The 56,384-nt window shown below is 61.6% G+C and carries 56 protein-coding genes (2 of these 56 only partly in view); 28 read left to right on the forward strand and 28 right to left on the reverse strand.

The annotated features are described in order from the left end of the window. The 13 genes from tolQ to folD all read left to right on the forward strand — a co-directional run. Positions 1–172, forward strand: partial view of a protein TolQ gene (gene tolQ, locus AB1E34_RS05160; protein WP_306199192.1) — the end only. Its footprint begins 524 nt before the window's first position; only the last 172 of its 696 coding nucleotides appear in the window; its start codon lies off the left edge, out of view; its stop codon occupies positions 170–172. A 3-nt stretch (positions 173–175) separates the two neighbouring features. Then, entirely contained in the window at positions 176–658 is a 483-nt protein-coding gene (tolR, locus tag AB1E34_RS05165; RefSeq protein WP_306199194.1) for a protein TolR, read from the forward strand. Positions 659–667: 9 nt separating this feature from the next. After that, positions 668–1,792: a cell envelope integrity protein TolA gene (gene tolA, locus AB1E34_RS05170; RefSeq protein WP_372571267.1), complete on the forward strand. Its 1,125-nt coding sequence runs from the start codon at positions 668–670 to the stop codon at positions 1,790–1,792. Next, a complete protein-coding gene (gene tolB, locus AB1E34_RS05175; protein ID WP_372571268.1) occupies positions 1,789–3,108 on the forward strand; it encodes a Tol-Pal system beta propeller repeat protein TolB in 1,320 nt (439 codons plus the stop codon). The genes tolA and tolB overlap by 4 nt, the downstream gene beginning before the upstream one ends. Before the next feature lie 73 nt (positions 3,109–3,181). Beyond that, complete coding sequence (gene pal / locus AB1E34_RS05180) at positions 3,182–3,697, forward strand: peptidoglycan-associated lipoprotein Pal (protein ID WP_372571269.1); 516 nt, start codon at positions 3,182–3,184, stop codon at positions 3,695–3,697. Between the two features lie 4 nt (positions 3,698–3,701). Then, entirely contained in the window at positions 3,702–4,532 is an 831-nt protein-coding gene (gene ybgF, locus AB1E34_RS05185; protein WP_372571270.1) for a tol-pal system protein YbgF, read from the forward strand. After that, positions 4,529–5,782 carry a tRNA lysidine(34) synthetase TilS gene (gene tilS, locus AB1E34_RS05190; RefSeq protein WP_372571271.1) on the forward strand — a complete coding sequence of 418 codons (1,254 nt, stop codon included), beginning with the start codon at positions 4,529–4,531 and terminating at the stop codon, positions 5,780–5,782. The genes ybgF and tilS overlap by 4 nt, the downstream gene beginning before the upstream one ends. A 78-nt stretch (positions 5,783–5,860) precedes the next feature. Then, positions 5,861–7,777: an ATP-dependent zinc metalloprotease FtsH gene (ftsH, locus tag AB1E34_RS05195; RefSeq protein ID WP_372571272.1), complete on the forward strand. Its 1,917-nt coding sequence runs from the start codon at positions 5,861–5,863 to the stop codon at positions 7,775–7,777. A 161-nt stretch (positions 7,778–7,938) separates the two neighbouring features. Then, the gene (locus tag AB1E34_RS05200) at positions 7,939–8,628 is read left to right on the forward strand and encodes a hypothetical protein (protein WP_372571273.1); all 690 of its coding nucleotides are present in this window, start codon (positions 7,939–7,941) and stop codon (positions 8,626–8,628) included. A 75-nt stretch (positions 8,629–8,703) separates the two neighbouring features. Continuing rightward, on the forward strand, positions 8,704–9,279 hold the full coding sequence (locus AB1E34_RS05205) for an MOSC domain-containing protein (protein WP_372571274.1): 576 nt from the start codon (positions 8,704–8,706) through the stop codon (positions 9,277–9,279). A gap of 177 nt (positions 9,280–9,456) precedes the next feature. Next, positions 9,457–11,133 (forward strand): formate--tetrahydrofolate ligase, encoded by a 1,677-nt coding sequence (locus AB1E34_RS05210; RefSeq protein WP_372571275.1) that lies wholly within the window; start codon positions 9,457–9,459, stop codon positions 11,131–11,133. Between the two features lie 58 nt (positions 11,134–11,191). Next, complete coding sequence (locus tag AB1E34_RS05215) at positions 11,192–11,497, forward strand: chorismate mutase (RefSeq protein WP_306203626.1); 306 nt, start codon at positions 11,192–11,194, stop codon at positions 11,495–11,497. Between the two features lie 54 nt (positions 11,498–11,551). After that, the gene (folD, locus tag AB1E34_RS05220; protein WP_372571276.1) at positions 11,552–12,469 is read left to right on the forward strand and encodes a bifunctional methylenetetrahydrofolate dehydrogenase/methenyltetrahydrofolate cyclohydrolase FolD; all 918 of its coding nucleotides are present in this window, start codon (positions 11,552–11,554) and stop codon (positions 12,467–12,469) included. Here the strand turns inward: folD and AB1E34_RS05225 are convergent. From AB1E34_RS05225 to AB1E34_RS05295, 15 genes are all read right to left on the reverse strand, one after another. Further along, on the reverse strand, positions 12,466–12,873 hold the full coding sequence (locus AB1E34_RS05225; RefSeq protein WP_372571277.1) for a PaaI family thioesterase: 408 nt from the start codon (positions 12,871–12,873) through the stop codon (positions 12,466–12,468). The two genes, folD and AB1E34_RS05225, sit on opposite strands and share 4 nt — an antisense overlap. A 27-nt stretch (positions 12,874–12,900) precedes the next feature. Next, the gene (gene pdeM / locus AB1E34_RS05230; protein WP_372571278.1) at positions 12,901–13,569 is read right to left on the reverse strand and encodes a ligase-associated DNA damage response endonuclease PdeM; all 669 of its coding nucleotides are present in this window, start codon (positions 13,567–13,569) and stop codon (positions 12,901–12,903) included. A 40-nt stretch (positions 13,570–13,609) separates the two neighbouring features. After that, positions 13,610–16,018, reverse strand: a complete 2,409-nt coding sequence (locus AB1E34_RS05235; protein WP_372571279.1) for a ligase-associated DNA damage response DEXH box helicase — start codon at positions 16,016–16,018, stop codon at positions 13,610–13,612. A gap of 59 nt (positions 16,019–16,077) precedes the next feature. Next, the gene (locus AB1E34_RS05240; RefSeq protein WP_372571280.1) at positions 16,078–17,385 is read right to left on the reverse strand and encodes a DUF8689 domain-containing protein; all 1,308 of its coding nucleotides are present in this window, start codon (positions 17,383–17,385) and stop codon (positions 16,078–16,080) included. Positions 17,386–17,501: 116 nt separating this feature from the next. After that, positions 17,502–17,996, reverse strand: a complete 495-nt coding sequence (locus tag AB1E34_RS05245) for a prepilin peptidase (RefSeq protein WP_372571281.1) — start codon at positions 17,994–17,996, stop codon at positions 17,502–17,504. A 3-nt stretch (positions 17,997–17,999) separates the two neighbouring features. Beyond that, positions 18,000–18,848 carry a tetratricopeptide repeat protein gene (locus AB1E34_RS05250; RefSeq protein WP_372571282.1) on the reverse strand — a complete coding sequence of 283 codons (849 nt, stop codon included), beginning with the start codon at positions 18,846–18,848 and terminating at the stop codon, positions 18,000–18,002. Between the two features lie 27 nt (positions 18,849–18,875). After that, positions 18,876–19,454, reverse strand: coding sequence for a tetratricopeptide repeat protein (locus AB1E34_RS05255; protein ID WP_372571283.1), 579 nt, complete (start codon positions 19,452–19,454; stop codon positions 18,876–18,878). A 16-nt stretch (positions 19,455–19,470) separates the two neighbouring features. Beyond that, complete coding sequence (locus AB1E34_RS05260) at positions 19,471–20,454, reverse strand: type II secretion system F family protein (protein ID WP_372571284.1); 984 nt, start codon at positions 20,452–20,454, stop codon at positions 19,471–19,473. Between the two features lie 12 nt (positions 20,455–20,466). After that, complete coding sequence (locus AB1E34_RS05265; protein ID WP_372571285.1) at positions 20,467–21,435, reverse strand: type II secretion system F family protein; 969 nt, start codon at positions 21,433–21,435, stop codon at positions 20,467–20,469. A gap of 11 nt (positions 21,436–21,446) precedes the next feature. Next, positions 21,447–22,892 (reverse strand): TadA family conjugal transfer-associated ATPase, encoded by a 1,446-nt coding sequence (locus AB1E34_RS05270; protein WP_372571286.1) that lies wholly within the window; start codon positions 22,890–22,892, stop codon positions 21,447–21,449. A 23-nt stretch (positions 22,893–22,915) separates the two neighbouring features. Then, on the reverse strand, positions 22,916–24,157 hold the full coding sequence (locus AB1E34_RS05275; RefSeq protein WP_372571287.1) for a CpaE/TadZ family protein: 1,242 nt from the start codon (positions 24,155–24,157) through the stop codon (positions 22,916–22,918). A gap of 204 nt (positions 24,158–24,361) precedes the next feature. Then, on the reverse strand, positions 24,362–24,982 hold the full coding sequence (locus tag AB1E34_RS05280) for an OmpA family protein (protein ID WP_372571288.1): 621 nt from the start codon (positions 24,980–24,982) through the stop codon (positions 24,362–24,364). Between the two features lie 17 nt (positions 24,983–24,999). Beyond that, the gene (locus AB1E34_RS05285) at positions 25,000–26,406 is read right to left on the reverse strand and encodes a type II and III secretion system protein family protein (RefSeq protein ID WP_372571289.1); all 1,407 of its coding nucleotides are present in this window, start codon (positions 26,404–26,406) and stop codon (positions 25,000–25,002) included. 193 nt (positions 26,407–26,599) lie between these two features. Further along, complete coding sequence (cpaB, locus tag AB1E34_RS05290) at positions 26,600–27,457, reverse strand: Flp pilus assembly protein CpaB (protein ID WP_372571290.1); 858 nt, start codon at positions 27,455–27,457, stop codon at positions 26,600–26,602. Positions 27,458–27,900: 443 nt separating this feature from the next. Beyond that, a complete protein-coding gene (locus AB1E34_RS05295; RefSeq protein WP_372571291.1) occupies positions 27,901–28,104 on the reverse strand; it encodes a hypothetical protein in 204 nt (67 codons plus the stop codon). A gap of 350 nt (positions 28,105–28,454) precedes the next feature. Between AB1E34_RS05295 and AB1E34_RS05300 the strand changes: the two genes are divergently transcribed. Further along, a complete protein-coding gene (locus AB1E34_RS05300) occupies positions 28,455–29,321 on the forward strand; it encodes a lytic transglycosylase domain-containing protein (protein ID WP_372571292.1) in 867 nt (288 codons plus the stop codon). 62 nt (positions 29,322–29,383) lie between these two features. Here AB1E34_RS05300 and AB1E34_RS05305 read toward each other — a convergent pair whose 3' ends face one another. The 3 genes from AB1E34_RS05305 to AB1E34_RS05315 all read right to left on the reverse strand — a co-directional run bounded on the left by AB1E34_RS05305 (position 29,384) and on the right by AB1E34_RS05315 (position 31,260). After that, positions 29,384–30,013 (reverse strand): CoA transferase subunit B, encoded by a 630-nt coding sequence (locus tag AB1E34_RS05305; RefSeq protein WP_372571293.1) that lies wholly within the window; start codon positions 30,011–30,013, stop codon positions 29,384–29,386. Then, positions 30,013–30,735, reverse strand: a complete 723-nt coding sequence (locus AB1E34_RS05310) for a CoA transferase subunit A (RefSeq protein ID WP_372571294.1) — start codon at positions 30,733–30,735, stop codon at positions 30,013–30,015. The genes AB1E34_RS05305 and AB1E34_RS05310 overlap by 1 nt, the downstream gene beginning before the upstream one ends. Before the next feature lie 99 nt (positions 30,736–30,834). Further along, a complete protein-coding gene (locus AB1E34_RS05315; protein WP_372571295.1) occupies positions 30,835–31,260 on the reverse strand; it encodes a VOC family protein in 426 nt (141 codons plus the stop codon). 66 nt (positions 31,261–31,326) lie between these two features. Between AB1E34_RS05315 and AB1E34_RS05320 the strand changes: the two genes are divergently transcribed. Then, the gene (locus AB1E34_RS05320; protein ID WP_372571296.1) at positions 31,327–31,911 is read left to right on the forward strand and encodes a TetR/AcrR family transcriptional regulator; all 585 of its coding nucleotides are present in this window, start codon (positions 31,327–31,329) and stop codon (positions 31,909–31,911) included. A gap of 73 nt (positions 31,912–31,984) precedes the next feature. Here the strand turns inward: AB1E34_RS05320 and topA are convergent, their stop codons facing one another. The 3 genes from topA to tldD all read right to left on the reverse strand — a co-directional run bounded on the left by topA (position 31,985) and on the right by tldD (position 37,476). Continuing rightward, complete coding sequence (topA, locus tag AB1E34_RS05325) at positions 31,985–34,633, reverse strand: type I DNA topoisomerase (protein ID WP_372571297.1); 2,649 nt, start codon at positions 34,631–34,633, stop codon at positions 31,985–31,987. A 173-nt stretch (positions 34,634–34,806) separates the two neighbouring features. Continuing rightward, positions 34,807–35,958 (reverse strand): DNA-processing protein DprA, encoded by a 1,152-nt coding sequence (dprA, locus tag AB1E34_RS05330; protein WP_372571298.1) that lies wholly within the window; start codon positions 35,956–35,958, stop codon positions 34,807–34,809. Between the two features lie 96 nt (positions 35,959–36,054). After that, a complete protein-coding gene (tldD, locus tag AB1E34_RS05335; protein ID WP_372571299.1) occupies positions 36,055–37,476 on the reverse strand; it encodes a metalloprotease TldD in 1,422 nt (473 codons plus the stop codon). A gap of 176 nt (positions 37,477–37,652) precedes the next feature. On the opposite strand from tldD, the gene coxB reads away from it, so the two are divergent. From coxB to AB1E34_RS05390, 11 genes are all read left to right on the forward strand, one after another. Next, positions 37,653–38,489 (forward strand): cytochrome c oxidase subunit II, encoded by an 837-nt coding sequence (gene coxB, locus AB1E34_RS05340; protein WP_372571300.1) that lies wholly within the window; start codon positions 37,653–37,655, stop codon positions 38,487–38,489. 69 nt (positions 38,490–38,558) lie between these two features. After that, positions 38,559–39,515, forward strand: a complete 957-nt coding sequence (gene cyoE, locus AB1E34_RS05345) for a heme o synthase (RefSeq protein ID WP_372571301.1) — start codon at positions 38,559–38,561, stop codon at positions 39,513–39,515. Then, positions 39,512–39,673, forward strand: a complete 162-nt coding sequence (locus AB1E34_RS05350) for a cytochrome c oxidase system small membrane protein (protein ID WP_372571302.1) — start codon at positions 39,512–39,514, stop codon at positions 39,671–39,673. The genes cyoE and AB1E34_RS05350 overlap by 4 nt, the downstream gene beginning before the upstream one ends. Further along, positions 39,673–40,248 carry a cytochrome c oxidase assembly protein gene (locus AB1E34_RS05355; protein WP_372571303.1) on the forward strand — a complete coding sequence of 192 codons (576 nt, stop codon included), beginning with the start codon at positions 39,673–39,675 and terminating at the stop codon, positions 40,246–40,248. Before AB1E34_RS05350 ends, AB1E34_RS05355 begins: the two co-directional genes overlap by 1 nt. Before the next feature lie 21 nt (positions 40,249–40,269). Next, positions 40,270–41,085, forward strand: a complete 816-nt coding sequence (locus AB1E34_RS05360; protein ID WP_372571304.1) for a cytochrome c oxidase subunit 3 — start codon at positions 40,270–40,272, stop codon at positions 41,083–41,085. Positions 41,086–41,293: 208 nt separating this feature from the next. Further along, positions 41,294–41,971 carry an SURF1 family protein gene (locus AB1E34_RS05365; RefSeq protein ID WP_372571305.1) on the forward strand — a complete coding sequence of 226 codons (678 nt, stop codon included), beginning with the start codon at positions 41,294–41,296 and terminating at the stop codon, positions 41,969–41,971. Beyond that, the gene (gene thrC, locus AB1E34_RS05370) at positions 41,968–43,356 is read left to right on the forward strand and encodes a threonine synthase (protein WP_372571306.1); all 1,389 of its coding nucleotides are present in this window, start codon (positions 41,968–41,970) and stop codon (positions 43,354–43,356) included. Before AB1E34_RS05365 ends, thrC begins: the two co-directional genes overlap by 4 nt. Beyond that, positions 43,353–44,615, forward strand: a complete 1,263-nt coding sequence (locus AB1E34_RS05375; protein ID WP_372571307.1) for a M16 family metallopeptidase — start codon at positions 43,353–43,355, stop codon at positions 44,613–44,615. Before thrC ends, AB1E34_RS05375 begins: the two co-directional genes overlap by 4 nt. Beyond that, entirely contained in the window at positions 44,615–45,199 is a 585-nt protein-coding gene (locus AB1E34_RS05380) for a GNAT family N-acetyltransferase (protein WP_372571308.1), read from the forward strand. Before AB1E34_RS05375 ends, AB1E34_RS05380 begins: the two co-directional genes overlap by 1 nt. 38 nt (positions 45,200–45,237) lie before the next feature. Further along, on the forward strand, positions 45,238–46,056 hold the full coding sequence (locus AB1E34_RS05385) for an MBL fold metallo-hydrolase (RefSeq protein ID WP_372571309.1): 819 nt from the start codon (positions 45,238–45,240) through the stop codon (positions 46,054–46,056). Between the two features lie 38 nt (positions 46,057–46,094). Next, positions 46,095–47,516 carry an FAD-binding oxidoreductase gene (locus AB1E34_RS05390; protein WP_372571310.1) on the forward strand — a complete coding sequence of 474 codons (1,422 nt, stop codon included), beginning with the start codon at positions 46,095–46,097 and terminating at the stop codon, positions 47,514–47,516. A 62-nt stretch (positions 47,517–47,578) separates the two neighbouring features. On the opposite strand, the gene AB1E34_RS05395 is transcribed toward AB1E34_RS05390, so the two are convergent. Further along, positions 47,579–48,118 carry an adenine phosphoribosyltransferase gene (locus AB1E34_RS05395; RefSeq protein ID WP_372571311.1) on the reverse strand — a complete coding sequence of 180 codons (540 nt, stop codon included), beginning with the start codon at positions 48,116–48,118 and terminating at the stop codon, positions 47,579–47,581. An 80-nt stretch (positions 48,119–48,198) separates the two neighbouring features. Then, complete coding sequence (locus tag AB1E34_RS05400; RefSeq protein WP_372571312.1) at positions 48,199–48,828, reverse strand: LysE family translocator; 630 nt, start codon at positions 48,826–48,828, stop codon at positions 48,199–48,201. Between the two features lie 180 nt (positions 48,829–49,008). Between AB1E34_RS05400 and AB1E34_RS05405 the strand changes: the two genes are divergently transcribed. After that, positions 49,009–49,881, forward strand: a complete 873-nt coding sequence (locus AB1E34_RS05405) for an alpha/beta hydrolase (protein WP_372571313.1) — start codon at positions 49,009–49,011, stop codon at positions 49,879–49,881. Between the two features lie 26 nt (positions 49,882–49,907). Here AB1E34_RS05405 and AB1E34_RS05410 read toward each other — a convergent pair whose 3' ends face one another. The 3 genes from AB1E34_RS05410 to AB1E34_RS05420 all read right to left on the reverse strand — a co-directional run bounded on the left by AB1E34_RS05410 (position 49,908) and on the right by AB1E34_RS05420 (position 53,604). Further along, complete coding sequence (locus tag AB1E34_RS05410; protein WP_372571314.1) at positions 49,908–50,927, reverse strand: DUF418 domain-containing protein; 1,020 nt, start codon at positions 50,925–50,927, stop codon at positions 49,908–49,910. Then, a complete protein-coding gene (locus AB1E34_RS05415; RefSeq protein WP_372571315.1) occupies positions 50,924–51,796 on the reverse strand; it encodes an S-methyl-5'-thioadenosine phosphorylase in 873 nt (290 codons plus the stop codon). Before AB1E34_RS05415 ends, AB1E34_RS05410 begins: the two co-directional genes overlap by 4 nt. Before the next feature lie 68 nt (positions 51,797–51,864). Then, positions 51,865–53,604 carry a hypothetical protein gene (locus tag AB1E34_RS05420; protein WP_372571316.1) on the reverse strand — a complete coding sequence of 580 codons (1,740 nt, stop codon included), beginning with the start codon at positions 53,602–53,604 and terminating at the stop codon, positions 51,865–51,867. 175 nt (positions 53,605–53,779) lie between these two features. Here AB1E34_RS05420 and AB1E34_RS05425 point away from each other — a divergent pair, with 175 nt between their 5' ends. After that, positions 53,780–55,414, forward strand: coding sequence for a SulP family inorganic anion transporter (locus tag AB1E34_RS05425; protein ID WP_372571317.1), 1,635 nt, complete (start codon positions 53,780–53,782; stop codon positions 55,412–55,414). A gap of 94 nt (positions 55,415–55,508) precedes the next feature. Here the strand turns inward: AB1E34_RS05425 and AB1E34_RS05430 are convergent, their stop codons facing one another. Together AB1E34_RS05430 and AB1E34_RS05435 are read right to left on the reverse strand one after the other, a co-directional pair. After that, a complete protein-coding gene (locus AB1E34_RS05430) occupies positions 55,509–56,153 on the reverse strand; it encodes a CatB-related O-acetyltransferase (RefSeq protein ID WP_372571318.1) in 645 nt (214 codons plus the stop codon). After that, a protein-coding gene (locus tag AB1E34_RS05435) for a flavin reductase family protein (RefSeq protein WP_372571319.1) crosses the window boundary here: on the reverse strand, positions 56,153–56,384 show its 3' portion. Its footprint extends 374 nt past the window's final position; the window shows 232 of its 606 coding nt (coding positions 375–606); its start codon lies beyond the right edge, outside the window; its stop codon occupies positions 56,153–56,155. The genes AB1E34_RS05430 and AB1E34_RS05435 overlap by 1 nt, the downstream gene beginning before the upstream one ends.

Below are 56,384 nucleotides of genomic sequence, written 5' to 3' on the forward strand. Positions count from 1 at the left end.
CGCACCGGGCATTGCCGAGGCGCTGCTGGCCACCGGTCTGGGGCTGCTGGCGGCGATCCCTGCGGTGATCTTCTACAACAAGCTGAGCGCGGATAGCGACCGGATCGTTGGCGGCTATGAGGCCTTTGCCGACGAGTTCGCCACCATCCTGTCGCGCCAGTTGGACAGCTGAGCCATGGGCGCGTCGGTCCAGCAGAGCAGCGGGGGTGGCAATGGCCGCCGTCGCGGGCGTCGGCGTGGTGGCCGCGCGCAGCCGATGTCCGAGATCAACGTCACGCCTTTTGTGGACGTGATGCTGGTGCTGCTGATCATCTTCATGGTTGCCGCGCCCTTGCTGACCGTGGGCGTCCCAGTGGAACTGCCAAAGACGGCGGCCAGTGCGTTGCCCTCTGACAGCGAAGAGCCGCTGACCGTGACCATCACTGCCGAGGGGGCGGTGCAGATACAGACCACGGATGTGCCGCGCGCCGAGCTGATCTCGCGCCTGCGCGCCATTGCGGCGGAACGCAGCAGTGACCAGGTCTTCCTGCGCGCCGATGGCTCCATCGCCTATGAGCAGGTGATGCAGGTGATGGGGGCGCTGAACGCCGGGGGATTTTCGAATGTGGGGCTTGTGACCGATACCGGCGGGCCAACATTGGACGAGAGCGGAGAGTGAGGCAGCGGCTTGGATACCGGTACCAAGATCTCGGCAGTGGCACATGTCGCGCTTATCGGCGTGGCGCTCTTTGGGGGTGCCTTCCGCTCGGAACCGCTGCCGTTTGAAGTGCAGGAGGTAGCGATCATAAGCGGCGAACAATTTGCCGCCATGACCGCGCCCAATGAGGCCCCCGAAATCACCACCCAGGCCGAAGCGCCCCAGACACCCGAGGCGGAAGAGGAACTGGCCGCACTTCCCGAGCCGGAAACACCTGAACCGGAACAGACCCCGCCTGAAACCGTCCCCGAGCCCGAGCCGGAACCAACGCCGGAGGCCGTGGTCGAAACACCCGAACCCGAAGTGGTCGAAGAAACGCCCACGCTTGAGCTGCCCGAGCCCGAGGTCACCGTGCTGCCCGCCCCGCCGGGCGAGGTCGCGCCTTCGCGCCAAGCGGATCGCGTCGCGCCGCAGCCGGTCGCGCCGCCGCCTCCCGATGCCACGCCGGACGACGTGGACACACCACCCGTCGTGGCCGAGGAAGGTGCCGATGAGCCGCGAGAGGAACAGGAAGCCACCGCGCAAGAGGAGGCGACCGACCGGATCGTGACCGAAGCCGAGGAATCCGCTGAGATTGCCCCGCAACGCTCGCCACGCCCGCAAGCGCGGCCAGAGAACCTGCGCAAACCGGTTGAGGTGGCCGAACCTGTGGAACCTGAACCGCAGCAGGAAGAGCCAAACCGCGAGGCGGCCGTCAATGATGCGCTGGCCGAGGCGCTGTCGGGGGGCGAAGAGACCACGCCGGAACCCGCCGCCCCTGCGCCGACGGGCCCACCGCTGACCAGTGGTGAGAAAGAGTCGCTGCGCGTCGCGGTGTCCAATTGCTGGAATGTCGGCTCGCTCTCGACCGATGCGCTGGGCACAACCGTGACGGTGGCCGTGACGATGAACCAGGACGGAACGCCCAACAATGGCTCGATCCGGATGCTGGACAGTTCCGGCGGATCGCAGGCTGCGGCCAGACAGGCCTTCGAGGCCGCGCGGCGCGCGATCATTCGCTGCGGCGCGCGGGGCTTCAACCTGCCAGCCGAGAAATTCAGCCATTGGCGTGATATCGAGATGACATTCAATCCCGAGAGGATGCGGATCAAATGATGAAACTTCTGACCAGCATATTCCTTGGCGCCGCCCTGATGGCCGCCCCGGCGGTGGCGCAGAACACACCGCTCCGGATCGAGATCACCGAAGGCGTGATCGAACCGCTGCCCTTTGCGGCGCCGGATTTCGTGCCCGACACCCCTGCGGCGGCGCAATACGCAACCCAGCTCGCCCGCGTTGTCGCGGCGGATCTGACCGGCACCGGGCTGTTTCGAGAAATCCCGGCAAACGCCTATATCAGTCAGGTTTCCAGCTTTGACGCCCCGGTGCAGTTCGCCGACTGGAAGGCCATCAACGCGCAGGCGCTGGTGACCGGCGGGGTCAGCGTTTCGGGCAACACGCTGACCGTGCGGTTCCGCATCTGGGATGTGTTCTCGGACACGGAGCTGGGCAGTGGGTTGCAATTCACCGGCACGACCGATGGTTGGCGACGGATGGCGCATAAGGTGGCCGACCAAGTCTATAGCCGGATCACCGGCGAGGGCGGCTATTTCGACAGCCGCGTGGTTTTTGTATCCGAAAGCGGCCCCAAGAACGAACGCCGCAAGCGGTTGGCGATCATGGATTACGATGGCGCGAATGTTCAGTACCTGACCGACAGTTCGTCGATCGTACTGGCCCCGCGCTTTTCGCCCGCAGGCGACCGGGTGCTTTACACCAGCTATGAGAGCGGCACGCCGCGCATCTATGTGCTGGATGTAGGAGCGGTGCAGCGCAACGTGTTGCCGACGCAGGAAGGCACCATGAGCTTTGCGCCGCGCTTCTCGCCGGATGGGCGCAATGTTCTTTATTCGCTGGCGCGCGGCGGCAATACCGATCTCTACCTGATGGATATCAATAGCGGGCAGAGCCGCCAATTGACCAACGCGCCATCGATCGAAACCGCGCCCAGCTTCTCACCCGATGGCAGCCAGATCGTCTTTGAAAGCGACCGGTCGGGCACGCCGCAGCTTTACATCATGCCCGCCAATGGGGGAGAGCCGCGCAAGATCAGTTCGGGCAAGGGGCGCTATGGCACGCCGGTCTGGTCGCCGCGCGGCGATCTGATCGCCTTCACCAAGCAAAGCCAGGGCCGTTTCCATATCGGCGTCATGCGCACCGATGGCAGCGAGGAACGCCTGCTGACCGCCTCGTTCCTGGATGAGGGGCCGACATGGGCACCAAACGGGCGGGTGATCATGTTCACCCGCGAATCTCCGGGCGCGGAGGGGCGCGCGACGCTTTATTCCGTTGACATCTCTGGGCGCAACCTGCGACCGGTGCGGACACCGGACGGGGCCAGCGACCCGGCCTGGTCGCCCTTGCAGAAGTGATGCCCGGCGCGTTCACATGCGAGGGCGGCTGTGATAAAAGATGAACAACAAAAAACAAAGTGAGGCTGAGGGAATGAAAGTATCGAGCAAACTGGCCGCGTTGGGCCTCGTGCTGGCCATTGCGGCCTGTACCAATAACTCACCTTTTGCAGCAGGCGGCGGTGCCGGTGGTGCTGGCGGTGTTGACGGCAGCGTATTGCCGGGATCACCCAGCGATCCACGCTCGCCCGCCTATTTCCAGCAGTCCGTGGGCGATCGGGTTCTGTTCCCGGTGAATGAATCGACGCTGACTGATGCCGCCAAGACAACCCTGCAGGGGCAGGCCGATTGGCTGATGCAGAACACCGATTATGCCGCCCGGATCGAAGGCCATGCCGACGAACAGGGAACCCGCGAATACAACCTTGCGCTGGGTGCACGGCGCGCCAATGCGGCCCGCGAATTTCTGATCTCGCGCGGGGTTGCGGGCAACCGGATCACCACGGTGAGCTATGGCAAGGAACGCCCGATCGAGATCTGCAGCCAGGAAGCCTGCTATGCCAAGAACCGGCGCGCGGTCACGGTTCTGGTTGCCAATGTGACGGGATAACAAGATGCGGTTTGGCGTGATTGCCTTTGCGGCGACGATGTTGGTGGGCGGAAGCGCGCTGGCGCAGGATCAGCAGACCCTGGCGGATATTCGTCAGGAACTGACGGTGTTGAATGTCGAGATCCAGCGCCTCAAGCGCGAGTTTTCTACCACCGGCGCGCCGCAGACGCAGACCTCCGGCTCGACCGTGCTGGAAAGGGTCGATGCGATCGAGGCCGAATTGCAGCGTCTCACACGCCTGACCGAACAGCTCAACCAACGGGTCGACGGGATCGTCAAGGATGGCACCAACCGCATCGGCGATCTGCAATTCCGGCTCTGCGAGCTGGAAAGCGGGTGTGACATCGCCACTTTGCCCGACACCCCAACGCTGGGCGGTGAGGTGACCACGCCGCTGGTCGCCACACCCGACCCGGCACCCCAGGAGTCTGTAACCGGCGGCACCGAATTGGCCGTGGGCGAGCAGGCGGATTTCGACGCCGCCACCAAGGCGCTCGACGCACAGGACTATGCCCGCGCGGCAGAGCTCTATGCTGCGTTTGACACCAGCTATCCGGGCAGCCCGCTTGCGGCGCAGGCGCATCTGAACCGGGGCCGCGCGCTGGATGGGCTGGGCGACACAAGGGAAGCGGCACGCGCCTATTTGGCGAGTTTCACCAACGACTCTACCGGTCCCACTGCCGCTGATGCGTTATACAACCTTGGCGCATCATTGGGCAGGTTGGGGCAAAATAGTCAGGCTTGTGTGACCCTTGGCGAGGTTGTGACTCGCTTTCCAGACGCAAATGCGGTATCGGCAGCCAATAGCGAAATGACAGCTTTGGGTTGCACTTGAAACACTTCAACGACGATCTTCTGGCCGTCCTGCTGGCAGGGGTGCCCAAGCCTTTGCCTGCGCGGATCGGTGTTGCGGTGTCGGGTGGTGGCGATTCGGTGGCTTTGTTGCATATTGCCAACCGTGCGCTTGCGGAAAGCGGCTGCACCGTTCTGGCTGCGACCGTCGATCACGGGTTGCGCCCGGAAGCGGCGGATGAGGCGGCGCAGGTTGCAGATCTGGCCGCATCGCTTGGCGTCGAACACAGCATTCTGAGTTGGCAGGGCTGGGACGGGCAGGGCAATCTGCAGGATCAGGCTCGCCGCGCCCGCTATCGCTTGTTGGCGGAATGGGCGCAGGCACGGGACATTTCTGTCGTCCTGACCGGCCACACCGCAGACGACCAGGCAGAGACCGTCCTGATGCGGCTGGCGCGATCCTCGGGTGTGTCGGGGCTGGCCGGTATGCCTGCCTCACGCGATTTGGGCGGTGTCACGCTGTTGCGGCCTTTGCTGGGGGTCAACCGCAAGGATCTGCGCTGCTATCTGCGGCGGCAGGAGGTGAGCTGGGCCGAAGATCCCTCGAATGACGACACCCGTTTTGAGCGCATCAAAGCGCGTCAGGCACTGGAGGTACTGGCGCCGCTGGGTATCACCAACGAGGTGCTCACCGATGTGGCCCGCAACATGGCGCAGGCGCGCGAGGCATTGGAACGCTACGCCGATTTCACCGCACAGGTCGCGCTTGAGACCGATATGGGCGATGTTCTTGTCGATGCCGAGGTGTTTGCCGGACTGCCCGAGGAAATCCGGCGCCGTCTGCTGATCGGTGCGGTTGGCTGGGTGAGCGGTGAGGAATACCCGCCGCGTCGCGCTGCTGTTGACGAGGCAATCGGCGCGATTGCAGCCGGACAGGGCGCGGTCCTGTCAGGCTGTCGCCTGTTGGTGCAAAGGGGCAGCATCCGCATCTGCCGCGAACTCAGCGCTGTTGAGAGCGTGACCTGCCCCGCAGATCAGGTCTGGGACCGGCGCTGGCGCATGTTCGGTCCCGATACCGCGCAGGCGGTGATCCGTCCGCTGGGCGAGGCCGGGCTGGCGCAATGCCCGGATTGGCGCACAACCGGGCGCCCCCATGCGGCGCTGATCGCCTCGCCATCGGTCTGGATTGGTGATAGTCTGGTGTCGGCTCCGCTGGCGGGGTTCGACAATGGCTGGGCTCTCAGTCTGATACTGGATGAAGAAGCTTTGTTCGACGCGTTTTTATCGCATTGAACCTGCCCCAATCATCTCTATTTTAGTAGCCTAGCCGGCCGATCCCTGGTTTACGGCCGATAGTTTAGGAGACATTCCTTGGGCAACGCACGCAACATCGCCTTCTGGGTCGTACTGTTCCTGCTGATTCTTGCGCTATTCAACCTGTTTAGCGGCTCTGGCGGCACGCTTCAGAGCCAGGAGCGGACCTATTCAGAGTTCGTTTCTGCCGTGGATGACGGCGAGGTGACTCGGGTGACGCTGGATGGCGAACAGATTCGCTACCGCACCAACGACAACAAAGACTACGTCACGATCAAGCCGGGCGATGCCGAGGTTACAAAGCTTCTGATCGACAAGAACATCCCTGTTCGCGCCGAAAAGCAGCAGCAATCGACGTTCCAGTCCTTCCTGATCACTCTCTTGCCCTTCCTGCTGCTGATCGGGGTTTGGGTCTATTTCATGAACCGGATGCAAGGCGGTGGCAAAGGCGGTGCGATGGGCTTTGGCAAGTCCAAGGCCAAGATGCTGACCGAAAAGCACGGTCGCGTAACGTTTGATGACGTTGCGGGCATCGATGAAGCCAAGGAAGAGTTGGAAGAGATCGTGGAATTCCTGCGCAATCCGCAGAAATTCAGCCGCCTCGGCGGCAAGATCCCCAAAGGCGCGCTTCTGGTTGGTCCTCCGGGCACCGGTAAGACGCTGCTGGCCCGTGCAATTGCGGGCGAGGCGGGTGTGCCCTTCTTCACCATTTCGGGCTCTGACTTCGTCGAGATGTTCGTGGGTGTTGGTGCAAGCCGTGTCCGCGACATGTTCGAACAGGCCAAGAAAAACGCGCCCTGTATTGTCTTCATCGACGAGATCGACGCCGTGGGCCGCCATCGTGGTGCTGGCTATGGTGGCGGCAACGACGAGCGTGAACAGACCCTCAACCAGCTGCTGGTCGAGATGGACGGGTTCGAGGCCAACGAAGGCGTGATCATCCTGGCGGCCACTAACCGTAAGGACGTTCTGGACCCCGCGCTGCTGCGCCCGGGCCGGTTCGACCGCAACGTCACCGTCGGCAACCCCGATATCAAAGGCCGTGAGAAGATTCTGGGCGTGCATGCCCGCAAGACGCCTCTGGGTCCCGATGTCGATCTGCGCATTATCGCGCGCGGGACGCCGGGCTTCTCGGGTGCCGATCTGGCCAACCTCGTGAACGAGGCCGCGTTGATGGCGGCGCGCGTGGGTCGTCGCTTTGTCACCATGGAAGATTTCGAGGAAGCCAAGGACAAGGTGATGATGGGGGCCGAGCGCCGTTCGATGGTGCTGACCCAGGATCAGAAGGAAAAGACCGCCTATCACGAGGCCGGACATGCCGTGGTCGGCCTGGCCCTGCCGGAATGCGATCCTGTCTACAAGGCGACGATCATCCCGCGCGGCGGCGCGCTGGGTATGGTCGTGTCGCTGCCCGAGATCGACCGCCTGAACTGGCACCGCTCGGAATGTCAGCAGAAACTGGCCATGACCATGGCAGGCAAGGCGGCTGAGATCATCAAATATGGCGAGGACAATGTCTCGAACGGCCCGGCTGGCGACATCCAGCAGGCCAGCCAGTTGGCGCGCGCGATGGTGATGCGCTGGGGCATGTCCGACAAGGTCGGCAATATCGACTATGCCGAGGCGCATGAGGGCTATAGCGGCAACACCGCAGGCTTCTCGGTCTCTGCCCACACCAAGGAGTTGATCGAGGAAGAGGTCAAACGCCTGATTCAGGAAGGGTATGAGCAGGCGCATCAGATCCTCACCGAGAAAGCCGAGGAATGGGAACGTCTGGCCGAGGGGCTGCTGGAATACGAGACCTTGACCGGCGAAGAGATCGAGCGCGTGATGCGGGGCGATCCGCCCACCTCCGAGGATGATGAAGGTGACACGCCGGATCAGGGCAGCGCGCCCAGCGTGACCGCGATCCCGAAAACCAAACCGAAATCCACGCCACCCGAGGGCGGAATGGAGCCGGAACCGACAACCTGACCCATATGGGCCAGTTGAAGAAAGCGCGACGCGGCTAACGCTGCGTCGCATTTTCGTTACCGTGAAGAACTTCTTGCGCACGTGCCATTGCACGCCGGATAGGCCATCCCTAGATTGTGACGACTTTGCTAACCCCACCCAATCCGGAAGGACGCCGCGCGATGGCGACATTGAATGATCACAGCACGATTTCCACGCCCGTCCGGGGCGGTGGTTCCTTGCTGCCCTTCTGGATTGCCTGCCTGATTATCGCTGCCTTCCTGGTTTTCGGCGCCGGGCTTTCGCCTGATCCCAAAAGCGTGACCAGTGAGGGGGGATCGGTCGAAACCGCCTCGGCTTTGCTATGGGGCTATGCGGCACTGCTGCTGATCTGGGTGGCACCGGGCACCGCGCTGGGGCGCGGCTGGCATTTTGTCCTGTTGTTTCTGCTTTTTGCCGCGCGCGAGCTGGACATGGACAAGGCCTATCTCAGCGAGGGCATCCTGAAAGCGCGTCTTTACACCGGTGATGCGCCGCTTGGTGAAAAGTTGATCGGGCTGCTGGTGATCGCACTGATCCTGAGCGTGTTGATCCGTATGGTGCGTGAGAATCTCGGAGATTGGTGGCGTGCGCTGCGTCAGGGAACGACCTGGGCACTTGCTGCGGGCGGCAGCCTGTTGCTGGCTGTGCTGTCCAAGACCATTGATGGTGCGGGCCGCAAATTGGCGCCGCTGGGCATTGAGTTGAGTGATAGGCTCGATAGTCGCTTGGGCATCGCCGAAGAATGGATGGAACTGGGCTTCGTCCTGCTGGCCATTCTCGCAGTCTGCCTCTGGGCGCGTGGCCGTTCGGAGTTCAACACGGCGCCCTGAGGCGCGCTTTTTGTTGCCAAACCCCTGTAACCCTTCAAACTGAACCCGCATTTGCACAGAAAGCGGGGATTCGGGATGCCGGTTTTGAAGGAAAGTGGCTATGCGGGAGAGGTGGTCTGGCTGGGCCATGTCGCGGCCGGGGGATCTCTGCGGGCGCACTCCACCGACCATCTCAATCTCGGCTTTGCGGGGCTGCCGGGCGAACGCCATGGCGGCGCAACCCGGGCGTCCTGCTCGCGGGTGCGCAACCTTTACCCGGAAGGCACCGAAATCCGAAATACGCGGCAATTGAGCATCCTGTCTCAGGAGGAGCTTGAGACCATCGCGCAGACCATGGGGCTGGCGCAGCTCGATCCGGCGCTGCTGGGGGCCAATCTGGTGATCCGGGGTATTCCCGATTTCACCCATATCCCGCCATCTTCGCGATTGCAGGGGCCATCGGGGGTGGTGTTGACCATCGATCTGGAGAATCGCCCCTGTATCCTGCCCGGCAAAGAGATCGAAGCCGAGGCGCCGGGCCATGGCGCTGATTTCAAACCGGCAGCAAATGACCGGCGCGGGGTGACCGCCTGGGTCGAACGGTCTGGCGGGCTGGCGCTTGGCGACCGGCTGGTGCATTTCCAACCCGATCAGCGGGGCTGGACCCCCTGAAGCCCTGATAGGCCCCCGCAGTTTCCGATTTGAAACAGTTCATTTTCGGCAACGCCGCTTCGCGACAACAAAGTGTCGGAATTCCTCTCTTTCCCAAAGCGACGCGGCGTTAGGAGTGGCGCAGAGCCGTCAGCGTATGCGTCGGCATGCATCGCAGTCTAACAGGGATCGCCGCACATGAGTTACAAGTCTGACATTGAGATAGCGCGGGAGGCTGTTAAGCGGCCCATATTTGAGATTGGGGACAGGCTTGGGATCGGTCGTGACGATCTTTTGCCCTATGGCCATGACAAGGCGAAGGTGAGCCAGGAGTTTATCGACTCGGTTCAGGATCGCGAAGACGGCAAGCTGATCCTGGTCACCGCGATCAACCCGACGCCTGCGGGTGAGGGCAAGACGACGACCACGGTGGGTCTGGGCGACGGGCTGAACCGGATCGGCAAGAACGCGATGATCTGTATCCGCGAGGCCTCGCTGGGTCCGAACTTCGGCATGAAGGGCGGCGCAGCGGGCGGCGGTTATGCGCAGGTGGTTCCGATGGAGGAGATGAACCTGCATTTTACCGGCGATTTCCACGCCATCACCAGCGCGCATTCGCTGCTCAGCGCGATGATCGACAACCATATCTACTGGGGCAATTCCTGCGAGATCGACATCCGTCGGGTCGCGTGGCGCCGTGTGGTCGACATGAATGACCGCGCCCTGCGCCAGATCACGGCATCGCTGGGCGGTGTCAGCAACGGCTTCCCGCGCGAGACCGGGTTCGACATCACCGTGGCCTCGGAAGTGATGGCGATCCTGTGCCTGGCCACCGATCTGAAGGATCTGGAAAAGCGTCTGGGCGACATCATCGTGGCCTATCGGCGTGACAAGAGCCCGGTCTATTGCCGCGACATCAAGGCCGAAGGCGCGATGACCGTGCTGCTGAAAGACGCGATGCAGCCCAACCTGGTGCAAACGCTGGAAAACAACCCCGCCTTCGTGCATGGCGGACCGTTTGCCAATATCGCCCATGGCTGCAACTCGGTGATTGCCACCAAGACCGCGCTGAAGGTCTGCGATTATGTGGTGACCGAGGCCGGTTTTGGCGCCGATCTGGGGGCCGAGAAATTCATGAACATCAAGTGCCGCAAGGCCGGTATCGCGCCCTCGGCGGTGGTGCTGGTGGCCACGGTGCGCGCGATGAAGATGAATGGCGGCGTGGCCAAGGCCGATCTTGGCGCGGAAAATGTCGATGCGGTCAAATCGGGCTGCGCCAACCTCGGTCGTCATATCGAGAACGTCAAATCCTTCGGCGTGCCGGTGGTGGTCGCGATCAACCATTTCGTCACCGACACGGATGCCGAGGTGCAGGCGGTGAAGGATTATTGCGCGGATCACGGCGTTGAGGCGGTGCTGTCGCGGCACTGGGAGCTGGGCTCGGAAGGTTCGGCGCCGCTGGCCGAGAAGGTGGTGGAAATCGTCGAGGGCGGCACCGCCAACTTCGCGCCGATCTATCCCGACGAGATGCCGCTGTTCGAAAAGATCGAAACCATCGCCAAGCGCATCTACCGCGCCGACGAAGTGCTGGCCGACAACAAGATCCGCAACCAGCTGCGCGAATGGGAAGAGGCGGGTTATGGCAATCTGCCGGTCTGCATGGCCAAGACGCAGTATTCCTTCTCGACCGATCCCAGCTTGCGCGGCGCGCCGGTGGGCCATTCGGTGCCGGTCCGCGAGGTGCGCCTCAGCGCGGGTGCGGGCTTTATCGTTGTGGTGTGCGGCGAGATCATGACCATGCCGGGTCTGCCGCGCGTTCCTGCGGCTGAGAGCATCAGACTTAACGACGCAGGTCAGATCGAGGGCTTGTTCTGACCGGCCAAATAAGACATCCCGTGGCCCGGGAGAGTGTTCCGGGCCGCAGGAGAGTTTGATGCCCCCTCTGAAAGCGCCGCAGGACTGCGAGACGATGCAGGATCTGCGGGTCCAGATCGACAGGCTTGATCAACAGTTGGTTGAGATGCTGCTGGAGCGCGCGCGTTATATCGACCGCGCCTCGCAGCTCAAACCCGGCGAAGGTCTGCCCGCTCGCATCCCGGACCGTGTCGAAGAGGTGGTGGCAAATGTCCGCGCCAGGGCGGGCCAGTCCGGGTTGGACCCCGATCTGGCCGAACAGCTCTGGCGCATCCTGATTGACTGGTCGATCGCGCGCGAAGAACGCGTGCTCGGCCCTGATTGAAATCCATGACCGGGCGGGGCTGTCCCGCCAGGGTCCGAGCAGGGGGAGACCCGAATGGGCGCGCAAATCATCGACGGAAAGGCCTTTGCCGCACAGGTGCGCGGGCAGGTGGCCGGGCATGTGGCGACACTGAAGGCAGAGCACGGGATCACCCCTGGCCTCGCCGTGGTGCTGGTGGGCGAGGACCCGGCCAGCCAGGTCTATGTGCGCTCCAAGGGCAAGATGACCGTCGAGGTCGGCATGAACTCCTACGAGCACAAACTGGAGGCCGACACGTCTGAGGCGGATCTGCTGGCGCTGATCGATCAGCTTAACAATGACCCGGCGGTGCATGGCATTCTGGTGCAGCTGCCGCTGCCCGGCCATCTGAACGAGGATCTGGTGATCAACTCGATCGATCCGGCCAAGGATGTGGACGGGTTCCATATCTCGAATGTGGGTCTGCTGGGGACGGGGCAGAAATCCATGGTGCCGTGCACGCCGCTGGGCTGCCTGATGATGCTGCGCGATCATCATGGGTCGCTGTCGGGTCTGGACGCTGTGGTTGTGGGCCGCTCCAACATCGTCGGCAAGCCGATGGCGCAGCTTTTGCTGGGCGATAGCTGCACCGTCACCATCGCGCATTCCCGCACCAAGGACCTTCCGGACGTGGTCCGCCGCGCCGATATCGTGGTGGCCGCTGTGGGACGCCCCGAAATGGTGCCCGGCGACTGGATCAAGCCCGGCGCCACGGTGATCGATGTGGGCATCAACCGCATCGAGGCGCCTGAGAAGGGCACCAATGAAGACGGCAGCGTGAAAACCCGCCTCGTCGGCGACGTCCACTATGACAGCGCCGCCGCAATCGCCGGAGCCATCACCCCCGTCCCCGGCGGCGTCGGCCCCATGACCATCGCCTGCCTGCTGGCCAACACCCTCACAGCCGCCTGCCGCGCAAACGGGCTCCCGGAACCAGAAGGGCTGACCGCTTAAGGCGCAACAGGCACCATCGTCCCCTGTAAAAGGGCGACATGGGTTTCCTGCTCGCCTGCGACGGCATAGACATCCGCGGTGACAATAATCAGCCTGCGGCCGGGCTTCACCACCCGGCCCACCGCGCGCAGCCGCTGACCGCGCGCCGGGGCGAGCAGGTTGATCTTCATCTCAGCGGTCATCACTTCCTGTGGTTCGGGCACGAGTGTCAGCGCGGCGTAGCCCGCCGCCGAATCCCCCAGCGCAAAACTCAACGCTGCATGGGCTGCCCCTTGCTGTTGCAGGGCGATCTCAAGGATCGGTGCACTCAGCACTACGCGGCCTTCGGATATCTCGTCGATCCGGGCGCTAAACGTCGCCATCATGGATTGTCGCGCAAAACTGTCCCTGATCCGCTGATCCATTGTTCCGCCTTTCTGAGTGTGGCCAGTTCAGCCGTCGCGCGGCATCGGCACGGCGCGCGGTGGGCTGCCCGTCAGGATCGCCAGCGCATCGGGGCGCATCAGGTCGCACAGGACCGGCTCGTTGCAGTGCAGCCCGCCGGTATAGGTGCCATAGGCGGGCAACAGCAGCCGGTCCCGATCTACCAGAAAAGCCGCGCGGGTGATGCTGCGGCCACGGGTGCGGACGCGCGCTTTGGGGTGGTAATGCCCCGAGATTTCGCCCATGGTGCCTGGCTTTGCGATATGGCGGAAGGTAACCGTGTCGATGCGAACCTCGTGCCGGTGCTGGCCGCCGATCTCGACCGGGCCGGGATCGTGATTACCCTCGATCCAGGTCCATTCACGTCCCGCCTGCAGCGAGGCGATCCATTGCCGGTCCCCCTCACCAAGTGCACGCGCTGCATCCAGATCGTCAAAACTGTCGCCCAGACAGATCACGATGCGCGCACCGGTCTGATCCAGATCATCGGCGAGGCGGTTGAGCGTGTCGCGGGTTTCATAGGGTGGCAGGGCGGGCGCCCCGCGTCGGGCAATCCGCTCGGACTTGCCCAGATGCAGATCCGAGACGCAGAGCAGCCGCCAGTCCGGCCACCAGAGCGCGCCGGAGCCCAGTGCCACAAGATGCTTGCCCGCGAATTCAAACTCAAACCCGTTCATGCTCCGTTCTTCCCTCGGATCGCGTCCGTTCGCAAGCCCTTTAAGCACTCAAACCGGCCTCGGATAGCAGGCGTTCGCTTTCCTCGGCCAGCAGCCGCTCTTCGGCTGATCCCTTGACCGGCACCTTGCCGACTTCCAGCAGCAGCGGCGCGGCCAGTGGCGTGATCCGGTCCAGCCGCACAAGGTCGATCCGGTCGCCGACCCGCGCGATCATCTCTTCGATACGGCCGAAATCCACCAGCCCGCGCATGGCCTCGTCCCGGGTGATCTGCATCAGCACATGATCAGGGTCGTATTTCAGCAGCGTGTCATAGAGGATATCGGATGAAAACGTCGCCTGACGCCCGCTTTTGCGCTGACCGCCGGTGTTGCGTTCGATCAGCCCGGCGATGGTGGCCGAGGCCCGAAACGTCCGCTTCATCACCGCATTGCCCGCCAGCCAGCTCTCCAGCCCGTCGCGCAGCGCCTCAATGCGAAACAGTGGCGCTGCATCGGTCAGCGCGTCCAGCCCCCAGATCAGCGTCGCGTAATCGGTCGAGACAAAGCCCAACGGGTGCAGGCCGACCTCTTCCATCCGCTTGGTCAGCAGCAGGCCCAACGTCTGCATCGCGTTGCGACCAGCAAAGCCATAGACGCAGACATGTTCACGCCCGTCATGGGGGAAGCTTTCGACCAGCAGCCGTCCCCGCTGGGGCAGTTGCGAGACATCACGCTGTAAGCCGAGCCAGTCGGCGGTGTGACGGGGCAGTTGTGGCCAGCTCTCTTGTGCGAACATGTCGAGGATGCGGGCGCTAAGCTGGGTGGAGGTGGCGAATTTCGTGCCCATGAAGGTGGCGATCTTGGGTTTCTTGTCGGCGCGGCGGGTGACTTCGACCGTCATCTCGCGCAGACCCTCATAGCGCACGATCTGCCCGCCGATCAGGAACGTGTCGCCGGGCGTGAGAGAGGCGGCGAAGCCTTCCTCGATCTCACCCAAGGGCTTGCCGCCCCGGTTGCGTTTCAGTCGCACCTTCAGCGTGTCAGTGTCCTGAATGGTGCCGATATTCATCCGGAGTCGCGCAGCCGCGCGTGGGTCGCGCAACTGCCAGTGCCCGTCGGGGCGCTGTTGCAGGCGCTGCCAGCGGTCATAGGCGCGCAGGGCATAGCCGCCGGTTCCACAGAAATCGAGGCAATCGTCGAACTCCGCCCGCGTCAGATCAGCGAAAGGCCCCGCTGAAGTCATCTGCTCATAGAGCGCACCCGCTTCAAACGGACCAGCAGCGGCGGCGATCAGGATATGCTGGCACAGCACATCGCGGGGGCCGCGCCCGCGCGGGTCTCCATCCAGATCATGCGCCTTGACGGCTTCCAAAGCAGCGACGCATTCCACCACCTCGAACCGGTTGGCGGGGACCAGCAGCGCCTTGGAGGGCGCGTTATAGCGGTGATTGGCGCGTCCGATCCGCTGCACCAGCCGTTTGACGTTCTTGGGTGCACCGATCTGGATCACCAGGTCGACATCGCCCCAATCGATGCCCAGATCGAGCGAGCCGGTGCAGACGATGGCGCGCAACTCGCCGCGCACCATCGCCCCCTCAACCCGTTCGCGCTGCTGCCGGTCGAGCGAGCCGTGATGGATGCCGATCGGCAGGCCTTCCTCATTGGCAAGCCACAGATTGTGAAAGAAAATTTCCGCCTGCGCGCGGGTGTTGTGAAAGATCAGCGTGGTATTGTGCCGGCGTATCTGCTCCAGCACCGCCGGGATCGCGTAAGCCGCGCCGCCGCCCGACCAGGGCGGCATTTCCTCGGTCTTCAGCATGGCGATATCGGGGTCAGGGCCGGGATCGGCCAGCAGGATGTCGCAGGGGTCGGGATGGCGGGCGAGCAGGCGGGCTATGGCGTCGGGGTCCTCGACCGTGGCCGAAAGCCCCACGCGCCGCAGATCGGGGCAGAGCGTTTGCAGATGTGCCAGCGCCAACATCAGCTGATCGCCGCGTTTGCTTTCGGCCAGAGCGTGGATTTCATCTACGACCACCCGCTGCAACCCGGCAAACATGCGCGGCGCGTCCTCGTAAGAGGTCAGCAGCGCCAGGCTTTCCGGTGTGGTCAGCAGGATATGCGGCGGGTCGGCGCGCTGGCGCTTTTTCTGCGTGGCCGAGGTATCGCCAGTGCGGTCCTCAATCCGGATCGGCAGGCCGATCTCGTCCACCGGTGTGCGCAGGTTACGCTTGATATCCGCCGCCAGCGCCTTGAGCGGCGAGACATAGAGTGTGTGCAGGCCGTCGTGATCGCCATTGGCCAGTTCCGCCAGCGTTGGCAGAAACCCGGCCATCGTCTTGCCGCCGCCGGTGGGCGCAATCAGCAGCGTCGCCGGGTCATGTGCCCGGTCGAACATATCCTGCTGATGCGGATGGATCGACCAGCCCTTGGCTGCGAACCAGTTCAGAATTGCGGGGGGAATCTGCGCCATTGCAGGCAGCTTACCGCAGCGGTTTCGCCTTTGGAACGGGTGCGCGGGGCGTGCGCAAGTTAGTGAACGATCTCTTCTTCCTTCACGAACATGTTCGCCCAGGCGCGGTCGATCAGTTCGGGGCTCATCTGATAGGGGATGCCCTCGAACTCGCAGATGGCGATCATTTGGTCGATCAGGAAGACCGGCTGATAATTCGCGTAGATGTTGTCGATAGTCGGGTATTTGACCTTGAGCAGATGCACCAGCGCGCGCTCATCCAGCGGCATACCTTTTTTGCGGGCAACCAGCGCAAAGATTTTCAGGAAGTTTTCCTGATCCGGCCCGTCGATCTTGATCTTGAAGAAGATCCGGCGCAGCGCCGCCTTGTCGAAAATTTCGTTGGGGTGGAAGTTGGTTGAGAAGATTACCAGCGTGTCAAACGGCACCTCGAATTTCTCGCCCGATTGCAGGGCAAGGATGTCCTTGCTTTCCTCCAGCGGGACGATCCAGCGGTTGATCAGGGCCTGCGGCGGTTCGGCCTGACGGCCAAGGTCGTCGACGATGAAGATGCCGCCGGTGGATTTCAACTGCAGCGGTGCCTGATAGGTGCGCGCGGTCGGGTTGTATACCAGATCGAGCATCGAGAGCGAGAGCTCACCCCCGGTGACCACGGTGGGGCGTTCGCACATCACATAGCGGCTGTCGAAGCGCTTGCGGCGGCGCAGCTGGGTCGGATCGTCAGCCTCTTGTTCGATGGCGTTATGCACGATCGGGTCATAGACGGTGATGACCTGACCGGAATATTCAATGGCGCGTGGCACATAGACCTTGTCCCCCAGCGCGTCGCGGATGCCGTTCGAGATCGAGGATTTCCCGTTGCCCGGCGGGCCATACATCAGGATCGAACGCCCGGCGCTGACGGCGGGACCGAGGTGATCCAGCAGGCTGTCAGGCAGCACCAGATGGCCCATGGCGTTGGTCAATTGTTCGCGCGTGACCTGAATATTGCGGATCGACTGGCGCTTGACCTGTTCGCTATAGACCTCCAGCGGCACCGGCATCGCGCCGAAATATTCCGACTGGCTCAGCGCGTCCAGCGCGCGGGCGCGCCCGGCATCGGTCAGCTGATACCCCATTTCATTGCCGTTATTGGCGTTGAGTGTGCCCGTTGCCTCCAGCAGTTTCTGATCGCGGGCCATGTCGACCAGTTCCTGCGTCACCGATCCAGGCAGGCAGATCGCTTGGGCGATCTCGCTGACCATTTCTAGGTTCTTGCGGAAAATCGTCTTGAGCAAAATGTCCCGCATCATCACGATGGGAAGGCGCATCTCGCCCAGCCCGTTGGGGGCAGGGGGCGCCACGACATTGGGGGTCTGCATATTCATCGGTAAAATCCGTCTTGGACTGGCTCATCAAAACGCTGCGGTCCACCCGCATGGCGCGAAACTGCCCGCCTATTGTGGCAGCAGAAGGGCAAAGCCGGGGCAGAGACGGGGATTGTTCAACTTCCGTAAACAGACCCCAGGATGAGATAGAGCGCTAGCGTAAAGCCCAGGCTCAGCCCCATCGGGAATTTGCGGCCCATATCCCAGCTTTTCCAATCCGGCACCACCCGGCGCAGCGCCGTATGTTTGGCCAGCCGATGCGTGGCCACCGCCGCCAGAAGGCTAGCGCAGAGGATCATGAATAGAAGGCTCAGATCGCCAAGAGCAACATAGGGCGCGGCGGCGGCCATGAACTTGGCGTCACCTGCGCCCATCGCGCCGGCAGCGTTCAGGACAATGCCCACGACCAGCACGACAACAAGCTGCGCCAGTTGCCAGCCATAGGCGGGAAAGCTCATCAGGAACGGGCCCATCACCACAAAGATCAGCGCCAGAGCGACAACCGCCTGATTGGTGATCCGCATCTCACGCAGATCGGTGAAGGCCACGTAGAAGCAGAGCGGCAGCACCAGCGGCAGGAACCACAGCGCGACCAGAGACGGGATCGCCATGGCTCAGGCGCTTTCCAATGCGCGCAGCGAGTTGATCGCTTCTTCGAAATGTTGGGGGTGGGTCTTGACGGCGTCACGCAGCAGGGTCTTGCCCTTGGTGACATCGCCCTGCTTGATCGCGGTCAGCGCCATCGTATGCAGCAGTTGCGCACGTTCCACCTGGTTCATCGGCACCACCGGCAGCGTGTAATTACCCTGCGCCCCGCGCGCCAAGACCAGATTGTTCTTTGCGGTGAACAGCGTGCGGTCCTGACGGATCGCCTCACCAAAGAGTTTTTCGGCCTCGGCATATTGGCCGCGGGTCAGCTTGGAATAACCCCAGTTATTGGTTACCGCGGCGGGTTTGGTCGTCAGGCCAACAGCCGTTTCGTAAAAGCTGTCGGCGCGTTTCCATTCCTTGTTGGAATCCGCAATCATGGCCTCCAGCCGGTAACGCTTGAAGGTCTCATGAGTCGGCGGCACCTCGTCCAGCGTTTCCTCGGCCTTTTTCCAGTCGCCATTGCGGATATAGGCGTCGGCCAGTTCGACCGAATCCGCGTCATTGGCGTCGTCCATCCCGACCACCTTGGTCCAGGTCGAGACCGCCTCGGTGTTGCGCTTGGCCCGGACCAGAGACATGGCCAGCCCGCGTTGCAGGTCGATCCGGTCAGGGGCGGTCTTGGTGGCGCGCTGGAAATAAGCGACGGCTTCGTTCGGGTCCCCGACCGTCAGCATCACGTCATTGATGCCGGTCTCGTCGATGACATTCACATCCTGCAGCGCCCGTTCGACGGCCTGATCTTTCTTGCTCACACATGCGGAAAGCCCCAGCCCACCTGCAACAAGTGCCGGGATCAAAATAAGGTGGCGCATTTTTGCGTCCTTTTGCTGCTCTGTCTTTTATGGTGTCTTGCGGATCAGGAACTGCCCTTCGCCCCGCTGCACCAACTTATATTCTTCGTTTGCCTCAGGGGCATTAATAGCAGGATTTTCAGATTTTGCGAGTGCTATCCGAAGATTATCCCGGATTGAGTCACTTTCGCCATTGTCCAGCGCATAGGCTTTCTTGAACACTTGGGTGGCCTCTGCGGTCTCACCCTTCTCCATCAGAAGCACACCAAGATTGTTCCACGCCTCTGGCCAATCCGGGGCATCACCAACGGCGCGGCGCAGCATGATCTCAGCCTGTCCCAAGCGCCCCAGCTCAAGATTTGCGGTGCCCAAACCGGTGAGGATTTCGGGCGTCATGCCCTTTTCGAGAGCGGCGCGGGTGAAGGCATCCATCGCCAGTTCATATTCGCCCGCTGCCATCAGGCGATGACCCACCTCGACACCGTCCACAGCCTGCGCCTTGTGGTCGATTCCGGGGGGGGAGGGATCATCGGGCAGCGTGATCTCATCCGACGCCGAACACGAAACCAACGCCGCAAGAGCGACGGTGGCGATCAGGAGTTTTTGACTTGGTGCGTGCCTGTTCACACCTTCAACTTTCGTTCTAGCCAGAGCTCATGTTGCCCAAATCCATGATACCCTTTGCCGATGGCCCGACAAGGATGACCAGCAGGGGCGGGACCGTCAGGGTCATTGTGGCAAGGGTCATTTTTGTTGGCAACTTGTTTGCGGCCTCTTCGGCGCGCATCACGCGTTTGTCACGCATCTCGCCCGCATAGACCCGGAGCGCCTCAGCTATCGAGGTGCCGAAACTCGCGGATTGGATCATCACCGTCACAAAGGATGAAACATCGGTAACATCGCAGCGCGTCGCGAAGTCACGCAGCACCTTGTCTTTCTCTTTGCCGGCTTTCATTTCATAGGCGACGATCTCGAACTCATCCGCCAGATAGGGGTAAGAGGCGCGCAATTCGCCTGAGACCCGAACGATGGCCTGATCCAGCGATTGCCCGGCCTCGACGCAGACCAACATCATGTCGAGCGAATCCGGGAAACCCGCGACGATGGCTTGTTTGCGTTCCTCTACACGCCGGGTGATCCAGTATTTCGGCAGGAAGTATCCTGCTAGCCCCGGCCCAAACACGTATATCAGCTGTGTGGTGCCATCGAGATCCTGATCTGCGATGATGATTGTCACATAGACCACGCCAATCAAAAGGCCAGCCAGGCCCAGGACAAATTGGGCGAAATGGAAGACGCGGATCGCATCCTTGGATCGGTAGCCAGCCTGCCGCATCTTGAGCTGCATTGCCGTGTATTCCTCGGCATCCTGCGGCTCGAGGAACGTCGCAAACCGGTCAAGCTGCTCGTTCCGACTGCCCTGACGCAATTGCTCTTTCTTGGCCTTTGTCTTAGGCTTGGGATTCACGTCCCGTTTGAGCTTCTTGAGCGGATCTTCGGGTTGGTTGAGGATGAAGGGAAGCGTCACCAGGATCATGAAAAGGCCGACGACACCCACCACGATCAAGGGGCCAAATTCGCCGAGATGTTCGGTCAGGAGATCATTGATATTCTGCAGGAATTCCATGGGTGCTCCGGTTCAGACTTTGATATTCGTCAGGATACGCATGACGATTAGGTTGGCGGTCAGCATGATGCCGACGAAGAAACAGGCAGGAATATACCAAGGGTGGTCCATGACCCCATCATAATAGCCCGGGTCGTTGACCAGGATCACCATCAGACAGACCAGCGGGAAGGCGGATAGGAATTTTCCCGACCACTGCGCTTCGGCTGTGATCGCTTTGACCCGGCGAAACAACCGGAACCGTGCGCGGATCACCTTGGCCAGCCCGTCGAGAACTTCGGCAAGGTTACCACCCGATTGCTGTTGGATCGAGACCGCCACCGACAGGAACCGCAAATCCTGAAGGTCCAGGCGTTCAGCCATCTCTTTGAGCGCGTCGCTGACGTCGCGGCCATAAGAGGCCTCGTCCGAGATGACACCGAATTCAGTTGCGATCGGGTCGCTGGCCTCTTTCGCAACGATCTGAATCGAAGCCACGAACGGATGGCCGACCCGCAGCGATCGGACCATGAGTTCAACCGCGTCGGGCAATTGCTCTTCGATCAGCGCCATGCGCTTCTTGGCCTTGTGGTTCACCCAGATATAAACGGCGCTGACGCCGATCAGGGCCGATGCGGCGATGCGCAGCGGTGGTTCGGTTTCAGTACCGATACTCAGACCGACAAAGGCGACCGCCCCCACACCGATCATGATCATGATCAACTGGCGCGGGGTAAAGGCGATCGCCGCTTTTTGCGCCTTGTCCGCCAGCAGCGAATAAAGCGGGATCGACTGGCTGCGCATATGCTGCTGCATTTCCTTGCGCAACTGTTCGAGTACCTCTTCGCGCCCGGCGCCTTTGTCCAGCATATCCAGACGGCGGTTCACCCGGTTGTTCAGGCTGATCGACTTGCCGAAAAGCAGCAGGTAGATTCCCTCGACCAGAAACAGGACACCGATGAAAATCCCGATGTAGATGATAGGCTCTGCGCTGATATTCATGGCCTGGTCCCCTACATGCTGACCGGTTCGTAGATCGATGCGGGCAGGTCATAACCCCACATGCGGAACCGTTCCGAAAAGTGGCTGCGCACACCGGTGGCGGTGAAATGGCCGATGATCTTATTGTCTGGTGTCAGGCCGACGCGCTGGTAGCGAAAGATCTCCTGCATGGAGATCACATCCCCTTCCATCCCGGTAATCTCGGTGATCGAGGTCATCCGGCGCGACCCATCCTGCAGGCGGCTGGCCTGCACGATCAGGTTCACAGCCGAAGAAATCTGGCTGCGCACCGCCTTGATCGGCATCTCGATCCCCGCCATGGCGATCATGTTCTCAAGTCGGCTGATGCCGTCCCGCGCCGAGTTGGCGTGGATCGTGGTCATGGACCCGTCATGGCCTGTGTTCATGGCCTGCAGCATGTCGATCACTTCCTCGCCGCGCGTTTCGCCGACGATGATGCGGTCGGGGCGCATCCGCAGGGCGTTCTTGAGGCAGTCGCGCGGGCTGACCTCGCCTTTGCCCTCGACATTGGGCGGGCGGCTTTCCATCCGGCCCACATGGGTCTGCTGCAGCTGCAGTTCCGCAGTATCCTCGATGGTCAGGATGCGCTCGGCATTGTCGATGAAGCTGGAAAGCGCGTTCAGCGTGGTTGTCTTACCCGACCCGGTACCACCCGACACGATGATATTCAGGCGCGTGGCAACGGCGGCTTGCAGATATGCCGCCATTTCTTCGGTGAAAGCCCCGAAATTTACAAGATCATCGATGCCCAGCTTGTCTTTTTTGAACTTCCGGATCGATACCAGTGAGCCATCCACCGCAATCGGCGGCACCATTGCGTTGAAGCGCGAGCCATCGGCGAGGCGGGCGTCAACATAGGGGTTGGATTCATCGACGCGGCGGCCCACGGCCGACACGATCTTGTCGATGATCCGCAACAGGTGGCGTTCATCCTTGAACCGGATATCGCTGAGTTCCAGCTTACCGTCCCGTTCCACGAATATCTGGTGTGGACCGTTGACCAGGATATCGTTGACCGTGTCATCCTGCAGCAGGGCCTCCAGCGGGCCAAGCCCGGTTACCTCGTCATAGAGGTCCTTGTTCAGCGTCTGGCGGTCGTCGCGGTTGAGAACGATGCTTTTCTGTTCCAGAATCTCCGACGAGATCGAACTGATCTCGTTGCGAAGCTCCGCTTCGGAGGCATGTTCAAGGGCCGCGAGATTGAGGTTTTCGAGCAGTTCGCGGTGCAGCTCGATCTTGATCTCGCCCAGACGGTCCTTGCGCTTGCGCTCGCGGTCCTGCGGTGCAGCTTCGGCCTTTTTGCCTGGCATCGGCTTGCGCAGCAGCTCTTTTTTGGCTGGTGCAGGGGCGACGTCGATGGATGGTTTGGCGGTTGCGCTTGGCTGCACGGCTTTGACCGGCGCGGCGGCGTTCTGCTTCTTGTACCTTGAGAACATCTTGGACCCCCTCGTGAATCGCGTTAGGCAGCTTCCGCTTCGCCGGTGCCGAGTTCATGGATTGATCGCGCGAGTTTGGCGATTTCCCGGCGCAGCGGGTTCTTGGCCGCCGATGTCGCCAAGGGCTGGCCGTGATCGCCGCCTTGTGTCACCGGTTTGCCGCCATCGGGCAGTTGCAGCTCGATCGAAATGCCCAGCGATTCCGCCATTCTCTTGACGCGGCTCTTTCCGCTCAGATCGGTGAATTTCGGTGCCTTGTTCAGGGCAAAGCGCAGCTTGTTGAAGGGCAGATCCTCCGATTGCAGTGCCCGTTTCATGCGCAAGGCATTCTGGGCGGACCGCATGTCCAGTTCGATCATCGCGAAATAGACATGCGCGGCCTGCAAAACCGTCTCTGACCATTGCACCAGCGTCTTGGGCATGTCGATGATGACAAAGTCGAAATGCGCGCGCGCCAGTTCGATTACTCGGTCAATGTCTTGCGGTGTCACGAGGTCAAGCGGCACCATGTCGGAGGGGGCCGTCAGAACTTGAAGCCTGTCCTCATAACCGACCAGCGCCTGGCCGAACACCTCATCATCCATATTCTCGGTGTCGGTCAGCATCTCGAACACCGCCTCGCGGCGTGGCAGATCGAGATAGGTCGAGACCGAACCATGTTGCAGGTCGAAATCCAGCAGGCAGACCGATGGAGAATCATCGCCTGAAACATTGGCCAGTTCCCATGCCAGGTTCACCGCCATCGTGGTCGAGCCGACGCCGCCCGCAAGCCCGTGAACGACAATCACGGCGCCCTCTTTCGAGGTGCCGGTGTTCAGGGGCGCGCTGTTGGTCTGGCTCTGCGTGGCTTGTGCATCTTCTTTGCTGCGCAGCCGGTTGATGGCCAGTTGCAGCTCTTGTTCGGGGAGCGGGTAGGGGACAAATTCATCCCCGCCTTTGCGCAGCAGCTGGTGAAGCGAAGCAGGTGTAACATCTTCGGCGATCAGGATGACGCCGATGTCGCGCGCTTTGGCCTGGGTGATGATTTCACCCATCAGGACCAAGTTGTCCTCGTCATCGCCATCCAGCGCCAGTGCAATGAATTCCAGCGTTTCCGCTTCGGGCTGTCCGAAAAAGGCCAGCGCTTCGGCGAATCCCAGATCACCCCAGCTTTCGCCCATCGCCGCTTCCATGTCTTCGATCAGCAGGTCGAAATTCTGAACGTCCCGACTGACCGTGCAGGCCAGGATCGGAGCGGTCTCAGATTGCGGTATGCCACTGCTCATTACCTTCATCCTCATTCAAATACGATGGGAGAGCCGATCAGCGTTGCGCTGCGTCCGGCTTACGTCACCCACCTGCGACTCTGAAAAAGGTCGCAAATCACCTATTGGAGGCAGTGTCGTCGCGAAGTTGGGCGAGATTTGGGCCGAAAAGAACCAATTGTAGGGAATTGGGCGACGATCCCGCCCAATTCGTCGCTATTGTACTCAGTTTTCGAAGGCCGATGAGTCGTCAATTTCAAATCCGGTGGCCGGTTCCGCGCTTTTGATATACTCGCGATAGATCACCTCGGCATATTTGCCGTCCAGGGTCTGATTGCGTTTGATAAAGCCGGTCACCTCGGTGACGGTACGCCGGTTGCGGCGGTCCCGGTCCGGGGTGTTGATCAGCGGTTGGCGTTCGCCAAACGACGCCACTGCTTCAAGGCGGTTGCGACTAACGCCTTGTCTGGTCAGGTAATTTACCACAGCCTGGGCGCGGCGCAGCCCGAGGCGCTGGTTATAGCTGGGCGAGCCGACCTTGTCGGTATGGCCGAACACTTTGAACCGCACTTCGGGGAATTGTTTGATCCAGTCGGCCTGCTGCCGCAGAATCTGCTGTGCGGTGGGGTCGAGTTGCGAACTGTTGAAGGCGAAATTCACCTGATCGGGAACTTCACGGGCAAAGCGTTCTCCCAGAACCTGGACATAGCTTTTTGCACCGGTCTGGATCTGGGCGTTATTCAGAGTGGCGTTTCCGAATGTGCCCGCATCCACCTCATAGCCTGCGTCATAGGCACAGCCGCCAACGGCCACAGAAACACCAAGGATCGAGATCATCTTATGCATCGGTTTCATCCTCCCGATCATTCAAGCACGTATCCGTAGGATCCGCTGAAATCCTGCTTAGCGACCTCGGATGCGGCCCCGCCGCCGGCACGCACGGTTGACGCCGTCTTGCCGAACAGAAACAGCTCGGTTTCGCTCGGGGGCGTTACCCGATCGGTCGGCAGTGCCAGCGCCTCGCCACGTGTTGGCGAGACCAGATGAGCGGTCACGATGATCACCAGTTCGGTCTGGCTGCGTTGGAAGTTTGCGCTGCGAAACAGTGTTCCCAGTACTGGAAGGTCGCCCAACCAGGGAAGCTGAGAGTTGTTGTCGAGGAAATCGTCCTGGATCAGCCCGGCAATGGCAAAGCTCTCACCGTCAAAAAGCTCAACAGTCGTAGACGTTTCCCGGCGCGAGAACCCGTTGACGGTCGCCCCGTTGATGACGACCGAATTGGTCGGATCAAGCGCGGAAACCGCGGCCACCATCTCAAGATTGATCAGGTCGCCATCCACCACGCGGGGAACAAAGCTCAATTGAACGCCGAAGGGTTTGAATTCCACCGAAAACAATCCGTCGCGCTGGGCGACAGGGATCGGGTATTCTCCGCCCGCCAGGAATGTCGCTTCTTGCCCCGAAAGGGCAGAGAGATTGGGTTCCGCCAGGGTGCGCACCACGCCTTTTTGTTCCAAGGCCTCCAGAAGCAGGCGAATCTGCGTGGCACCCGCGCTGAAGCCGAACAAAAGGGCACCAGTGTTTTCGTTAGAGGCCGGAATGTTGCCGTTCAATGCCCGGCTCAGGTCGACCTCGTTGTTGAGCGTGTTGATCCCTCCAGCCACATTGCCGCCGGAAAAGCCCAGCGATGCGCTGAGCGATTTGGTGACGGAACGCTGCATTTCGGCAAACCGCACCTTCAGCATGACTTGCTGCACCCCCGCCACGCTCATCAGGTTCGAAACCCGTTCGGGCGCATAGCGTTCTGCCAGTTCCAGGGCCCGTTGCAGGCGCGCGCTGCTGGACACATTGCCCGACAGCACGATGCCGTCGTTGGCCGTGCGTACCTCGATGGTCTCGCCGGGCAGAATCTGGCGCAGGCGTTCCTTGAACTCGGTCACGTCGGGGGCAACGCGCACATTCACGTTGGTGATCAGCCGCCCCGTCGCATCCAGCAGCGTCATTGTGGTGACGCCTGGGGACCGGCCAAGAACATAGATGCTGCGATCAGAGAGGGACGAGATATCGGCTATGCCCGCATTGGCGATGCTGAGTTCAGCGAAGGGTTCGTCGCTTTCGACCACCACCGCCCTGTTCATCGGCACGTCAAGCGTCGTGGCCATATCCCTTTTTACAACCCGCAGCGGATCGGTTTGTGCCTGGACCACGGCGGGATTGCACATGACAGTCAGCCCCAGCAGGGCTGCCTTCATCCATCTGTCGATTTTCATGTGACCTGCCTTTCCGATCACGCCTCGTTTTAGGGTCTTTTTGCCCATTATCGCGAGTACTCTGCGTCAGAAGCGGTTTTTTTGCAATAATCAATGGTTTGAGCGCGAGCTTTTATGTGGATAACCGGCAACAATACAAAAAAGGCGAACCAGGCCTCTTGCCGGTTCGCCATATTAACAAGTTGAAAAGGCGTCAGTTTGTGCAGGGGATCGGGATTTCGATCACTTCCGCGCCGCGCCGGTTGCGGATCGTGCAAACCTTTTTCTGCTGCACTTCGGGTGCCGCTTCGCGGTCCCCCAGCCCCAGCAGCGCGCGCTTGTTGACCTCCACGGTGGAGGCAACCGTGTCATCGGTCGCGCCTACAAGGGCAAGCGTGAGTTTTCCGGTGTTCTGACCCTGCGCCAGAATGGCGATTTGCTCGGGTCGGGCGGCGACGGTCACCGTCCTGGCGATCGAGGCACCATTACGCTCGTTTCCCGCGCTCTGGTCGATCGCGATCAATTGAATATTCGTTTGGATAAGGCGCGTTACCTCACCGCTTTCGCCCTCGATAGCCCCACCGGTGCCGCCGGTCCAGTACACATCGACCCTGTCGCCGGGGCGCAGGAAGCCCGATACGCCGCTGGTCACATCCACCTTTACCGCGAAGGCGCGCATGCCGCGTTCCAGGCGAGAGGTCAGACCGGCATCCTCACCGATCTCGGTGACCTTGACTGCCATGATCGCTTCGCCCTTTTCCATGGTGCGGATGACAAAGCGGTTGTCTTTCGCCTCTGCAGCAAACAGATTCTCGGCTTTGGTGAACGTGCCTTCCGGTATTGCGTCCACCGGCCATCTGACCACACGCACATGCTCAGGTTCAAGCTGCGCGCCATATCTCAGTTGCGTGTTCGCAACCAGGACCTCTTGCGTCGGCACGATCTGCGCGCGTGCCTGGCGTTCTTTCGCAAGTTGCAAGCGATGTTCTTCGATATAGCCACGCGCCATCATCACGGCGCCTCCGGCCAGCGCCACTCCAACGATCAGGACAAGACCAAATACAGCTCGCATTCCCGCACCTCATATCTGCTGCGGTTCAGAGCATGCCGATAACCCGGCACGCACTGAACCATCCTTGCTCATACCCATGAAATGTGTCGAAATAAGGGACAAAGCACGTGGTATGAGGCGATTTTGAACTAAGTGCTCATAATCTGGGTGTCGGGCGTCTCACTTTGTGCCGAAGGGCCCGTTTAAGTGAACCTCTCCTTCAGCGACTTGCTCGCCTATCCCATCCGCAAAACCGTCGCCCTGCGTTCCCCCGAGCGCGAGCACTGTTGCTCCGCCCAGCCCAACGACGATGGCCGTAAGTACAACCCAATCGACCGTTACAGCACCAAGTTCCGATCTCAGGAAGTGTCTGATACGTATTGGCATCTTCCGACAGCGCCTCCCTAAAAGAAGGGGCCACACCTTTTGCAAGGCATGGCCCCCAACATTCGGATTAAGGTAGGTTAGTTCACCGCGCCGGTGGTGCCGAGCGTAACGGTTGCACCGCTCAGAGTGGAGTTCACGGTGCCTGCCAGACCTTCAGCACCGCCCGAGATGCCCTGGTAGGCAACAGCGGCCAGAGCAACAACAGCTGCGGTCAGAACGACCCAGTCAACAGTGACGGCGCCGTCTTCGTCTTTGCGGAAGTTTTTGAAGAATTTGATCATTGTATGTCCCTCCTAAGGATCACGGTATGTTTCGTTAACCCCGCCGTCCGTCTGAACCGTCTCTCTCTCGTGGCCCGTGTCCGTCGTGGTATGCATAGAGTTTTGCCCGTTTTGCGTGGCAGGAATTGGGCCAAAACGCGGATTTTCGTGCCCAAGTTTAACTTTTCGCTCATAAAATTGATAAGCATTTGATTTTTAAGGAAAACTATATGTGTGTTTTTTTCTTCGGCGTTGGTGGGCGATGCAAAATGGCGGCAATTTGGGCGAAAATGCCTCAATTCATACAGTTTTTCTGGTCTCAGAGCCCCGTTTGGGGGGAGAAAGACTCAAAATAATGATGAGAAGAGCAGATGTTTCTCAACAAATCCTTGAGGCTGGCGGGACTCGCTGTCACGGCAGGTCTCGTATTGGGCGCGGTTGCGCCCGAGTCGGGACTGGCCGAGGCCCTGTCGAAACGTGTGAAGCCGCCATCAGCCGGATCGGGCGCGCGGATCAACGTGCAAATATCCCCGGAAGAGCACGCCACAGCCCCCTTCGCGCCGTCGACCGGCTATCAGGAGCCCGTTGAAGAGGTCGTTATGGCGCCCGCAGCGCCGCAGGCGCCAAATGCGCCAGACGTCGCACCGGATCGTCCCAAGGCCAGCTACGCGTGGTTCTGGGACAAGGTCTCTCCCGCGATGGCGGATTCCAAGCCGGGGCGTCTGAACGAGGCAATGCAGGCCGTCAGCAATGGCGGGGTTGCCGCGCCGCGCCTGCAATCGATGCAGGATATCGCGAAAGAGCGCGGCATTCCGATCCTGCAATCCACCGTCGGCACCAATGTCTCGCCCGCGCTGGTATTGGCGGTGATTGCGGTGGAATCCTCTGGCAAGCCCGATGCGGTCAGCGGGGCCGGGGCGCAAGGGTTGATGCAGCTGATGCCCGCCACGGCCGAGCGTTTCGGGGTGGAGGACAGCCTGTCGCCGCAGGAAAACATCGCCGGGGGCGTCAAATATCTGGATTGGCTGATGAACGAGTTCGACAACGATCCCATTCTGGTGCTGGCGGGCTATAATGCCGGTGAGGGTTCGGTGCGGACCCACAAGGGCGTGCCGCCCTTTGCCGAAACCCGTGACTATGTGCCAAAGGTGCTGGCCGCGTTTCAGACTGCACGCGGCCTTTGCGCCACGCCGCCCGAACTTATCACGGATGGCTGCGTCTTTACGGTCATGAATTGATCCGCAAGACATGAAAACGGCCCCAGCGCGGTGGCAGGGGCCGTGATTTTTTGACAGATCGCTCAGTCGACCAGCGTTGCCTGCGTTGCGGCGCGCATCTCGTCTTCGCTGACGCCGTCTGCCAGTTCCACGATCTTCAAGCCACCGTCTACCACATCCAGAACCCCCAGATTGGTGATGATGCGATCGACCACGCCTTTGCCGGTCAGTGGCAGGGTGCATTCCTTCAGCACTTTGCTGTCGCCATGCTTGTTGGTGTGATCCATCACCACCACCACGCGGCCAACGCCCGCGACCAGATCCATCGCGCCGCCCATGCCTTTGACCAGCTTGCCGGGAATCATCCAGTTGGCCAGATCACCGTTTTCATCCACTTCCATCGCGCCCAGGATCGCCATCGCGATCTTGCCGCCACGGATCATGGCAAAGCTCTGGGCACTGTCGAAATAGGCGGTCTGCGGCAGTTCGGTGATCGTCTGCTTGCCTGCGTTGATCAGATCGGGGTCTTCTTCGCCCTCATAAGGGAAGGGCCCCATCCCCAGCATGCCGTTTTCCGACTGCAGCGTCACATGCACATCATCGGGAATGTAGTTCGACACCAGCGTCGGGATGCCGATGCCGAGGTTCACATACCAGCCATCCTGCAATTCCTGCGCCGCGCGGGCGGCCATTTGGTTCCGGTCCCAGGGCATCAGGCGGTCTCCTTCTTGCGGGTGGTGCGCTGTTCGATGCGCTTTTCATGGCTGCCGCTGATCACGCGATGCACATAGATGCCGGGCAGATGGATCGAATCCGGGTCCAGCGAGCCGGTCGGCACGATCTCTTCGACCTCGGCCACGCAGATCTTGCCACAGGTGGCGGCGGGCTGGTTGAAGTTGCGCGCGGTCTTGCGGAAAACCAGATTGCCGGTCTCATCCGCCTTCCAGGCTTTCACGATGGACAGATCGGCAAAGATGCCTTCCTCCATGATATAGGTCTCGGGCTGGCCATCCAGGCCTGTCGGGAAGTCCTTGTGTTCCTTGCCCTCGGCGATCACCGTACCCACACCGGTCTTGGTATAGAAACCAGGAATACCCGCGCCGCCGGCACGCATGCGCTCGGCCAGAGTGCCTTGCGGGTTGAACTCAAGCTCCAGCTCGCCGCTCAGATACTGGCGCATGAACTCTGCGTTTTCGCCCACGTAAGAGCTGATCATCTTGCTGACCTGACGGGTCTGCAACAGGATGCCGATGCCGAAGTCATCAACGCCCGCATTGTTGCTGGCAAAAGACAGGTTTTTGACACCCGAGCGTTTGATCGCCTCAAGCAGCAGTTCCGGAATGCCGCACAGGCCGAACCCGCCCGCCGCGATCAGCATGCCGTCCTCCAGCAGGCCCTCCAACGCGGTATCAGCGTCGGGATAGAGTTTTTTCATGGATATCTCTCCAAATCCTGGTGACGCGACAGGTATTGCCGCCGCGCCGCGGCGAAGTCAACGAAACTTGGAGCGTCGGGTATTTCTACGGATAAGGCCTCAGCTGGGCAGGGCGTCTTCACTATATTGCGCCGCAAATTCCGCAGAGGGCGGGATTGGAGTGATGATGTCGATCAATACGCCATTGGGGTCCTGCGTGATGAAATGGCGCTGGCCAAAGGCTTCGTCAGTGAGCGGTTTGAGCATGGGCAGGCCGACATTGTTCAGGCGCTCATATTCCTGCGCCGCATCAGCAACTTCGAAATTCAGGATCACGCCGCCGACCGTGCCGCGCCCTGGTTCGGGAATGGTCTCGTGATGGGCATCCAGCACCGCGAGGTTTACCGACGGGTCGCTTTCGGATTGCAGATGCACATACCAATCTGCACTGAAAGCCGGGCGAAAGCCGAAATGGGCCTCATAGAAAGCGGCGGTGCCAGCAACATCTTCGGTCTGGATTACGGGATAATATTGTGTGGTCTTCATCTTGCGTTTCCTCCGATATGCATACAGTCTGTATGTATGTGATAAATAAACATACAGGCTGTATGTATGCAAGAGAAACCTGAAGCGATTCCCAATGCCGACCGCCGGGCGGCGATGAAGGCGCGTTTGATCGCAGCGGCGCGGCAGTTATTCCTGGACAAGGGCTATGCCGAGACCTCCACCCCCGAGATTGTGAAAGCGGCTGAGGTGACGCGCGGCGCACTCTATCATCACTACAAGGACAAAGAGGATTTGTTCCGCGCCGTGGTTACCTCCGAAGCAGCGGCGTTGGCGCAGGCCATCGATAAGGCAGCCGATCCAGATGAGAACCCGCTGGCCCAGGGCAGCGCCGCGTATTTCGACGCCATGGCCGCGCCGGGACGGGCCCGATTGCTGCTGGTGGATGGCCCGGCGGTTTTGGGTTGGGATGAGATGGATGCAATTGATGCCGGGGGCGGGCGGGCCAGCCTGCGTGCGGGTTTGTCCCACGCGGCCCCGGATATCGACCCGGTCGAGTTGGAGGCGTTGGCGATCACACTTTCCGCAGCTTACGACCGCGCCGCGCTGGCCATCGCCGAAGGGGCGGAGGCCGCGCCCTATATCACGGTGCTGGAACGGCTTGTGGTGTCAGCGGGTGCAGAACATCGATAGGTGACGCGTCCGCGCGCCGGGCCGGCGCGCGCAGTGAGCTCTGGCTTCGAGCTCGCGTGAAGGACGTGCCGCCTCAGGCGTCCTTCGCCGCAGCCTTTTTCGCCGTCGCTTTCTTGGGCGCGGCTTTCTTCTTCGGCGCGGCCTTCTTGCGCCCACCCTTCTTGGCGGCCTTTTCGGCGATCAACTCGACAGCCATCTCCATGGTCACGTCGGCGGGCTCCACGTCCTTGGGCAGGGTGGCGTTCACCTTCGCCCATTTGACATAGGGCCCATAACGGCCTTCCATCACGTTCACCGGACCGCCCTCTGCCGGATGCTCGCCCAATTCCTTCAAGGGCTTGACTGCTGCTCCGCGCCCACCTCGCGAGGCGGCCTTTTGCGCCAACACCTCGACCGCGCGGTTCATGCCGATGGTGAACACCTCATCGGCATCCTTGAGGTTGGCATAAAGGCGGCCATGTTTCACGAAGGGGCCATAGCGCCCGATCCCGGCCTCGATCATCTCGCCATCCTCGGGATGTGCGCCGACCTCGCGGGGCAGCGATAGCAGCATCAGCGCCTTTTCAAGGTCCAGATCATCCGGCGACCAGCCCTTGGGCAGGCTGGCGCGCGGCGGCTTCTTGTTCTCTTCGGTGGGCTCGCCACGCTGCACATACGGCCCGAACCGACCCTTCTTCAGGCTGATCTCATCACCTGCATCCTCGCCCAGCACCCGGTCGCCGGTGTCATCGGCGTCGCCACTGATCGGGCGGGTGTAGCGGCATTCGGGATAGTTGCCGCAGCCCACGAACCCGCCGGTACGCGAGGTTTTCAGATGCAGTTGACCCACGCCGCATTTTGGGCAGATCCGCGGGTCCGAGCCATCCTCGCGCGGCGGATACAGTTGCGGTGCCAGCGCCTCGTCCAGCTTGTCGAGCACTTCAGTGATGCGCAGCTCGGAGGTCTCGGAAATCGCCGCAGAGAAATCGCGCCAGAACCGGCCCAGCAGATCCTTGTAGTCGGCATCCCCGGCGCTGACATTGTCCAGCTGCTCTTCCAGATTGGCGGTGAACTCATAGCCCACATATTGGCGGAAGAAGTTCAGCAGGAAGATGGTGACAATCCGGCCCTTTTCCTCGGGGATCAGCCGGTTCTTGTCCTTGCGCACATATTCGCGGTCCTGAATCGTCGTCACGATCGAGGCATAGGTGGACGGTCGCCCGATCCCCAGCTCTTCCATCCGCTTGACCAGCGTCGCCTCGGTATAGCGGGGCGGCGGCTGGGTGTGGTGTTGCAGCGCCAGAACCGCCTCGTTTTCGGCCAGCACAGCTTCTTTGGCGACTTTCGCGCCTTCCGTCACCTGCGCCTCGCCGGTGGCCTTGGCGAATTGATCGGATAGCGAGGTCTTGGCAAAGACCGCCCGCTCGCCCTGCATGATCTGCGGCAGGCGCTTGTCGTCATCATCGGCCACATCATCGCGGCCTTCTTCATAGACGCGCATGAACCCGTCAAACAGCACCACCTGACCGGTGGCGCGCAGGCCCACCTGGTTGTCATCGCTGCTGATATCGACCGTGGTCCGTTCCAGCCGTGCCGCCGCCATCTGGCAGGCCAAGGTGCGTTTCCAGATCAGATCATAGAGCTTGCGCTGATCCGGCTCCTTCAGCTTCAGCGCTTCGGCATCGCGGGTCATATCCGTGGGACGGATACATTCATGCGCTTCCTGCGCGTTCTTGGCCTTGTTCTTGTACATACGCGGGCTGTCCGGCACGTATTCCGAGCCAAACCGGTCCTTGATCGCGTCGCGCGCGGCGGTCACGGCTTCAGGCGCCATGTCGATCCCGTCGGTTCGCATATAAGTGATGTAGCCCGCTTCATAGAGCCGCTGCGCCGTGCTCATGGTCTGGCGCGCGCCCATGCCGAATTTGCGGCTGGCTTCCTGCTGCAGGGTCGAGGTCATGAACGGGGCAGAGGGGTTGCGGGCGGCAGGCTTGGCCTCGACCGCGGCGACGCTCAGCGCGCGGCTGGTGATCGCCTGCACGGCCAGTTCGGCCTGGGTAACATTGCCGATATCGTGCTTGTCGAGCTTCTTGCCCGCCAGCGTGGTCAGCCGCGCCTCATAGGTCTGGCCGCGTGGGGTCTCGAACAGCGCCTTGACGGACCAGTACTCCACCGGCTTGAAGGCCTCGATCTCCATCTCGCGTTCGACGATCAGGCGCAGGCAGACCGATTGCACGCGGCCTGCCGATTTCGCACCCGGCAGCTTACGCCACAGAACGGGAGACAGGTTGAAGCCCACAAGATAATCCAGAGCGCGGCGGGCCAGATAGGCCTCGACCAGCGGCATGTCGACCTGACGCGGGTTCTGCATCGCCTCGGTGACGGCGGATTTAGTGATCGCGTTGAAAACCACCCGGCTGACCGGTGTGTCCTTCTTGATCGAGCGGCGCTTGGTCAGCGCCTCCTGCAAGTGCCAACTGATCGCCTCGCCCTCGCGATCGGGGTCGGTTGCGAGGATCAGTTCGTTGTCGTCCTTGAGCGCGTCGGCGATGGCTTTGACATGTTTGCGGCTGTCGGTTCCGACCTCCCATTTCATGTCAAATTCATGCTCGGTATCGACCGATCCATCCTTGGGCGGCAGGTCACGCACATGGCCGTAAGAGGCCAGAACCGTGTAGTCAGAGCCAAGATATTTGTTGATCGTCTTTGCCTTGGCCGGGGATTCTACAACAACTACGGGCATTTAGATGGAAACCTCATGCAACGAACTCGGCGCGTTCTATGGCCGGGCAACATGTGGGGTGCAAGGGGGAATTGTCAATCCGGCAGAACCTCACTCGACGAAAGGTCGCAATTTCCTGCACCTATCCATCTCAGAGATCAGCAAAAAACGGGCGTGCGCGACGTGACGCAAGCTCAATGTGCTAGTGAAAGCAGACCACCGGCCTGACGCTGGATTTTGCCGTCCAGCTCCAGATCGACGATGGCAGGTCCAACGTCACCGGGTGCCGCGCCAAGGTCGCGAATCAATTGGTCCTCGGCGATAGGCGAGGGGCCAAGCCGGTTCAGAATCTGGCCATGCAACTGAGCGGTTTCACGCAGGCTCCGCGTTTGAGAGGCCTCAGGCAGATCCTGCATCAGGTCGTTCAGGTCGGGTTGCGACGGGGCAGGCTCTTGGGCGGGCAAGGCGGCGATCACATCCTCGGCATTGCGCACCAGTTGGGCACCGTCCCGGATCAGATGATTGCAGCCTGCCGCGCGCGCATCAAAGGGATGGCCGGGCACTGCCAGCACCTCGCGCCCCTGATCCAGCGCATCGCGCGCGGTGATGAGGCTGCCGGATTTGGCGGCGGCCTCGACCACGACAACGGCCCGTGCCAGGCCCGAGATGATTCGATTGCGCCGCGGGAAATGCCGCGCCTGTGGTGACAGGCGGGCAGGTTGTTCGGAGAGTCGCAGCCCCTGCATTGCGATATCCCCCGCCAGATGTGTGTTCTCGGCCGGGTAGATCACGTCGACGCCGCCCGCCATGACAGCAATGGTTCCGGTCTTGAGCGCGGCCAGATGCGCAGCGGCATCAATGCCACGTGCCAGTCCAGACACGACCACGAAACCCTGCGCGCCCAGATCATGGGCCAGCGCCCGCGCCATGCGGGTGCCAAGCGATGAGCTGTTGCGGGCGCCGACCATGGCAATGATCGGACGTTGCAGCAGCGACACATCCCCCATCGCCCAGAGAATCGGCGGTGCGTCGTTCAGGTCGATCAACTGGCGCGGATAATCCGGATCGCCCAGGCACAAAAGCCGCGCGCGGGCGGCTTTTGCGGCCTTGAACTCTGCCTCGATCACACCGGGAGGACATGTTTCATAATCCTCGACCCCGGCCTTGCGCGCCACTTCGGGCAACGCCACCAGCGCGTTCTGCGCCGTGCCATGTTCCGACATGAGCCGACGAAATGTCGCCGGACCAACCCGTCTCGAGCGCAGAAGACGGAGCCACGCAATCTGATCGTCTTCCGTGGTGGGTGGGAGTGGGGGGTGATAGGAAGAAATCTGATCTTCGGTCATCCGTGGCTCCGCTTCTGTGCAGAACCGGTTTACGACTCACGAGGTTAACATCCTATGAATCGGCGCAAATTTATCGAAGTTTGCCGAATTTCCTGTTCAGGTCGCAGATCCGCCCACGGTCAGCCCGTCCATCAGCACGGTCGGCTGACCCACGCCCACAGGCACCCACTGCCCATCCTTGCCGCAGGTGCCCATGCCCGGATCAAGCGCCATATCGTTGCCCAGCCCGCGCACCTGCCGCAGCGCCGACGGGCCATCCCCGATCAGCGTCGCGCCCTTGACCGGTGCGCCGATCTTGCCGTTCTCGACCCGGTAGGCCTCGGTGCAGGAAAACACGAACTTGCCATTGGTGATATCCACCTGTCCGCCGCCAAAGCCCACCGCCCAGATGCCGTCCTTGATCTCGGCCACCAGGTCTTCGGGCTTCGCATCGCCGCCCAGCATCACGGTGTTGGTCATGCGTGGCATCGGCTTATGGGCATAGCTCTGCCGCCGCCCGTTGCCGGTCGGTTCCACGCCCATCAGCCGCGCATTCTGCCGGTCCTGCATGTAACCCACCAGAATCCCATCCTCAATCAGCGTGGTCCGCCCCGAGGGCGTGCCCTCATCATCGACCGAGATCGAGCCGCGCCGATCCCGGATGGTACCATCATCCAGCACGGTTACGCCCTTGGCGGCCACTTGCTGACCCATCAGTCCGGCAAAGGCGGAACTGCCCTTGCGGTTGAAGTCGCCCTCCAGCCCGTGGCCGATGGCCTCGTGCAGCAGGATGCCGGGCCATCCCGGTCCAAGCGCCACCTCCATCACACCGGCAGGTGCAGGCACCGCGTCGAGGTTCACCTTAGCGATTCTCAAAGCTTCGCGCGCCTTTGCCTGCCAGTCCGCCGGGTCGATCAACCCATCAAGCCCGACTCGGCCACCGCCGCCGGCCGACCCGCTTTCGCGGCGCCCGTCCTGTTCAACGATGACCGAGATGTTCAGCCGGGTCATCGGGCGCGTGTCACGCACCACAGCGCCGTCGGGGCGCAGAATCGCGACCTCTTGCAGCGAGGCGGCGATCGAGGCTGTCACCTGCACCACGCGCGCATCAAGATCGCGGGTAAAGGCATCAATCTCGCGCAGGGTTTCGATCTTGACCGGAAACTCGGCCGAGGCGATCGGGTCGTCATCGGTGTAGAGCTTTGTGTTGGTTGGGGCAGGGCCCTCAGCCAGCGTCCCGCCACCATCACCCACGGCCAGCCGCGCGGTTTCTGCCGCGCGCCGCAGTGCCGGGATCGAGACATCGGTGGAATGGGCATACCCCGCCACCTCGCCCCGGACCGCGCGCAATCCGAATCCCTCGGCTGCGTCATAAGAGGCGCTGCGCAGCCGCCCGTCGTCAAAGGTCAGCGACTCGGACCGGCGGCGTTCGACAAAGAGTTCCCCATCATCCGCGCCGCTGGTGGCGTGACGCAGCACATCCAGCGCTTCATCCTGCGGAAGGGCGGTGTCGAAAGGACGAAACGGGGTCTCTGACATTGGTATTGGTCTCTTTATTTGATCCAGATCAAAAATAGCGTCTGTTTGACGCAAGCATTTTGCTTTATCTGCCTCCCGGAATATGGTTTTTACCGCAGCCAATGACAACGGTCGGAATCTGAATTGATTCATATCGGCCGGACAGGGACGCAAAGATCAACCGATCAGGACAGAAAATGAAGAACGTTTTGACGCTTTCGGGGCTTCTCGCCACCCTTACGAGCCTACCGGCCATGGCGCAGGAACTTGAAGTCATCGGCAAACCCGTCGATCGCGGCATGGGGTTCCAGCCCGCAGCAACCGAACTGGCCCGTGACCTGCAATCGCTAGACAACTTGATTCTGGTGATCATCACGATCATCTGCGTCTTTGTCGCCGGCCTGCTGCTTTATGCGATTTTCCGGTTCAACAGCCGGGTGAATCCGAAGCCCGCGAGTTTCTCGCATTACACCCCGGTCGAGATTGCCTGGACCATCGGGCCGATCCTGATCCTTGTGCTGATCGGGGCCTATTCGCTGCCGGTCCTGTTCAAGCAGCAGGAAATCCCCGAGGCGGATATCACCATCAAGGTCACCGGCTACCAGTGGTACTGGGGCTATGAATATGTCGATCACGAGTTCGAGTTCGAAAGCTTCATGCTGGACCGCGACGGGCTGGAAGAAGCCGGTTACAGCCAGGATGAATATCTGCTGGCCACCGACACGGCCGTGGTTGTTCCGGTCAACAAGATCATCGTGATGCAGGTGACCGGGGCGGACGTAATCCATTCCTGGACCATTCCCGCCTTTGGCGTGAAGCAGGATGCGGTGCCGGGACGTCTGGCAGAGCTGTGGTTCAAGGCCGAGAAAGAAGGCATCTATTTCGGCCAGTGTTCCGAGCTTTGCGGCAAGGACCACGCCTATATGCCGATCACCGTCAAGGTCGTCAGCCAGGAGGCCTATGATGAATGGCTCAAGGGCGCGATCGACGAATATGCCGGTCTACCCCAAAGCTATAACGTGGCGTCCAATTAACGGCGCACCTGAGAACGATGTGATGCAGGGTGCGTGATTTCACGCACCTTTCGACCCAAAAGGACCAAGATGAGCGACGCGAGCATCAATGCCAGCACAGCCCAGAGCGCGGGCCGCCAGGACGAGGCCAGCTTCGGCGACTATTTCGCCCTGCTGAAACCCCGCGTGATGTCGCTTGTGGTGTTCACGGCGCTGGTTGGTCTGCTGGCCGCGCCGATGCCGGTGCATCCGGTGATCGGGTTCTGCGCAATCCTTTTTATTGCCATTGGTGGCGGCGCGTCCGGCGCGCTCAACATGTGGTGGGACGCTGATATCGACAGGGTGATGAAGCGCACCAAGGGTCGTCCCATCCCGGCGGGCAAGGTCGAGGCGGGCGAGGCGCTGGCGCTAGGTCTGGCGCTGTCGGGGCTCAGCGTGATCATGCTGGGTCTGGCGACGAACGTTTTCGCTGGCGCGTTTCTGGCCTTCACCATCTTTTTCTATGCCGTTGTCTATACGATGTGGCTCAAGCGCTCGACGCCGCAGAACATCGTGATCGGCGGCGCGGCGGGCGCCTTCCCGCCGGTGATCGGCTGGATCGCCGCGACCGGTACCATGTCGGTCGAGCCGTGGTTGATGTTTGCCCTGACCTTCATGTGGACACCACCGCATTTCTGGGCTCTGGCCCTGTTCATGCGCACCGATTATGACGATGCAGGCGTGCCCATGCTGACCGTAACCCATGGTCGCCGCGCCACGCGGGTGCATATCCTTGTTTACACGATCCTGCTGGCATTGCTGGCCGTCGGCACCGCCTTCTCAGGCATTGGCGGGCCGATCTATCTGGCGGTTGCGCTGGTGCTGAACGCCTTGTTCCTGCGCGGTGCGTGGCGCATCTGGCGCCGCGACGAAGACATGTCCGAGGCCGACAATTTCAAGGTCGAGCGCGGGTTCTTCAAACTGTCGCTGCTCTACCTCTTCCTGCATTTCGGCGCGATCCTGGTTGAGGCGCTGCTGAAACCCTACGGGCTGGGAGGCTGGTCATGAGCCTGCGCCAGACCCATGAGCTGCACAAGCGCCGCTATGGCCGCAACCTGGGCGTCGCCCTGACCCTGGCCGCCTTCATCGTGATTATCTTCGGTCTGACCGTGGTCAAGGTGACCCGTGGCGATTTCGAACCACCGCGCGGCGAGGTGCAAAACTGATGGCGATCAGCGGACCTCAAAAAACCGTGCTGCAGACCGTGGGCGTTGTGGTGCTGATGGGGGGGCTCGCCTGGGCCTCGGTGCCGTTTTACGACTGGTTCTGCCGGGTCACGGGGTTTGGCGGCGTGACGGGCGTTGCGACCGAAAGCTCTGATACGATCCTCGACAAGACCATCAAGGTGCGCTTCGATGCCTCCAAGGAACGCGACATGCCGTGGGAATTCACCCCCATGGAGCGCGAGATGGAACTGCGCATCGGTGAAACCGGGCTGGCCTTTTATGAAGCCTACAACCCGACCGACCGCCCCATCGCAGGGCAGGCCTCTTATAATGTGACGCCTTATACGGCGGGCGGTTTCTTTGAAAAGATCGCCTGTTTCTGCTTTGAGGAGCAGGTCCTGCAGCCCGGCGAACGGGTGCAGATGCCGGTGACCTTCTTTGTTGATCCTGAAATCGTCGATGACCGGGACGGCAAATATGTACATACGATCACGCTGTCGTATACCTTCTACGAAATAGATCTGCCCGAGGGATATGCCGCCCTCGATACGCAGGCGCAAACCACTACGAATTAAGCCGCAAGGTGAGGGACACTCATGGCACATGCTAAGAACCACGACTATCACATTCTGAACCCCTCTATCTGGCCGTTCATCGGTGCGATCAGCGGCTTTGTCATGCTGTTTGGCGCGGTGCTGTGGATGCACGGGGTCACTGCCTGGATGTTCTGGATGGGCTTTGTGGGCGTGCTTTACACCATGTTCGCATGGTGGTCCGAAGTGGTGGTGGAAAGCCGGGTCGGCGATCACACGCCAGTGGTGCGGATCGGCCTGCGCTATGGCTTCATCCTTTTCATCATGTCCGAAGTGATGTTCTTCTTCGCCTGGTTCTGGTCCTTCTTCAAACACCGCATCTACCCGATGCAGGACTATGTGGGGTCCGAGTACGTTGCCCCCGCGATCCACGCGGTCGACCCGTTCCACCTGCCGCTGATCAACACGCTGGTGCTGCTGCTGTCGGGCTGTGCAGTGACCTGGGCGCACCACGCGCTGGTGCATGAGGGCGACCGCAAGGCGCTGGTTCAGGGCCTGGCCATCGGCATCGTGCTGGGCATCTTCTTTACCTTCCTGCAGGCCTATGAATATGCCGAGCTGCTGCTGCACGAAGACTGGACCTTTGGTGGCGATCAGTTCTATTCGAACTTCTTCATGGCAACCGGCTTCCATGGCTTCCACGTGGTCATCGGTACCATCTTCCTGACCGTCTGCCTGATCCGCGCCATGCGGGGTGATTTCACTCCCGAGAAGCATGTGGGCTTTGAAGCGGCAGCCTGGTACTGGCACTTCGTTGACGTGGTCTGGCTGTTCCTGTTCGTCGCCGTCTATATCTGGGGGCAAGCACCGCTCTACTAAGCGGGCGATCTCACAGGCAAGGCGTTTCACAACGCCTTGTCCAAGCGGTTTGCAAATCGCTTTCAAGCCGCTCCCAAGCGGCTTTTTTCGTTTCCGGGGGCCGTGATGAGGCTGCTGGTGCAATTGCATGGTTGCAAATTCGACCCGGGCAAAGGAAACAAGGCAGCGCGCGGTGCTGCCGCGTGGATGATAATTATCGGAACTCCAGATGCGCCGCGTTCTGTTCTTGCTGATATTTGGACTGGCCGGGTTCGGTGTGCTTGTCGCGCTGGGCAGCTGGCAGGTGCAGCGGCTGGCCTGGAAAGAGGGCGTGCTGGCCGATATCGACGCCCGTATCAGCGGCGCGCCCTCGGCGCTGCCGGCACACCCTGATCCTGTAGAGGACCGCTATCGCCCCGTGGCGCTCTCGGGCGAGGTCCTGCCCGGCGAGGTGCATGTGCTGGTCTCGGTCAAGCGGGTCGGACCCGGCTATCGCATCATAGCGCCGTTTGTCACCGATGGGCGCAGGATTCTTGTGGATCGCGGCTTTATCCGGCTGGAGGATCGCGATACGCCCCGCGCGCTGGGCGTCATGGAGGTTACCGGCAATCTGCATTGGCCGCAGGAAATCGACAATTACACGCCCGAGCCGGACACCAAGGAAAACATCTGGTTTGCCCGCGACGTGCCCACCCTGGCAGATGAGCTCGGCACCGAGCCGATCCTGCTGATCGCGCGCTCAGCTACCGACCCGAATATCACACCCTTGCCGGTGGACAGCGCCGGTATCCCCAACGACCATCTGCAATACGCCGTCACCTGGTTTGGCCTTGCCGCCGTCTGGGCCGGCATGACGGGGTTCTTCCTGTGGCGCACCCGCGCCCGACCTGAAAGCGAGACCGCATGAAATACATCTCGACCCGCGGGCAGGCGCCCGAACTGAGTTTTGAAGAGGCGATGCTGACCGGCCTCGCGCGCGATGGCGGCCTCTACCTGCCCGCAGAGATCCCGCAGATGAGCCATGACGAGATCGCCGCGATGGCGGGGCAGCCTTATGAAGAGATCGCCTTTCGCGTGATGTGGCTTTATGTCAGCGGCTCTTTTGACGAGCAGGAGTTCCGCGACATCATCACCCGCGCTTATGCGGGCTTTGGTCATGACGCCCGTGCGCCACTGAAACAACTCAACGAAAACCACTTCCTGCTGGAGCTGTTCCACGGGGCGACTCTGGCCTTCAAGGACTTTGCCATGCAGCTGATCGGGCAGCTGTTCCAAGTGGCGTTGAAAAAGCGCGGCGAGCGGGTGACGATCGTAGGGGCGACCAGCGGAGATACCGGCTCGGCGGCGATCGAGGCGTTCCGGGGGCTGGATGCGGTGGATGTGTTCATCCTCTACCCGCATGGCCGCGTCAGCGAGGTGCAGCGCCGCCAGATGACAACGCCAGCCGATAGCAATGTGCACGCGCTGGCCGTGGATGGCGATTTCGACGATTGTCAGGCCGCGCTCAAGGATATGTTCAACGATTTTGACTTCCGTGATGGGGTCAAACTGGCCGGGGTGAACTCGATCAACTTCGCCCGCGTGCTGGCGCAGATTGTCTATTACTTCTCCTCCGCCGTCAGCCTCGGCGCGCCGCATCGCAAGGTCAGCTTCACCGTGCCCACCGGCAATTTCGGAGACATCTTCGCGGGCTATCTGGCCAAGCGCATGGGCCTGCCCATCGACCGGCTGGTAGTGGCGACCAACCAGAACGACATCCTGCACCGCTGCCTGTCGGGGCAGGGCTATCACAAGGGCGACACCATCCCCTCGATCAGCCCGTCGATGGACATTCAGGTCAGTTCGAACTTCGAACGCGCACTCTATTACGCCTACGATCAGGACAGCCGTGCCATCGCCGCGCTGATGGAGGAGCTTAAGTCTGGTGGCTTCGACGTCAGCCAAGGCGCGTTGCAAGCGCTGCATGAGAGCTTTGATTCGGGCCGGGTTTCGGAAGACGAGACGATGTCGGCGATAAAATCGACATTGGCGTCAAGCGGTGAGCTGCTCTGCCCGCATTCGGCTATTGGGGTGAAAGTCGCGGAAGAACAACGCAAAAGCGATGTCCCGATGATTACGCTGGCCACCGCGCACCCGGCGAAATTCCCGGCAGCGGTCGAGAAGGCGAGCGGCGTGTTTCCCCCTCTTCCCCCGCGCATGTCGGACCTGTATGAGAGGTCGGAACGGGTGACCCGCATCGCCAATGATCTGGGCACCATCGAAGAACATATCAAAGGGCATATACCTGCGTGACGGTACAACAGGATCAACTGGCCAACGGATTTCGCATTGTCAGTGAGCATATGCCGGGGCTGCAATCGGCGGCGATCGGCATCTGGGTGACCGCCGGTGGGCGGCATGAGCGGATCGAACAGAACGGCATCGCGCATTTCCTTGAACATATGGCGTTCAAGGGCACCGCGCGTCGCAGCGCCCTGCAGATCGCCGAGGCGATCGAGGATGTGGGCGGCTATATCAACGCCTATACCTCGCGCGAGGTGACCGCCTATTACGCCCGCGTCCTGAAAGAGGATGTGGCGCTGGCGATGGATGTAATCGGCGACATCGTGATGAACCCGGTTTTCGACCCCCGCGAGATCGAGGTCGAGCGGGGCGTGATCCTGCAAGAGATCGGCCAGGCGCATGACACGCCCGATGACGTGATCTTTGACTGGCTGCAGGAAGAAAGCTATCGCGACCAGCCTCTGGGCCGCACGATTCTGGGGCCGACCGAACGGGTGAGTTCTTTTTCTCGCGAGGACTTGTCGGCCTTTGTGGCAGAGCATTACGGACCGGAAGAGATGATCCTGTCGGCAGCCGGTGCGGTCGATCACGATGCGCTGGTGAAAGCCGCGCAAGAGATGTTCGGTCACCTCAAGCCGCGCAAGGGACTGATTGCCGAACCCGCCCGTTTCATCGGCGGCGAGGCGCGGCGCGACAAGGAACTGGAGCAGGCCCATTTTGCGCTGGCCCTCGAAGGTCCCGGCTATCGCGACGACGAGATTTACACCGCACAGATCTATTCCAGCGCGCTTGGCGGGGGCATGTCCTCGCGCCTGTTCCAGGAGGTCCGCGAGGTACGCGGCCTGTGTTACACGATCTTTGCCCAGACCGGTGCCTATGCCGATACCGGCACCACGACCATCTATGCTGGCACCTCGGCCGAGCAGGTGGGCGAGCTGGCCGCGATCACCATCGACGAGATGAAGCGCGCCGCCGACGACATGACGCCGGAAGAGGTCGCGCGGGCGCGGGCGCAGATGAAGGCCGGGATGCTGATGGGGCTGGAAAGCCCCTCGAACCGGGCCGAGCGTCTGGCACGGCTGGTACAGATCTGGGATGAGGTGCCCTCGCTGGATGAGGCCATCGCCAAGATCGACGCGGTGACCACGGCGGATGTGAAGGCGTTTGCCGCACGGATGGCGGTGGATGCACCCGCCGCCTTGGCTCTTTACGGCCCGGTTGCCGGTGCGCCAAGCCTTGCCGACTTGCAGGAGCGGCGGGCAGCGTGATGCTGCTGGGCAAACGCAGACTGAAGCTTGAGACCGAGCGGCTGAGCTTGCGCCCTCCAGTGCATTCCGATTTTCGGGAATGGGCGGCGCTGCGTCAGGCCAGCCGAGACTTCCTTGTCCCGTGGGAACCCAGCTGGGCCCCCGACCACCTGAGCCGCAAGGCGTTCACCAACCGTGTCTACTGGGCGCAGCGCTCGGTCGCGGGCGGCACGGCGGTGCCGCTCTTTCTGTTCCGGCGCTCGGATGATTGCCTGATCGGGGCGATCACGCTGGACAATATCCGGCGCGGCCCGGCACAGGCGGGCACGCTGGGATACTGGACCGGCGAAGCTCACGCGCGGCAGGGCTACATGCGCGAGGCCATCGGTGCCGTTGTGCATTACACCTTTGCCCGGCTCGACCTGAGCCGGATCGAAGCCGCCTGCCTGCCGGGAAACGAGGCCTCCCGTGGGTTGCTGGAACGCTCAGGCTTCAAATATGAGGGCGTCGCGCAGTCCTATCTGCAGATCAACGGGCGTTGGCGGACCCATGTGCTCTACGCCTGTTTGCGTTCGGACCGGCGTGGTAAGACGCTGACCGGATAGGGACGTGACTTGTTGGATGGTTGCGCTAAAATCCCCTCATGCGGTGGATCATTCTGGCATTGATGCTGATGACGAGCGGGGCGGCGGCGCAGGAGCGGCGGCCAAGCCATTGCATCGCCATTGCCGATGCCGCGCCGGGGATCACCTATCTGCACAAGGCGAATTGGCAGGAGCCGGTGCCTGAATACTCGGTTCGGATCAGCTATATCGCGCATGCCAGCTTTCTGATCCAGACCCGTGGCGGGCTGAACGCGGTGACCGATTTCACCGGTTTTGTCGGCTCTGCCCCGCTGATCCCCGATATCGTCACCATGAACCACGCCCATGACACCCATTGGACCGCTTTTCCCGACCCGGCGATCCCGCATGTGCTGCAGGGCTGGGGTGAATTCGGGCGGGGGATCGATCACTATCTCGATCTGGGCGAAATCCTGATCCGCAACGTCTCGACCGATATCCGCTCGCAATTTGGTGGGCGCGAGGACAAGGGCAACTCGATATTCGTGTTCGAGGTCGAGGGGCTGTGCATTGGCCATTTGGGCCACCTGCATCACGTGCCAACGGATGAACAATTTGCCGCGTTGGGGCGGCTGGATGTGGTGATGGCGGCGGTGGATGGCGGCACCACCATGCCGCTGCCCGAGATGATCCAGACGCTGCGGCGGCTCAAAAGCTCGGTGATCATTCCGATGCACTGGTTCTCGCGCTATTCACTGGGTGCCTTTCTGACCGGTATCTCGGATGTGTTCGCGGTGCAGCAGCCGGGCGAAAGTTCGATCGAGGTCTCACTGGCCACCCTGCCGGACCGGCCGACGGTGATCGTGCTGGAGCCCGAATACCTGATCGAACAGGAATAGCGGTTGCGGCTGCGGCGCGGTTTGGGTGAGGGTGGCGCATGGATCTGAACCCTGCAGATGCGCGCTTTGCCGCACGGCTTGCCGAGCTTCTTCCCGAAGATGTGCTGCGCCCGGTTGCACCTCGTTATCTGGAGGAGCCACGCGGGCGCTGGCAGGGGCAGGCCGGTTTGCTGGCCCTACCGCATGATGCGGCGCAGGTTGCGCGACTGGTGCGGGCTGCTGGCGAGGCGCGGGTTGGCATCCTGCCTTATGGCGGCGGCACCGGGCTGGTCGGCGGGCAAGTCAAGACCGACGGTCCCGCGCCGCTCTTGATTTCACTGGAACGGATGAACCGGGTACGGGCGGTTTATCCGCAGGAAAACGTCATGGTGGCCGAGGCGGGCGCGATTCTGGCCGATGTGCAGGCTGCGGCGCAGGAGGCGGGGCGGCTGTTTCCCCTGTCGCTTGCGGCAGAGGGCTCGGCCCGGATCGGGGGTAACCTGTCGACCAATGCGGGCGGGCTGAACGTGTTACGCTATGGCAATGCGCGCGATCTGTGCCTGGGGCTTGAGGCAGTGCTGCCCAATGGCGAGATCTGGAACGGGCTCAGCCGGTTGCGCAAGGACAACACCGGCTATGACCTGCGCGATCTGCTGATTGGTGCCGAGGGAACCCTGGGGATCATCACGGCGGCCTCGCTGAAACTGGCGCCGATCCCGGCGGCTGTGGGAACCGCGCTCATGGTCGTGCCGTCTCCGGCAGCAGCGCTGGAACTGCTGTCGCTGGCGCGCGAGCAGGTGGCTGAAGGTATCAGCGCCTTTGAGTTGATCCATGGCGAGGGGCTGCGCTTTCTGATCGAGGTTCTGCCGGATGTGCGCCAGCCATTTGAGGACCCGCCCGAATGGTCGGTGCTGATCGAGTTCGGCTTGTCCTCGGGCCTGAACCCGCAGGAGCAACTGGAACTGCTTTTTGCCCGCGCTTTGGAACGCGGCGATGTCAGCGATGGGCTGATCGCGCAATCCGAGGCACAGCGCCATGAGCTGTGGATGCTGCGCGAACAGATACCCGAGGCGAACCGGCTGATCGGGGCTGTGTCGAGCCATGATATCTCGATCCCGATCTCGTCGATCCCGGATTTTATCGCCCGCGGGCGCGATGCTGTTGCTGGTCTCGGACCGTTCCGGATCAACGCGTTTGGGCATCTGGGCGATGGCAACCTGCACTATAACGTCTTTCCTCCAAAAGGTCGGACGCGCGCTGATTTCGCCAACATGGCCCCGGTGGTGAAACGTGCGGTGCATGATCTGGTGAACGAGATGGACGGCTCGATCAGCGCCGAACATGGGATCGGGCGGTTGAAGGCGGATGACCTTGTACGCTATGGCGACCCCGCCAAGCTGAGTGCGATGCGGGCGATCAAGGCTGCTCTGGACCCGTTGGGGATCATGAACCCGGGCGCGGTGCTGGCCGAAAGCGGGTAGGGGGCGCAGTCCTCGCCTCCCGTTGGGATGTTTTCAGCCAGTTGCAGGGCAGAACTTGTGTACTATTCGCCGTCAAAGGCGCAGAGCGCGTGGACATCCATGCCCATGTTTTCCAGCACCTTGCGGCCGCCCAGATCGGGAAGATCGATGATGAAGGCGCAAGAGATGATCTCGCCGCCCAGGCGTTCGATCAGTTTGATGCCAGCGGCCGTTGTGCCACCTGTGGCCAGCAGGTCATCGACCACCAGAATCTTCTCGCCCGGCTGGATCGCGTCATCGTGGATTTCGACGATGGCCTCGCCGTATTCCAGCTTGTAGTCCTGACTGATCGTGGTGCCGGGCAGCTTGCCCTTTTTGCGGATCGGCACAAAGCCGACGCTGAGCTGGTGCGCAATGGCGCCGCCCAGGATGAAGCCACGCGCCTCAAGCCCCACCACTTTGTCGATCCGCTCACCCGCGTAAGGGTGCAGCATCTGGTCGATCGCCATGCGGAAGCCGCGCGGATCGGCAAAAAGCGTGGTCACGTCGCGGAACATGATCCCTTCGTGCGGGAAGTCGACGATGGTGCGGATGTAATCCTTGACGGTGGCGTGTTTGGGCATGGCGTGCTCGGTTCTGTTGCGACGTCTGGCGGTTTGGCCCAACAGGTTTCTTCGTGCAAGGGAAACCCGCGACCGCCGGGTCAGGCAGGTCGTCGCAGCAGCGCTGTCGCAACACCCATCCCCATCAGCGTCACCCCGCCCGCCCGCGTCAGTCCGGTCACCACCCCAGGCCGCCCGACCCAGCGGCGTAGCCGGTCAGCGAGCAGCGCGTAGGCAAGCGCATTGATCGCAGCGAGGCCAACAAAGGTGGCGATGAGGATGGCGAACTGCGGCAGCAGCGCCTGATCAGGCCGCAGGAATTGCGGCACAAAGGCGATGAAGAAGGCGATGGATTTCGGGTTCAGCGCAGTGACGGCGGCGGCATGCCAGAAGACACCGCGCGCGCTGACATCGCCACCGGTTTTGACCGTGGACAGCCCCTCAGACGGGGCGCTGCGCAGCAATTTGTATCCCAGCCACAGCAGATAGGCCGCGCCCACCCATTTGAGCACCAAAAACAGCGTGGCCGAGGCCATCACCAGCGCACCCAGCCCGGCCAGAGAGGCGCTCATCGCGATCAGATCCCCCAATGCCACGCCCGAGGCCGAGGCGACCGCGACGCTACGGCCCTTTGAGAGCGCATAGCTCAGCACCAGCAAGACGGTGGGGCCGGGGATCAGCAGAAGCGCGGTGGAGGCTGCCACGAAGGCGAGCCAGAGATCGAGTGACATATGGGGATTTCCTCATGTTTTGCGTAGCCTGCGCAAAGGGCGGCCTCTTTGCAAGCCCGGGATAAGGTGGGCCAACGGACAGATGAAGAAGATTTCATCCTCTGCCCTCTCCTAGAGACTTGAACGCGGTTTTCAGGGCAATCACATTGAAGGCAGGCAGGTGAAAGGCGGGAGGGCGGCATGTACGACACGATCGAGATTGAGATCGACAAGAGACCGGGGCAAGACACGCCCGGACGCTCGCCCGCGCGCCGTATCCTGATCGCGGTCCTGGTGGCCGTGGCTGCGGCCTATGTCGCAGCTTCGGCTTATATGTACCTGTTTCAACGCTCATTTGTCTTCAAACCGAGCGGCGAAGTCATCTCTGCATCAGCAGCGGGCGTGCCCGAGGTCACGGAAGACACCGTGCGGATGGCTGATGGCACCGAGGTGATCGTCTGGACGGCGCCCCCGGCCGTAGAGGGGGCTCCGACGGTGCTGTTCTTCCATGGCAATTCCGGCAATCTGAGCGACCGGGCAGACCGGTTCCGGTATGTTCTGGACAGCGGCTATGGCCTCTATGCGCCGGGCTACCGGGGCTTTCCCGGTAGCGAGGGATCGCCTTCGGAAGCCGCGTTCATCTCTGATGGACTGGAGCATTTCGACCTTGTGTCCGCGCGCGGCGGGCCGGTGATCGTGCATGGCCAAAGCCTTGGCACGGGTGTCGCCACGGCCGTCGCGGCGCAGCGGTCCGGTGTCGATCTGCTGGTGTTGGAGGCGCCTTATACCGCAACGGTGGATATGGCTGCAGAGCAATATCCCTGGCTGCCGGTTTCCTTGCTGATGAAGGATCAATTCGCCTCACGCGAGTGGATCGGGGATGTCGATGCGCCGGTCTTCATCATGCATGGCACGGCTGACGATGTGATCCCTGTCTCCCATGGCGCGGCTCTGTTCGAGTACGCCAATGACCCCCGGACCCTGGAAATCGTCGAAGGCGCGGATCACGGCAATCTGTGGTCGCATGGCCTTTGGGACGAGGTTCAACGCCAAATGGGCGCGAGGGCACGGTGATGCGTTTGCGCGAAACCCGGGGCTTTTCAGCCCGTCCGACCTGGTTCAGTGACCCGACGCATCAGGCCTTCCAATGGGCCGCGTGGGAAGATCTTTTGCCAAATGACGGCGTAGATCGAACAAAGCGCGCAGAACCCCAAGGCGATCGCAACGATCTGTGGTGCCGAGAGCGATCCGTCCAGCAGGTCGAACGCGTCCAGCGCGCCCATGCCGATCAGGATATGCGCGACATAAAGCGTGAGGGCCTGTCGCCCCGGCGCGGTAAGGAAGCGCCCGATCCGCAATCGCTCAATCACAGGCCAGAGTTTGAGTGTCAGGCCGATGGTGACGCAGGCGGTGCCGGTTCCGGCAAGAATGTAGAACGGGCCGGGGGGAATGGATTCGGTGCCGAAATAAAGCGCAAGTTCGGGGTCCTGCGGCAGATATTGCGGGATCAGCGCTGCAAGCGCAGCGGCGAGGCCCCATAAGATCAGGCGATGCTGAATGCAGAGGGTGCGCAGGTCTGATCGACCGATTGCCATGCCGATCAACAGGAAGGCTGCCCAGGGCAGCACCGGATGCCAGCCGTTGAAGACTGTATTGCGCAGGAAACCGGGCAGGTTCCAGAGATCGGAATAGGTCAGGCTCTCCCAGTCCCAGCCGGCGTCATAGTTGAACAGCGAGACAGCGACAAAGGCAGCCGCGACGATCCCGAGCGCGCCGGTCCAGAGCAGCCCGGGGCGCGCCGTCAGAAACGCCGCGCCGACCACGAAGTAGAGCGCATAGAAATGCAGGATATCGGCCTCGAAGATCGTCATGTTGACCATCCCCAGCGCAAACAGGAAAGCAGCGCGGCGCAAAAGCAGGCCAGCGGCTATTCGCGAAAGCGACACGCCGATCCCCGCCAGCACGACAAACAAAGCCGCCGCGCGCCCTTCCAGCGCGTCGATCAGGGTCGATGCCCAGCCGGTCCCCGGCGCGACCTCGGCCGCGATCCGGAAATTGACCAGAACCATCCCGCAAAAGGCCAGATACCGCGCGGCATCCAGCCCCTCCAGGCGTGTCACAGGATTCGGCCTGCCACAGCATCCAGCTTGGCCAGCAAGGCCGGGTCGCGTTTTTCCGGCACCGTCAGGATCGCGTATTCCAGCGCCCGGTCGCAGCCATGCGGGCAGGGCGCACGCTCTGCCCCCAACAGCGCGGGTAGGCCCTTGATCAGCGCGCGGCCCTTGTCGGCATTTCCGGTCAAGGTTGCGATGATCGCGGTCACGTCCACCTCGCCGTGATCGGGGTGCCAGCTGTCGTAATCGGTGACCATCGCGATCGAGGCGTAACAGAGCTCTGCCTCGCGGGCGAGTTTGGCTTCGGGCATGTTGGTCATGCCGATCACGTCGCAGCCCCACTGCTCGCGATACATCTTCGATTCCGCCAGGGAGGAAAACTGCGGGCCTTCCATGGCCAGATAGGTGCCGCCGCGATGGATGTTGATGCCCGCCGCGCGGCCTGCGGTTTCGCAAGCGTCGCTCAGGCGCGGGCAGGTGGGGTGGGCGACGCTGACATGAGCGACGCAGCCACTGCCGAAAAAGCTCTTTTCGCGGGCAAATGTCCGGTCGATGAACTGATCCACGATCACGAAGTCGCCCGGCGCCATCTCTTCACGAAAAGATCCGCAAGCCGAGACCGAGATCACATCGGTCACCCCCAACCGTTTCAGCGCGTCGATATTGGCGCGGTAGGGCACGTCGGTGGGCGCATGCACATGACCGCGCCCGTGACGGGGCAGAAAGGCCATCTCGACCCCTTCCAGTGATCCGGTCAGGATCTGGTCCGAGGGTGTGCCCCACGGGGTCTCGACGCTCACCCATTCGGGTTTTTCCAGCCCGTCGATGTCATAAATGCCCGATCCGCCGATCACGGCGATTTTTGTGCTGCTCATGGCGTTGTCCTCGTTGGATATTTGCCGGGATCGTGGCGGGGGCCGCGCGGGATTTCAACCGCGAAAACTCACTGCTGCCGGATTGCGCCCGCCAGCATGGACGCGACCAGAGCGGTGATCAGCCAGCCCGCGCCGGTGCAAAACCAGCGAGCCCACCAGAGTACCTTCCCCATCGGGCCACGCGTAGTTGAGGGTGCCCAGGCATCGGTCTGCGAGAAGTTGACGATCGGGATCACCAGATCGGCGGCATAGGCAAGCGGCTGAAACGTCTCCCAATCCTGCCCCGGTTCTTCGGGCGCGGACCAGAGAGCGGCTGGGTTGCAAGCCTCAGTGCCATATCCCGGATCACCTCGGGTACAGCGGATTTCGGCGACCTGCTGCCATCCCGGCGAAACGAGTACCGGGCCTGAATTAGGCGCAAAAGAACCCTCACTCCAGGTCAGTTGCGCCATGATCGCCGCCGCAATGATCAACCCCAACAGCCAGAACAAGCACCGAAAGGGATAATGTCCGTAGCCCAGCACCACGCGCAGCATCTGGTCCCAGAGCCAGCGAAGAACATTCACGGAATCCCACCACAGGCTGCGAAAGCCAACCGAAACATCCCCGGTGGGCGTTACGCTGGAGAGCGCGCGGATATTCCGCCGGATCAACTGCTCGCGCCGGAACAATACCATTTTGGCGTCGCTTTCATGCCCCATGGAGCGTAGCGTATTGGCCAGATGGGTGAAGGGCTGCGGAAAGAACTCTCCCCGCCAAAACGCTCCCTTCTCCAACCATTCGATCCGGCGTTTGGCATCTGTGAAAGAGGCACTTATTCGGTCATAGGTGAAGCCAGCAAGAATGAGCCGCCTGCCACCAGGCCAACTTTCGGGGTCGTCAGCCAGATCGCTGACATGGGCCGAAGCAAAACTGAGCCGTCCGCTTTTGATTTCGACCTCGCGCCAGAAGAGGCCGCCCATGACGGTAAGGCGTTGTGCGTTGAGTGCTTCCTCCCCTTGGATCTCGAACTGTGCGCCGTTACAGAGGAACTGACCACTAACGGTCGCACCGATCAAGGTGACCTCGCCTCTGCTGACAATCTGTCGGAGGCTTAGGTTGCCACCAACTTGAACACCTGAAGCATTGAGCGCTCTGCCGTCATTTGGTTCGAACTGAGCGCCCCGGCAAGCCAACTGACCGGATATTTTCGCGTCGGTCAGAGAAATCTCCCCTTTGGCGACGATACCACGGAGAACGATGTCGCTGCCTGCGCGTAGCCCGTGTGCATCTACTGCCCGCGCATTGTTGGGATGAAAGAACGCGCCTGCGCAGTCGAATTGGCCGTTCACAACTGCGCCGGCAAGAGAGATTTCTCCTGTGGTCTCTGTATCCCTAAGAAACAAATGACCCTCTATTTTGGCGCCTTGTGCGTTCAGTCCTCGTAAGACGCTCCCCGCCAGATGAAGCGCTTCGATCCGACTTTGTATGGCGATGATCGGGGATCGAAAACGGCACGAGACCAGACTGACCAAGCCGTTGGTGCGGACAAAACTAAAATCGAGCTCTCCCGTTACATGCGCGCCTCTTACCATCACGCCCCAGCCGCGCACCGGTTTGGCCTTGCAGCCGCCAAGGATCAGATAGCGCAACACCTCTGCGCGCAATTCGCGGCCGGGGCTTGGTCGTCCCTCTGGCGGCAGTATGCCGTCGCCCAGGATGCACTCTTCGCCTTCTGCGCAGGCCGCGATTAGCTGGCGTTCGGCCGGGGTCAGCCAGTCGTCTCCGCCGAGCGCTTCGATGTCCTGCCAGCTGTGGATCTTGGGCATGGGCTCTCCTTTTCCGTGTGCGCAGCGTAGCGGAATGCTCTGGCATGAGAAGGGGTGCGCGCAGGACCCATGCGCATGATGCATGGCAGCATCCCATTCAGTGCGGTGGCTCAGCCGTCGCCAAGCCTGTATGACGCCCCATCGCCGCGAACAGACCCGATATCAGGACACAGCCATGCTAAGCGCCCTCAAGGCAGCTTTCGAAAGCCGATTCGCCTATCCCGACCTCAGATGGATGCCGGACGAGAAACTGACGCCCTCGCGTCTGCGGATCGAGCTGCTCTCGGGGCTGACCGTTGCGCTGGCGCTGGTGCCCGAGGCGGTGGCCTTTGCATTTGTGGCGGGGGTGCATCCTCTGGTCGGGCTTTATGCGGCGTTTCTGGTCGGGTTGATCACTGCATTGATCGGCGGGCGTCCGGGTATGATCTCGGGCGCGACCGGGGCGCTGGCGGTTGTGATGGTCGCACTGGTGGCGCAGCACGGGGTCGAGTATCTGTTTGCCACTGTCGTGCTGATGGGCCTCCTGCAGATCATCGCGGGCGTGATGCAATGGGGCAAGTTCATCCGGCTGGTGCCGCATCCGGTGATGCTGGGCTTTGTGAACGGGCTGGCAATCGTGATCTTTCTGGCGCAGCTGGGGCAGTTCAAGGTGCCGGGCTCGATGGAAAACACCGGCCACGGAATGAGTGGGGGCGAATGGCTTTCGGGCATGCCGCTTTATCTGATGCTTGCGCTGGTGGCGCTGACCATGGCGATCATCTGGGTGATGCCGCGTGTCACGCGCATTGTGCCCGCGCCTTTGGCCGGGATCGGGATTGTGGCCATTCTGGTGATTGCGTTGGGGCTGGATGTGCCGCGCGTGGGCGATCTGGCCTCGATCCAGGGCAGCCTGCCGCCATTGCATATTCCGATGGTGCCGCTGAACTGGGAGACCTTCGAAATCATCCTGCCTTACGCGGTCATTCTGGCGGCGATCGGGCTGATTGAATCGCTGCTGACGCTGAACCTTGTGGGTGACATGACCGGCAAGCGCGGCGGTGCCTCACAGGAATGTATCGCGCAGGGCGTAGCCAACACGGTCACAGGCTTCTTTGGCGGCATGGGCGGCTGTGCGATGATCGGCCAGTCGATGATCAATGTGAAATCCGGCGGCCGGACGCGTGTGGCAGGCATTGCGGCGGCGGTATTCCTGCTGATCTTCATCCTGTTTGCCGCACCGCTGATCGAGCAGATCCCGCTGGCCGCTCTGGTTGGCGTGATGTTCATGGTGGTGATCGGCACCTTCGCCTGGAACTCGTTCAAGATCATGCGCAAAGTGCCCTTGATGGACGCCTTTGTGATCGTGCTGGTGACCGTTGTGACGGTGATGGAAGACCTCGCTGTTGCGGTTGTGGTTGGCGTCATCGTCTCGGCGCTGGCTTATGCCTGGAACAATGCGCGGCGCATCCATGCGGTGACCCGCGAGTCGGTGACCGAGAAGGGCGCGAAGGTCTATGAAATACAAGGGCCGCTTTTCTTTGGGTCGTCTGACGGCTTTGCTGAACTGTTCAACATCGCCGACGACCCGGACACCGTGATTGTGGATTTTGCCGCCAGCCGGGTTGTCGATCAATCCGCCCTGCAGGCCATCGAAGCGGTTGCCGGAAAATATGAGGCGGCAGGCAAGACGCTGATGCTGCGTCATCTGAGTCGGGATTGCCATCAGTTGCTGACTAAGGCGGGCCATCTGATGATCGACAGCGATGATGATCCCGAATACGGGCTGGCGGTGGATTACTCGGTGCGCACCGGCATTCTGGGCGGCCACTGAGGTTTTCTGATCCAGCGGAGCGCGCCTTTGGCGTGCGCTCTTTTTCTTGTGGGCTGATGCTCAGTGGCGAGGTTTTTGCCCCGCTATGGAGTTTTCAGCGGGCCGAGGCGATTTCACGCAATCGGGCGACGTCTCCTGAGAGTAATACAGGCTCAGCCCGTTCGATCAATTCTGCCGGCCAGTTCCACCATTCCATATCCAATAGCAGAGCGGCCGTTTCTGGCGGGAAACGATGCCGGACGACCTGCGCCGGGTTGCCGGTCACGATTGAGTAGGGCGGGATGTCTCCGCGCACCACGCTGCCTGCGCCGATGATGGTACCGCTGCCGATCTGCGCGCCGGGCAGGATCAGGGCGCCATAGCCAATCCAGACATCATGACCGATCACCGTGTCGCGTGTGTCGGGCTGATAGTCGCTGCGGTTTTCCAGATCGAAGGCGGGGAAGGGGAAGGTGGTCAGCCCGTCCATGGCATGATTGGCCGAAGCGGTGATGAAGCGGACACCATGGGCGATCTGGCAGAACTTGCCGATGCGCAGGGTCTCTTTCGAGAAGGCGAACAGATACGGGGCCAGCCGCGCGCACCAATCCTCAGGCGGGTCGAAATCGGACGCATAACTGAAATCGCCCGCCTGAAACCGGGGATGGTCGATCACGCGGTTGAGAAATACTGAACCCTTGTGCTCGGTGCCATCGGGCAGCATGATCGGATAGCGGCGGGTTGGATCGGGAAAGGGCATCAGTCGTCGGGCCGGGCGAGGCTGAAGAGGTCGGTCACCACCGAGTAATCGCGATAGCCCAGCCGGGCCAGCGGTTGGTAGCTCGTGACGTCAAAGATACCGTCGCGCAGGCAATCGTCGCGCAGGTGGATGCCCGTCACCTCGCCAAAGACCACGTGGTTTGAGGCACCGGGCAGGGTCGTGATCTGGGTCAGCCGACATTCCAGCGCCGCCGGGGCATCAGCGATGCGG

Origin of the sequence: Ruegeria jejuensis, from assembly GCF_041537905.1 — a bacterium.
GTDB lineage: Bacteria > Pseudomonadota > Alphaproteobacteria > Rhodobacterales > Rhodobacteraceae > Ruegeria_C.

Bases quoted from the DNA above. Each gene is read 5' to 3' on its own strand.
- AB1E34_RS05300 (WP_372571292.1), top strand. From the start codon at position 28,455: ATGTTTCTCAACAAATCCTTGAGGCTGGCGGGACTCGCTGTCACGGCA.
- thrC (WP_372571306.1), top strand. From the start codon at position 41,968: ATGAAATACATCTCGACCCGCGGGCAGGCGCCCGAACTGAGTTTTGAA.
- AB1E34_RS05315 (WP_372571295.1), bottom strand. From the start codon at position 31,260: ATGAAGACCACACAATATTATCCCGTAATCCAGACCGAAGATGTTGCT.
- dprA (WP_372571298.1), bottom strand. From the start codon at position 35,958: ATGACCGAAGATCAGATTTCTTCCTATCACCCCCCACTCCCACCCACC.
- AB1E34_RS05420 (WP_372571316.1), bottom strand. From the start codon at position 53,604: ATGCCCAAGATCCACAGCTGGCAGGACATCGAAGCGCTCGGCGGAGAC.
- tldD (WP_372571299.1), bottom strand. From the start codon at position 37,476: ATGTCAGAGACCCCGTTTCGTCCTTTCGACACCGCCCTTCCGCAGGAT.
- AB1E34_RS05415 (WP_372571315.1), bottom strand. From the start codon at position 51,796: ATGAGCAGCACAAAAATCGCCGTGATCGGCGGATCGGGCATTTATGAC.
- ybgF (WP_372571270.1), top strand. From the start codon at position 3,702: ATGCGGTTTGGCGTGATTGCCTTTGCGGCGACGATGTTGGTGGGCGGA.
- AB1E34_RS05400 (WP_372571312.1), bottom strand. From the start codon at position 48,828: ATGTCACTCGATCTCTGGCTCGCCTTCGTGGCAGCCTCCACCGCGCTT.
- AB1E34_RS05390 (WP_372571310.1), top strand. From the start codon at position 46,095: ATGGATCTGAACCCTGCAGATGCGCGCTTTGCCGCACGGCTTGCCGAG.
- AB1E34_RS05320 (WP_372571296.1), top strand. From the start codon at position 31,327: ATGCAAGAGAAACCTGAAGCGATTCCCAATGCCGACCGCCGGGCGGCG.
- AB1E34_RS05210 (WP_372571275.1), top strand. From the start codon at position 9,457: ATGAGTTACAAGTCTGACATTGAGATAGCGCGGGAGGCTGTTAAGCGG.
- AB1E34_RS05310 (WP_372571294.1), bottom strand. From the start codon at position 30,735: ATGAAAAAACTCTATCCCGACGCTGATACCGCGTTGGAGGGCCTGCTG.
- AB1E34_RS05355 (WP_372571303.1), top strand. From the start codon at position 39,673: ATGGCGATCAGCGGACCTCAAAAAACCGTGCTGCAGACCGTGGGCGTT.
- AB1E34_RS05365 (WP_372571305.1), top strand. From the start codon at position 41,294: ATGCGCCGCGTTCTGTTCTTGCTGATATTTGGACTGGCCGGGTTCGGT.
- AB1E34_RS05225 (WP_372571277.1), bottom strand. From the start codon at position 12,873: ATGGATCAGCGGATCAGGGACAGTTTTGCGCGACAATCCATGATGGCG.
- AB1E34_RS05385 (WP_372571309.1), top strand. From the start codon at position 45,238: ATGCGGTGGATCATTCTGGCATTGATGCTGATGACGAGCGGGGCGGCG.
- AB1E34_RS05250 (WP_372571282.1), bottom strand. From the start codon at position 18,848: ATGCGCCACCTTATTTTGATCCCGGCACTTGTTGCAGGTGGGCTGGGG.
- tolB (WP_372571268.1), top strand. From the start codon at position 1,789: ATGATGAAACTTCTGACCAGCATATTCCTTGGCGCCGCCCTGATGGCC.
- topA (WP_372571297.1), bottom strand. From the start codon at position 34,633: ATGCCCGTAGTTGTTGTAGAATCCCCGGCCAAGGCAAAGACGATCAAC.
- AB1E34_RS05235 (WP_372571279.1), bottom strand. From the start codon at position 16,018: ATGGCGCAGATTCCCCCCGCAATTCTGAACTGGTTCGCAGCCAAGGGC.
- AB1E34_RS05200 (WP_372571273.1), top strand. From the start codon at position 7,939: ATGGCGACATTGAATGATCACAGCACGATTTCCACGCCCGTCCGGGGC.
- AB1E34_RS05380 (WP_372571308.1), top strand. From the start codon at position 44,615: ATGCTGCTGGGCAAACGCAGACTGAAGCTTGAGACCGAGCGGCTGAGC.
- pal (WP_372571269.1), top strand. From the start codon at position 3,182: ATGAAAGTATCGAGCAAACTGGCCGCGTTGGGCCTCGTGCTGGCCATT.
- AB1E34_RS05295 (WP_372571291.1), bottom strand. From the start codon at position 28,104: ATGATCAAATTCTTCAAAAACTTCCGCAAAGACGAAGACGGCGCCGTC.
- AB1E34_RS05270 (WP_372571286.1), bottom strand. From the start codon at position 22,892: ATGTTCTCAAGGTACAAGAAGCAGAACGCCGCCGCGCCGGTCAAAGCC.
- AB1E34_RS05265 (WP_372571285.1), bottom strand. From the start codon at position 21,435: ATGAATATCAGCGCAGAGCCTATCATCTACATCGGGATTTTCATCGGT.
- cyoE (WP_372571301.1), top strand. From the start codon at position 38,559: ATGAGCGACGCGAGCATCAATGCCAGCACAGCCCAGAGCGCGGGCCGC.
- AB1E34_RS05275 (WP_372571287.1), bottom strand. From the start codon at position 24,157: ATGAGCAGTGGCATACCGCAATCTGAGACCGCTCCGATCCTGGCCTGC.
- AB1E34_RS05260 (WP_372571284.1), bottom strand. From the start codon at position 20,454: ATGGAATTCCTGCAGAATATCAATGATCTCCTGACCGAACATCTCGGC.
- AB1E34_RS05245 (WP_372571281.1), bottom strand. From the start codon at position 17,996: ATGGCGATCCCGTCTCTGGTCGCGCTGTGGTTCCTGCCGCTGGTGCTG.
- coxB (WP_372571300.1), top strand. From the start codon at position 37,653: ATGAAGAACGTTTTGACGCTTTCGGGGCTTCTCGCCACCCTTACGAGC.
- folD (WP_372571276.1), top strand. From the start codon at position 11,552: ATGGGCGCGCAAATCATCGACGGAAAGGCCTTTGCCGCACAGGTGCGC.
- tolR (WP_306199194.1), top strand. From the start codon at position 176: ATGGGCGCGTCGGTCCAGCAGAGCAGCGGGGGTGGCAATGGCCGCCGT.
- pdeM (WP_372571278.1), bottom strand. From the start codon at position 13,569: ATGAACGGGTTTGAGTTTGAATTCGCGGGCAAGCATCTTGTGGCACTG.
- AB1E34_RS05395 (WP_372571311.1), bottom strand. From the start codon at position 48,118: ATGCCCAAACACGCCACCGTCAAGGATTACATCCGCACCATCGTCGAC.
- AB1E34_RS05305 (WP_372571293.1), bottom strand. From the start codon at position 30,013: ATGCCCTGGGACCGGAACCAAATGGCCGCCCGCGCGGCGCAGGAATTG.
- AB1E34_RS05285 (WP_372571289.1), bottom strand. From the start codon at position 26,406: ATGAAAATCGACAGATGGATGAAGGCAGCCCTGCTGGGGCTGACTGTC.
- AB1E34_RS05240 (WP_372571280.1), bottom strand. From the start codon at position 17,385: ATGAATATGCAGACCCCCAATGTCGTGGCGCCCCCTGCCCCCAACGGG.
- AB1E34_RS05215 (WP_306203626.1), top strand. From the start codon at position 11,192: ATGCCCCCTCTGAAAGCGCCGCAGGACTGCGAGACGATGCAGGATCTG.
- AB1E34_RS05280 (WP_372571288.1), bottom strand. From the start codon at position 24,982: ATGCATAAGATGATCTCGATCCTTGGTGTTTCTGTGGCCGTTGGCGGC.
- AB1E34_RS05360 (WP_372571304.1), top strand. From the start codon at position 40,270: ATGGCACATGCTAAGAACCACGACTATCACATTCTGAACCCCTCTATC.
- AB1E34_RS05430 (WP_372571318.1), bottom strand. From the start codon at position 56,153: ATGCCCTTTCCCGATCCAACCCGCCGCTATCCGATCATGCTGCCCGAT.
- AB1E34_RS05425 (WP_372571317.1), top strand. From the start codon at position 53,780: ATGCTAAGCGCCCTCAAGGCAGCTTTCGAAAGCCGATTCGCCTATCCC.
- AB1E34_RS05405 (WP_372571313.1), top strand. From the start codon at position 49,009: ATGTACGACACGATCGAGATTGAGATCGACAAGAGACCGGGGCAAGAC.
- AB1E34_RS05350 (WP_372571302.1), top strand. From the start codon at position 39,512: ATGAGCCTGCGCCAGACCCATGAGCTGCACAAGCGCCGCTATGGCCGC.
- AB1E34_RS05205 (WP_372571274.1), top strand. From the start codon at position 8,704: ATGCCGGTTTTGAAGGAAAGTGGCTATGCGGGAGAGGTGGTCTGGCTG.
- cpaB (WP_372571290.1), bottom strand. From the start codon at position 27,457: ATGCGAGCTGTATTTGGTCTTGTCCTGATCGTTGGAGTGGCGCTGGCC.